At 32.5% G+C, this 57671-nt stretch carries 59 protein-coding genes (1 of these 59 running past the window's edge); 27 read left to right on the forward strand and 32 right to left on the reverse strand.

Going from position 1 to position 57671, the window contains the following annotated elements:
• Positions 1-26: 26 nt before the first annotated feature.
• Entirely contained in the window at positions 27-908 is an 882-nt protein-coding gene (locus Z053_RS0104090) for a LysR family transcriptional regulator (RefSeq protein WP_025663764.1), read from the reverse strand.
• A 259-nt stretch (positions 909-1167) separates the two neighbouring features.
• On the opposite strand from Z053_RS0104090, the gene Z053_RS0104095 reads away from it, so the two are divergent.
• Both Z053_RS0104095 and Z053_RS0104100 read left to right on the forward strand, forming a co-directional pair.
• Positions 1168-2610 carry a pyridoxal phosphate-dependent decarboxylase family protein gene (locus Z053_RS0104095; RefSeq protein ID WP_025663765.1) on the forward strand — a complete coding sequence of 481 codons (1443 nt, stop codon included), beginning with the start codon at positions 1168-1170 and terminating at the stop codon, positions 2608-2610.
• 116 nt (positions 2611-2726) lie between these two features.
• Positions 2727-3140 carry a hypothetical protein gene (locus tag Z053_RS0104100; protein WP_025663766.1) on the forward strand — a complete coding sequence of 138 codons (414 nt, stop codon included), beginning with the start codon at positions 2727-2729 and terminating at the stop codon, positions 3138-3140.
• Between the two features lie 485 nt (positions 3141-3625).
• On the opposite strand, the gene Z053_RS0104110 is transcribed toward Z053_RS0104100, so the two are convergent.
• The 3 genes from Z053_RS0104110 to gcvT all read right to left on the reverse strand — a co-directional run bounded on the left by Z053_RS0104110 (position 3626) and on the right by gcvT (position 6078).
• On the reverse strand, positions 3626-4039 hold the full coding sequence (locus Z053_RS0104110; protein ID WP_035094933.1) for a thiol-disulfide oxidoreductase DCC family protein: 414 nt from the start codon (positions 4037-4039) through the stop codon (positions 3626-3628).
• A gap of 57 nt (positions 4040-4096) precedes the next feature.
• Entirely contained in the window at positions 4097-4912 is an 816-nt protein-coding gene (locus Z053_RS0104115) for a sugar nucleotide-binding protein (protein ID WP_025663769.1), read from the reverse strand.
• Between the two features lie 83 nt (positions 4913-4995).
• Entirely contained in the window at positions 4996-6078 is a 1083-nt protein-coding gene (gene gcvT / locus Z053_RS0104120) for a glycine cleavage system aminomethyltransferase GcvT (protein ID WP_025663770.1), read from the reverse strand.
• Between the two features lie 223 nt (positions 6079-6301).
• Between gcvT and Z053_RS0104125 the strand changes: the two genes are divergently transcribed.
• The 7 genes from Z053_RS0104125 to Z053_RS0104155 all read left to right on the forward strand — a co-directional run bounded on the left by Z053_RS0104125 (position 6302) and on the right by Z053_RS0104155 (position 15274).
• Complete coding sequence (locus Z053_RS0104125; protein ID WP_025663771.1) at positions 6302-6715, forward strand: hypothetical protein; 414 nt, start codon at positions 6302-6304, stop codon at positions 6713-6715.
• A 194-nt stretch (positions 6716-6909) separates the two neighbouring features.
• The gene (locus tag Z053_RS0104130; protein WP_025663772.1) at positions 6910-7482 is read left to right on the forward strand and encodes an RNA polymerase sigma-70 factor; all 573 of its coding nucleotides are present in this window, start codon (positions 6910-6912) and stop codon (positions 7480-7482) included.
• Positions 7483-7549: 67 nt separating this feature from the next.
• Positions 7550-8524: a FecR family protein gene (locus tag Z053_RS0104135; RefSeq protein ID WP_025663773.1), complete on the forward strand. Its 975-nt coding sequence runs from the start codon at positions 7550-7552 to the stop codon at positions 8522-8524.
• Between the two features lie 92 nt (positions 8525-8616).
• Positions 8617-11988 (forward strand): TonB-dependent receptor, encoded by a 3372-nt coding sequence (locus tag Z053_RS0104140; protein WP_081748209.1) that lies wholly within the window; start codon positions 8617-8619, stop codon positions 11986-11988.
• A gap of 10 nt (positions 11989-11998) precedes the next feature.
• Positions 11999-13414 carry a RagB/SusD family nutrient uptake outer membrane protein gene (locus Z053_RS0104145; protein ID WP_025663775.1) on the forward strand — a complete coding sequence of 472 codons (1416 nt, stop codon included), beginning with the start codon at positions 11999-12001 and terminating at the stop codon, positions 13412-13414.
• A 13-nt stretch (positions 13415-13427) separates the two neighbouring features.
• A complete protein-coding gene (locus Z053_RS0104150; RefSeq protein WP_035094936.1) occupies positions 13428-14537 on the forward strand; it encodes a hypothetical protein in 1110 nt (369 codons plus the stop codon).
• 167 nt (positions 14538-14704) lie between these two features.
• Positions 14705-15274, forward strand: a complete 570-nt coding sequence (locus Z053_RS0104155) for an NUDIX domain-containing protein (protein WP_025663777.1) — start codon at positions 14705-14707, stop codon at positions 15272-15274.
• Between the two features lie 25 nt (positions 15275-15299).
• On the opposite strand, the gene Z053_RS0104160 is transcribed toward Z053_RS0104155, so the two are convergent.
• Positions 15300-15887: a hypothetical protein gene (locus Z053_RS0104160; protein WP_025663778.1), complete on the reverse strand. Its 588-nt coding sequence runs from the start codon at positions 15885-15887 to the stop codon at positions 15300-15302.
• Positions 15888-15984: 97 nt separating this feature from the next.
• Here Z053_RS0104160 and Z053_RS0104165 point away from each other — a divergent pair, with 97 nt between their 5' ends.
• Positions 15985-16866: a M28 family metallopeptidase gene (locus Z053_RS0104165; protein WP_025663779.1), complete on the forward strand. Its 882-nt coding sequence runs from the start codon at positions 15985-15987 to the stop codon at positions 16864-16866.
• Positions 16867-16903: 37 nt separating this feature from the next.
• Here the strand turns inward: Z053_RS0104165 and thrC are convergent, their stop codons facing one another.
• Genes thrC through thrA form a run of 3 tightly spaced genes read right to left on the reverse strand, consistent with a single transcriptional unit; the run spans position 16904 to position 21635 of the window.
• Positions 16904-18193, reverse strand: coding sequence for a threonine synthase (gene thrC / locus Z053_RS0104170; protein WP_025663780.1), 1290 nt, complete (start codon positions 18191-18193; stop codon positions 16904-16906).
• Between the two features lie 6 nt (positions 18194-18199).
• Positions 18200-19141, reverse strand: coding sequence for a homoserine kinase (locus Z053_RS0104175; RefSeq protein ID WP_025663781.1), 942 nt, complete (start codon positions 19139-19141; stop codon positions 18200-18202).
• 46 nt (positions 19142-19187) lie between these two features.
• Positions 19188-21635, reverse strand: coding sequence for a bifunctional aspartate kinase/homoserine dehydrogenase I (gene thrA / locus Z053_RS0104180; RefSeq protein ID WP_025663782.1), 2448 nt, complete (start codon positions 21633-21635; stop codon positions 19188-19190).
• A gap of 481 nt (positions 21636-22116) precedes the next feature.
• On the opposite strand from thrA, the gene Z053_RS0104185 reads away from it, so the two are divergent.
• Both Z053_RS0104185 and Z053_RS0104190 read left to right on the forward strand, forming a co-directional pair.
• Positions 22117-23652, forward strand: coding sequence for a bifunctional ADP-dependent NAD(P)H-hydrate dehydratase/NAD(P)H-hydrate epimerase (locus Z053_RS0104185; protein ID WP_025663783.1), 1536 nt, complete (start codon positions 22117-22119; stop codon positions 23650-23652).
• A gap of 113 nt (positions 23653-23765) precedes the next feature.
• Positions 23766-24647, forward strand: coding sequence for an anti-sigma factor (locus Z053_RS0104190; protein WP_025663784.1), 882 nt, complete (start codon positions 23766-23768; stop codon positions 24645-24647).
• Positions 24648-24747: 100 nt separating this feature from the next.
• On the opposite strand, the gene xerD is transcribed toward Z053_RS0104190, so the two are convergent.
• Together xerD and Z053_RS0104200 are read right to left on the reverse strand one after the other, a co-directional pair.
• Entirely contained in the window at positions 24748-25644 is an 897-nt protein-coding gene (gene xerD, locus Z053_RS0104195; RefSeq protein WP_025663785.1) for a site-specific tyrosine recombinase XerD, read from the reverse strand.
• Positions 25645-25720: 76 nt separating this feature from the next.
• A complete protein-coding gene (locus Z053_RS0104200; RefSeq protein ID WP_025663786.1) occupies positions 25721-26254 on the reverse strand; it encodes a hypothetical protein in 534 nt (177 codons plus the stop codon).
• A 275-nt stretch (positions 26255-26529) separates the two neighbouring features.
• Here Z053_RS0104200 and Z053_RS27855 point away from each other — a divergent pair, with 275 nt between their 5' ends.
• Positions 26530-27159: a porin family protein gene (locus tag Z053_RS27855; RefSeq protein WP_081748210.1), complete on the forward strand. Its 630-nt coding sequence runs from the start codon at positions 26530-26532 to the stop codon at positions 27157-27159.
• A 56-nt stretch (positions 27160-27215) separates the two neighbouring features.
• Positions 27216-27635 (forward strand): type II 3-dehydroquinate dehydratase, encoded by a 420-nt coding sequence (gene aroQ / locus Z053_RS0104210; RefSeq protein ID WP_025663788.1) that lies wholly within the window; start codon positions 27216-27218, stop codon positions 27633-27635.
• A gap of 97 nt (positions 27636-27732) precedes the next feature.
• Here the strand turns inward: aroQ and lpdA are convergent, their stop codons facing one another.
• From lpdA to Z053_RS0104235, 5 genes are all read right to left on the reverse strand, one after another.
• Positions 27733-29124 (reverse strand): dihydrolipoyl dehydrogenase, encoded by a 1392-nt coding sequence (gene lpdA, locus Z053_RS0104215; RefSeq protein WP_025663789.1) that lies wholly within the window; start codon positions 29122-29124, stop codon positions 27733-27735.
• Between the two features lie 194 nt (positions 29125-29318).
• Complete coding sequence (locus Z053_RS0104220; protein ID WP_025663790.1) at positions 29319-29816, reverse strand: hypothetical protein; 498 nt, start codon at positions 29814-29816, stop codon at positions 29319-29321.
• A 27-nt stretch (positions 29817-29843) separates the two neighbouring features.
• Entirely contained in the window at positions 29844-30239 is a 396-nt protein-coding gene (gene msrB / locus Z053_RS0104225) for a peptide-methionine (R)-S-oxide reductase MsrB (RefSeq protein WP_025663791.1), read from the reverse strand.
• A 4-nt stretch (positions 30240-30243) separates the two neighbouring features.
• On the reverse strand, positions 30244-30726 hold the full coding sequence (gene msrB / locus Z053_RS0104230) for a peptide-methionine (R)-S-oxide reductase MsrB (RefSeq protein ID WP_025663792.1): 483 nt from the start codon (positions 30724-30726) through the stop codon (positions 30244-30246).
• Positions 30727-30798: 72 nt separating this feature from the next.
• Positions 30799-31668 (reverse strand): alpha/beta hydrolase, encoded by an 870-nt coding sequence (locus Z053_RS0104235; RefSeq protein WP_025663793.1) that lies wholly within the window; start codon positions 31666-31668, stop codon positions 30799-30801.
• Positions 31669-31924: 256 nt separating this feature from the next.
• Between Z053_RS0104235 and Z053_RS0104240 the strand changes: the two genes are divergently transcribed.
• Complete coding sequence (locus tag Z053_RS0104240; RefSeq protein WP_025663794.1) at positions 31925-33445, forward strand: DEAD/DEAH box helicase; 1521 nt, start codon at positions 31925-31927, stop codon at positions 33443-33445.
• A gap of 6 nt (positions 33446-33451) precedes the next feature.
• On the opposite strand, the gene Z053_RS0104245 is transcribed toward Z053_RS0104240, so the two are convergent.
• The 5 genes from Z053_RS0104245 to Z053_RS0104265 all read right to left on the reverse strand — a co-directional run bounded on the left by Z053_RS0104245 (position 33452) and on the right by Z053_RS0104265 (position 36742).
• On the reverse strand, positions 33452-34486 hold the full coding sequence (locus tag Z053_RS0104245; RefSeq protein WP_025663795.1) for an NADP-dependent oxidoreductase: 1035 nt from the start codon (positions 34484-34486) through the stop codon (positions 33452-33454).
• 90 nt (positions 34487-34576) lie between these two features.
• On the reverse strand, positions 34577-35362 hold the full coding sequence (locus tag Z053_RS0104250; protein WP_025663796.1) for a PhzF family phenazine biosynthesis protein: 786 nt from the start codon (positions 35360-35362) through the stop codon (positions 34577-34579).
• Between the two features lie 20 nt (positions 35363-35382).
• Complete coding sequence (locus Z053_RS0104255) at positions 35383-35982, reverse strand: short chain dehydrogenase (RefSeq protein WP_025663797.1); 600 nt, start codon at positions 35980-35982, stop codon at positions 35383-35385.
• Between the two features lie 11 nt (positions 35983-35993).
• The gene (locus Z053_RS0104260) at positions 35994-36359 is read right to left on the reverse strand and encodes a cupin domain-containing protein (RefSeq protein ID WP_035094950.1); all 366 of its coding nucleotides are present in this window, start codon (positions 36357-36359) and stop codon (positions 35994-35996) included.
• Positions 36360-36415: 56 nt separating this feature from the next.
• The gene (locus Z053_RS0104265) at positions 36416-36742 is read right to left on the reverse strand and encodes an ArsR/SmtB family transcription factor (RefSeq protein WP_241459807.1); all 327 of its coding nucleotides are present in this window, start codon (positions 36740-36742) and stop codon (positions 36416-36418) included.
• A 571-nt stretch (positions 36743-37313) separates the two neighbouring features.
• On the opposite strand from Z053_RS0104265, the gene Z053_RS0104270 reads away from it, so the two are divergent.
• Positions 37314-37505: a hypothetical protein gene (locus Z053_RS0104270; protein ID WP_025663800.1), complete on the forward strand. Its 192-nt coding sequence runs from the start codon at positions 37314-37316 to the stop codon at positions 37503-37505.
• A 70-nt stretch (positions 37506-37575) separates the two neighbouring features.
• Here Z053_RS0104270 and Z053_RS0104275 read toward each other — a convergent pair whose 3' ends face one another.
• Positions 37576-39129: a M20/M25/M40 family metallo-hydrolase gene (locus Z053_RS0104275; protein WP_025663801.1), complete on the reverse strand. Its 1554-nt coding sequence runs from the start codon at positions 39127-39129 to the stop codon at positions 37576-37578.
• A gap of 125 nt (positions 39130-39254) precedes the next feature.
• On the opposite strand from Z053_RS0104275, the gene Z053_RS0104280 reads away from it, so the two are divergent.
• A complete protein-coding gene (locus Z053_RS0104280) occupies positions 39255-40469 on the forward strand; it encodes a class I SAM-dependent rRNA methyltransferase (protein ID WP_035094960.1) in 1215 nt (404 codons plus the stop codon).
• A 43-nt stretch (positions 40470-40512) separates the two neighbouring features.
• On the opposite strand, the gene Z053_RS0104285 is transcribed toward Z053_RS0104280, so the two are convergent.
• Positions 40513-40923, reverse strand: coding sequence for a DUF2541 family protein (locus tag Z053_RS0104285; protein ID WP_025663803.1), 411 nt, complete (start codon positions 40921-40923; stop codon positions 40513-40515).
• 151 nt (positions 40924-41074) lie between these two features.
• Entirely contained in the window at positions 41075-41908 is an 834-nt protein-coding gene (locus Z053_RS0104290) for an OmpA/MotB family protein (protein ID WP_025663804.1), read from the reverse strand.
• A gap of 395 nt (positions 41909-42303) precedes the next feature.
• On the opposite strand from Z053_RS0104290, the gene Z053_RS0104295 reads away from it, so the two are divergent.
• Positions 42304-43203, forward strand: a complete 900-nt coding sequence (locus tag Z053_RS0104295) for a M23 family metallopeptidase (RefSeq protein ID WP_025663805.1) — start codon at positions 42304-42306, stop codon at positions 43201-43203.
• Between the two features lie 5 nt (positions 43204-43208).
• Here Z053_RS0104295 and Z053_RS0104300 read toward each other — a convergent pair whose 3' ends face one another.
• Positions 43209-44465 (reverse strand): response regulator, encoded by a 1257-nt coding sequence (locus tag Z053_RS0104300; protein WP_025663806.1) that lies wholly within the window; start codon positions 44463-44465, stop codon positions 43209-43211.
• 380 nt (positions 44466-44845) lie between these two features.
• On the opposite strand from Z053_RS0104300, the gene Z053_RS0104305 reads away from it, so the two are divergent.
• The 3 genes from Z053_RS0104305 to Z053_RS0104315 all read left to right on the forward strand — a co-directional run bounded on the left by Z053_RS0104305 (position 44846) and on the right by Z053_RS0104315 (position 46754).
• Positions 44846-45490: a hypothetical protein gene (locus Z053_RS0104305; RefSeq protein ID WP_035094965.1), complete on the forward strand. Its 645-nt coding sequence runs from the start codon at positions 44846-44848 to the stop codon at positions 45488-45490.
• Between the two features lie 152 nt (positions 45491-45642).
• A complete protein-coding gene (locus tag Z053_RS0104310) occupies positions 45643-46131 on the forward strand; it encodes an RNA polymerase sigma factor (protein WP_025663808.1) in 489 nt (162 codons plus the stop codon).
• Positions 46132-46136: 5 nt separating this feature from the next.
• Positions 46137-46754: a hypothetical protein gene (locus Z053_RS0104315; RefSeq protein WP_025663809.1), complete on the forward strand. Its 618-nt coding sequence runs from the start codon at positions 46137-46139 to the stop codon at positions 46752-46754.
• Between the two features lie 83 nt (positions 46755-46837).
• Here Z053_RS0104315 and Z053_RS0104320 read toward each other — a convergent pair whose 3' ends face one another.
• Positions 46838-48007, reverse strand: coding sequence for a M12 family metallopeptidase (locus Z053_RS0104320; RefSeq protein ID WP_025663810.1), 1170 nt, complete (start codon positions 48005-48007; stop codon positions 46838-46840).
• A 251-nt stretch (positions 48008-48258) separates the two neighbouring features.
• Positions 48259-48687 (reverse strand): hypothetical protein, encoded by a 429-nt coding sequence (locus Z053_RS0104325; RefSeq protein WP_025663811.1) that lies wholly within the window; start codon positions 48685-48687, stop codon positions 48259-48261.
• 330 nt (positions 48688-49017) lie between these two features.
• On the opposite strand from Z053_RS0104325, the gene Z053_RS0104330 reads away from it, so the two are divergent.
• A complete protein-coding gene (locus Z053_RS0104330) occupies positions 49018-49428 on the forward strand; it encodes a hypothetical protein (protein ID WP_025663812.1) in 411 nt (136 codons plus the stop codon).
• A 20-nt stretch (positions 49429-49448) separates the two neighbouring features.
• Here Z053_RS0104330 and Z053_RS0104335 read toward each other — a convergent pair whose 3' ends face one another.
• Both Z053_RS0104335 and Z053_RS29805 read right to left on the reverse strand, forming a co-directional pair.
• Complete coding sequence (locus tag Z053_RS0104335) at positions 49449-49772, reverse strand: ArsR/SmtB family transcription factor (protein ID WP_025663813.1); 324 nt, start codon at positions 49770-49772, stop codon at positions 49449-49451.
• Positions 49762-50187, reverse strand: coding sequence for an SRPBCC family protein (locus tag Z053_RS29805; protein WP_025663814.1), 426 nt, complete (start codon positions 50185-50187; stop codon positions 49762-49764). The genes Z053_RS0104335 and Z053_RS29805 overlap by 11 nt, the downstream gene beginning before the upstream one ends.
• A gap of 164 nt (positions 50188-50351) precedes the next feature.
• Here Z053_RS29805 and Z053_RS0104345 point away from each other — a divergent pair, with 164 nt between their 5' ends.
• From Z053_RS0104345 to Z053_RS0104355, 3 genes are all read left to right on the forward strand, one after another.
• Positions 50352-51197, forward strand: a complete 846-nt coding sequence (locus Z053_RS0104345; protein ID WP_025663815.1) for a sterol desaturase family protein — start codon at positions 50352-50354, stop codon at positions 51195-51197.
• 24 nt (positions 51198-51221) lie between these two features.
• Positions 51222-51617, forward strand: coding sequence for a cupin domain-containing protein (locus Z053_RS0104350; protein WP_025663816.1), 396 nt, complete (start codon positions 51222-51224; stop codon positions 51615-51617).
• A 98-nt stretch (positions 51618-51715) separates the two neighbouring features.
• Positions 51716-52375 carry a class I SAM-dependent methyltransferase gene (locus Z053_RS0104355; protein WP_035094968.1) on the forward strand — a complete coding sequence of 220 codons (660 nt, stop codon included), beginning with the start codon at positions 51716-51718 and terminating at the stop codon, positions 52373-52375.
• Positions 52376-52384: 9 nt separating this feature from the next.
• Here Z053_RS0104355 and Z053_RS0104360 read toward each other — a convergent pair whose 3' ends face one another.
• The 4 genes from Z053_RS0104360 to Z053_RS0104375 form a co-directional block, all read right to left on the reverse strand.
• Positions 52385-53620, reverse strand: a complete 1236-nt coding sequence (locus tag Z053_RS0104360) for a serine hydrolase domain-containing protein (RefSeq protein WP_025663818.1) — start codon at positions 53618-53620, stop codon at positions 52385-52387.
• Positions 53621-53717: 97 nt separating this feature from the next.
• Complete coding sequence (locus tag Z053_RS0104365) at positions 53718-54851, reverse strand: helix-turn-helix domain-containing protein (RefSeq protein ID WP_025663819.1); 1134 nt, start codon at positions 54849-54851, stop codon at positions 53718-53720.
• 88 nt (positions 54852-54939) lie between these two features.
• On the reverse strand, positions 54940-55314 hold the full coding sequence (locus tag Z053_RS0104370) for a DUF779 domain-containing protein (protein ID WP_025663820.1): 375 nt from the start codon (positions 55312-55314) through the stop codon (positions 54940-54942).
• A gap of 11 nt (positions 55315-55325) precedes the next feature.
• Entirely contained in the window at positions 55326-56849 is a 1524-nt protein-coding gene (locus Z053_RS0104375; RefSeq protein WP_025663821.1) for an aldehyde dehydrogenase family protein, read from the reverse strand.
• A gap of 270 nt (positions 56850-57119) precedes the next feature.
• Between Z053_RS0104375 and Z053_RS0104380 the strand changes: the two genes are divergently transcribed.
• Both Z053_RS0104380 and Z053_RS0104385 read left to right on the forward strand, forming a co-directional pair.
• Positions 57120-57527, forward strand: a complete 408-nt coding sequence (locus tag Z053_RS0104380; protein ID WP_025663822.1) for an immunoglobulin domain-containing family protein — start codon at positions 57120-57122, stop codon at positions 57525-57527.
• An 8-nt stretch (positions 57528-57535) separates the two neighbouring features.
• Positions 57536-57671, forward strand: the 5' end (the start) of a protein-coding gene (locus Z053_RS0104385) for a DUF692 domain-containing protein (RefSeq protein ID WP_025663823.1). 1319 nt of this gene lie beyond the right edge of the window; only the first 136 of its 1455 coding nucleotides appear in the window; its start codon is at positions 57536-57538; its stop codon lies beyond the right edge, outside the window.

Raw genomic sequence — 57671 nt, forward strand, 5'->3', positions numbered from 1 at the left:
AGACTAAACCTAATCAATTATTTTATTTAACTAACAGCCCAGTTTTTAAGTAATTCAAATAATAGTGGGTATTCTGTCTCTCTTTCGGGATTCCACATCATAGTTAGTTGTGCCTTCTGTTTTATATCTTTTAATTCAATAATTTTTATAGGAAATTCATGCCCCTGTAATGAAGATACAGGCTCGAAAGAAATTCCCAATCCAGCTTCGACTAGCCTGAAACTAGTACTTGCAGAATCTGTTTCATGAACAATTTTTGGAGCAAACCCGGCATCAATACAGATAGACTCTAGAATATGCACATAATTTGGACCATCCGCTACAGATGGAAATATAAATTCCTCATTAGAAAAAATAGAAAAATCGGTATAATTATGTTCATCAACAGGGTGATCTTCGGGGAGTAGTATTAAAAAATTATCAATACGAAGCACTTTACTTTTCAAATTAAAAGGAACCATCGGGTTTGTAGCAAAACCAATATCTAATTCGTTTTGTTGTAATGCCAAATATTGATCACGGTTATTCATTTCTTTTAAAACTGCTTTTATACCAGGTATTTGATAATTAATTGTCTTTAAAATCTCGGGTAGGATGGTTTGCATTATAGAATGTGTAAACCCTATATTAATTTCTCCGGCATGTCCATTATGAATATTAATAGTTTGCTTTTTTAATCTTTCTAATTGAGCAAGTTGTTTTTTTACTTCTTTTACAAAATGTTGCCCAGCAGGAGTAAGTTTTACGTTACGTTTATCTCTTATGAATAAAATAGCTCCAATCTGTTCTTCTAACTGCTTAATTTGCCTGCTTAAAGCCGGTTGAACAATGTTTAGTTCTTCTGCTGCTCTTGTAAAATTTAATTTCTCTGATAATACAACTACACTTTTTATTTGCTGAAGAGTCATTTATTACTTTTTGTTATTAGTTTATCAAAATTAAGTATTTTTTATTATAAATATAGATAACTAATTTTGGAGTGTTTAAATGTTTGTTTAATCCATTGCGCATATTGGAGAATTACTGATCAGAACTTGTCAGCCTGCTATTCTGGTAGATTGTCTTAATATAGTTGATACTTTAATTGCTTGTTTTACAGGCTGACTTTTTCTGAATTGTTAATTTTTTTTATATGTGCTATTAAAAGACCTAATTCTAATACGAAACATGCAGAATACAATACCAAAAACAGATATATTAGAAAAAGCTTACGATCCTTCAGATTTCAGAAAGATGGGGCATCAAGTTATTGATTTACTAGCAGATCACTTAGAAAAGGTTCAGACCGATCGAGAACACCCTGTACTACCTTTTCGCAATCCAGAAGAGGAACTATCCTACTGGAAACAAGATTTTGCATCAGATTCGGGAATACTAGATGTATTTAAAAACATTTTAGATCACTCGGTTCAGGTACATCACCCAAGATATATTGGTCATCAAGTTGCAGTTCCTGCATTGGTTTCAACTTTGGCAGGACTGATGTCTGATTTATTAAGTAATGGTACTGGTGTATATGAAATGGGAATGGCGGCTAATGCAATTGAAAAGATCGTTACTGATTTTGTAGCGCAAAGAATTGGATATACTGCAGAAACTTCTGGTTTTCTTACTTCTGGAGGTACTTTGGCTAATCTTACTGCACTATTAGCAGCACGTAAAGCTAAAGCTCCATCTGCTGTTTGGGAACAGGGGCATCAAGAAAAATTGGCGGTTATGGTTTCTGAAGAAGCACATTATTGTATTGATAGAGCAGCCAGAATTCTTGGTTTAGGAAGTGAAGGAATTATTAAAGTACCAGTAGATATAGATTTTAAAATAGATACAAGTGTGTTAGATACGTATTTGGATAAAGCTAAATCTGATGGGTTTCATGTGATTGCACTTATCGGTTGTGCATGTTCTACAGCCACAGGATCATATGATGATTTAGAAGCATTAGCTGATTTTGCAGAACTAAATAACTTGTGGTTTCACATTGATGGAGCACATGGTGGAGGAGTGGTATTCTCAAAAAAATATCAACATCTAACCAATGGAATATCTCGTGCTGATTCTGTAGTTATAGATTTTCATAAAATGTTAATGACTCCAGCTTTAAACACAGCGTTAATTTTTAAGAAAGGAGAAAATGCATATCAGACATTTGCTCAAAAAGCTCAATATCTTTGGGATTCTCAGCATACCAAAGAATGGTACAATTCGGGGAAACGAACATTTGAATGTACAAAATTAATGATGTCTATTAAGGTATATACCATCCTTAAGACATATGGAGAAGAAATATTCGAGAAGAATATTGATAAACTTTATGATCTGGGTTCGGTCTTTGCAAAAATGGTAAGAGAGCGATCTTCTTTCGAGTTAGCCCTAGAGCCTGAAGCAAATATTATTAATTTCAGATATATCAAAACCGATAATAAAGATCTTAATGCTCTTAATAATGCAATTCGCCAATGGTTAGTGAAATCTGGTAAATTTTATATTGTTCAAACAACAATAGGTGAGCATCGTTATTTAAGAACTACAATTATGAATCCATTAACTCAGAAAGATGACTTGGTAGCTCTTTTGGACGAAATTGAACACATTGCAGAAACTTTGATTTAGTTAGGGTTCTGATAAAATGATATGGTTGTATATTTTGATATTTAACATTTGTTAACGCAACGTATACTAAATGTAATTCATCTACTGTTATATAGTAGTAACCAAAAATAATAGAGATGAAACATTTTATTTATGTAGTATCCTTATTTGTCATAATAGGTTGTAGTGGAGATGATGATGATAACCCAGTTAATCCGCCTTCTAATCCATCTGGTTTAACAGGGATTTGGCATTTAGTAAATGTTACAGGAGGATTTTCAGGTATAAATGATGATTTTGAAAAAGGAGTCATAGTTTGGGACTTTGATGATACTAAAGAAAGAGTAGAAGTAACTAATAATAACGCAGCTAATTCTTCTACCGAGGATTTATTTCCAACAGGAATTTATACTTTTTCTATTGTTACCATAAATGGAAATAAAGAACTGATCGTTAACGAAAGAAACTTAGGTAATTTTGAAATTACAACTAATGAATTTATAGTTGACGAGCAGTTTAAAGATGGTTTTCGTTATACATTTCAACGTTAAAGATTAATTTGCTTGTTTTTTTGGGTATTTAACCTGGTAAAAGAATTGTTTTTCTGCTTTTTAGTTAGAAGAAATATTTAGTTTCCAGATCATAATACCGGTTTTTGATATTATACTTTTTGTTTCTCTTTTGATTTAGATAATGCTTCTTTTTAAAGTTGTTCGTTTATATTTTTAGCAGGGGAAAAACCCCCTAAGCATTCTTAGTTAAAATCCCCTTACGCTGTATCGTTCTTATCTATACATTTGAAGTATCACATAAACACTCATAAAGATGAAACGGCTTTTACTACCCATAGTGCTTATTACCTTCGCTGTAATATGTCTTAGTATTGTACATATTGATAATATTAATAAGTTAGATGCTCAATCAAATGAGCTTAGAAAAAAATATCAAACTGAACATACGGTAAAACATAGAACAAATGATTCTTCGGTTATTATACCGGAGACTAAATGAAGGAATGTAGATAATGATTCAATTACTATTGATCTATAAAAAGAGCGTTGAGTTCTGGGGTTGGAATCATACAACTTTCTTTTTTACCAAACCACTTATACCTGTTTTTGGCAATAATATCGTAAATCCAATCTCTAAAGAATTTAGGTAAAATAAGAAAAACAGAAAGTAGGGGATATATACCAGAGAGTTGTTTTGCAATATGTAGAGCAGCTGTTGATTTATAATAGTAAGCAATATCAGGGTCAATTAATAATATAGAGTCTAATTTTGTAGAATCAATATTTCTCTCTGCGATTAATCTTTTACCAATTTTACTTTGTAATGGAGCATAGCGAAATACATCATTTTTATCTCGTTTAATAGTAAATAAGACTGCAGTGTTGCATAAGTTGCAAACACCATCAAATAATATAATCTTTTTTCCATCTTCAATCATAGTACAAAGATAATTGGAATATGTATTATTAATAACCAATTATCAATATATTAAGAATTATTTCGCAATTACAGAATCAATAACCTGTTGTGTCGTAATTTGAAGATTTTTAGGAAGTTTATTATCTTTTGGTAAAACAGCAAGATAGCGGTCATTATTAGAATCATAGACTTGCTTGAAAACCGGTTCATCTAATTGCAAGGCATCACAAATTTCTTTAATTAGATCGAGATGATAAATAAGATCAGTACTTCCAAGGTGAAAAACTCCTTTCTTATTGCGATTAATGATATAATGTATTTGTTGTGTTAATTTAAATATCGAAGTTGCATTAATAATAACATTAGGAAAAACTTCTATAGGTGCTTTTAGATCATGAAGAGTTTTAAGCTCTTGCACTCTTGGAGTAGTAGAGCCAAAAACCATGGGTACTCGTGCTATTACATACTTATGAGTAGGTAATCGCATTAGTGCGTTTTCAATTTTGATTTTGAATCTGCCAAAAACACTATCACTAAGGGTTTTATCATATTCGTATGATGGGTAATTGCTAAAAGAATCAAATACATTAGCACTGGAGATAAAAACAAGTCGACATTTATGTTTTTGAATCCATTGTATGATACGTTGATGTGCGTCTAATTGTGAATTAAAGTTACCTCTAAGAGCAGTAATAATAATAGTAGGTTTAAGATTATCCAATAAAATAGAGATATCTTCCAGTTCCATATCATACTGAAAAAACTTTTGATTTTTTTCAAAAAAAGGATTATCTGTATGGTATGTACCGTAGGTGTCAAAATAGGAATTAAGCTCTTTATATAGCGCATTTCCTATAAAACCACTGGCTCCTATGATTAAAACTTTCTTCAATGTTAGTTATGTGTAAAAAAAATTAAGTTCCAAATATTACTGCTGTAACTTTGAAACTTAACTATACTATTTTTATTGTAAAACTACCCTTTGTAGAAAGGTAATTTTATTACTGTTGCAGGAATTGCATTTTTACGTACCTGGATATTGATTTTACTTCCCGGTTTTGCAAAAATCGAAGGAACATATCCAAGACCAATACCTTTTCCTAAAGAAGGAGACATAGTACCAGAAGTTACTATCCCAATACTATTTCCGTTTCCGTCTACAATATCATAATCATGACGAGGAATACCGCGTTCATCTAACTCAAAACCAATTAATTTTCGCTCTGCACCATGCTCTTTTTCTTTGGCTAAGGCTTCTGCATTAATAAAATCTTTTGAGAATTTAGTAACCCAACCTAACCCAGCTTCAATAGGAGAGGTGGTATCATTAATATCATTGCCATAAAGACAATATCCCATTTCTAATCTTAATGTATCTCTGGCAGCAAGACCAATAGGTTTAATACCATAATCTGCGCCAGCTTCTAATACTTTACTCCAAATTTGTTCTACTTCAGAATTTTTGCAGTAGATTTCAAAACCACCACTACCTGTATATCCTGTAGCAGAAATAATAACATGTTCGATCCCGGCAAAATCAGACACTTCAAAAGTGTAGAATTTCATTGCTTCAAGATCAACAGAAGTTAAAGATTGCATAGCTACCGCAGCTTTTGGCCCTTGAATAGCTAATAAAGAATACTCATCAGACAGGTCACGCATATCAGCATTCATTGTGTTGTGACTACTTATCCAATCCCAGTCTTTTTTGATATTAGATGCGTTGACCACCATAAGATATTTTTGATCAGCAATTCTATATACGATTAAATCATCTACAATTCCACCTTTATCATTTGGTAAGTAACTATATTGAGCTTTTCCATCTACTAACTTAGAAGCATCATTAGAAGTTACTTTTTGGATAAGATCTAATGCGTTAGGACCAGTAATAAGAAACTCTCCCATATGAGATACGTCAAAAACTCCAACACTTTTACGTACCGTTTCGTGTTCTATATTTACACCTTCATAAGATACAGGCATATTATAACCAGCAAAAGGAACCATTTTAGCTCCCAAGGCAGTATGAATTTCTGTCAAAGCAGTATTTTGCATAATAGATGATTTATGGTTATCAAATAGACGCCGAATGTAAAAAACTTTGTGTAGGTATCCAATGCTTTTTTGTATAATCCTAATAAATTATTGATTAGACATTATAACGAGGATTAAAAATTTGAAAAGATAAAAGGTACAAAATAATTCTAAGAGCATTTCTGTTCAGGGTATTTAGTAACTTTGAATAGTGTCATTAATGTATTGTAAACACATTTTAATTATGCCAACAGGATATTCGGGTACACCTCTAGCCAAAAAATTAGGGATTAAGGATGATGATATATTAATGCTTTATAAACAACCAAATTATTATTATAGCCTTTTTTCAGATATACCAAAAAGAATTAGAGAGGTACAGCAGCCAAAAAATGAAAGTGTAGATTTTATTCATATTTTTTGTACCACTTTTGCAGAATTAAAGGAAGTAGCAGTTATATATAAGGCGGCTTTAAAAAAGAACGGAATGTTATGGGTAAGCTGGCCAAAAGGAAGCTCAGTAATTCCTACAGATCTTAAAAGAGATCCTATAAGAAATTATCTAATTAGTATTGGGCTGGTTGATGTAAAAGTGGCTGCAATAGATAAGGATTGGAGTGGATTAAAATTTGTATACAGAATCAGGGACAGAAATTAACGAGGTAAAAATTTCTTAATATATCTATTTTTGAAGATTTTATACCCAAATAATAAACTAATAAAATCCTTGGATATATGTATATATATCAAGGGTTTGTAGTTTATTTTGTGATAATGAAATTTTTAGTGTTAATTATTTGTTGTAGTATCGTTAAAAAAAAATATTTACCTTTATCATGAATTATTGTACTAGTGAAAAAGGAATCACAAATAACACAAAGCTTTTTCATTAAGAATATAAATGAAGGAAATGAAGAAGCCTTCAAGATTCTTTTTGAACTTTATTATAGTAAGTTATTATATGTAGCTCGAAGCTATGTTTCTAATAAGGAAGAAGCAGAAGAGATAGTACAGGATGTATTTGTGAAAATCTGGAAAAACAAAAAAAATATTACTACTAATATTAATGGGTACCTGTTTAAGAGTACCAAAAATTCCTGCCTAGATTATTTACGATCCAAAAAATATAAGCTTAATAGCTCAAATAATATAGTACAACTTGAAGCTTTCATAAACCATAATGCACTTGCAGATAAGGATGCTTCTTCTATACTAGAGAAAGAATTAGAACAAAGAATACAGACAGGTATTGAATTACTTCCGAAGAAATGTAAAAAAGTTTTTGTTAAAAGCCGAATTGAAGGTTTAAAGAATAGAGAAATATCTGATGAATTAGATATTTCGATTAAAACTGTAGAGAATCATATGTCTAAGGCAATAAAACATATGAGGCTACATTTACGAGAATTCTTATCTTTTTTTTAAAAAAACCAAAATTTTATTGGGGGGTAATCCATATTTGTACGTCTGTATAAATATAAGATTGTAATTAATGCAAGAAAAAGACCTTATAAAGTTTATAAAGGGAGATGCTAATCCTGATGAAAAGAAAGTAGTAATCGAATGGATTAAAAAAGATAGTGAGCATCAAAAACAGTTCAATTTACTTAAGGCAGAATATGTTGCCTCTAATTTGGATTCACTAAGTAATATGGATGTTAATGCTCAGTACCAACGTTTTTCTTCAAAGAGAACTAAGAAGAAAAGATACTATTACACAGCTATTGCAGCATCGATAGTAGTCCCTTTTATGATGTGGTATATATTTACACCTTTTCCTAATAACAATTCGGTTGTTGATACTACAGAAATCCTTAATTCTAATACTAAGCATGTAGCTACGAGCCATGGAGGGTACAAAACAGTAGTGTTACCAGATGGTTCTACGATTGTATTAAATGCCAATAGTAGTCTTACTTATCCCAATACATTTACAGATAGTATTAGAAAAGTTACTTTGGTAGGAGAAGCATTTTTTGATATAAAGAGGGATGTAACCAAACCTTTTATAGTAACTACAGATCATATCAATATTAGAGTTTTGGGTACATCATTTAATGTGAAATCCTACCCAAAAGACGAAAAAATTGAAACTACATTGGTAACAGGAAAAGTTGAAGTTTTTCAACAACAAAAAGAAGAACCCATCGTTTTGGAACCATCGCAGAGGGCAATTTTTGATAAAGAAAAAAGTGATATTAAAGTGGATAGAGTGGATTCTAAAAATATAGTTGCCTGGCAAGAAGGTAAATTAATTTTTGACAAAACTCCATTAAAACAAGTTGTATTAGATCTAAACAGAAAATATAATGTAGAGTTTACAATTAAATCTGATTCACTTCTACAATACAAGTATACAGGAGAGTTTGATAACCTTACCCTAAAAGAGGTTTTAGAACTCATCAAAATGTCTTCACCAATTAATTATAAATATGTAAACAACAAAGTCATGCTCAATTCAGAATAATATAATAAATAGAGAAGAGGATGCGGTAACATCCTCTTCTGTTAATCATTTAATTAGACTCAGAATTAGAATAATTAAAATCACACAAAATTATGAAAAAAAACCTTTCCGGAGTTTTCTTATCCAGAAAACATCTTATAAGAATTATGAAAATTTATTCTTTACTTATATGTATTACCATTTCAAAACTATTTTCATTTAATACATATTCTCAAAATATATCAATCTCTCTTGAAGAGGTTACATTGCAAATGGCCATTGAGGAGATTGAACAAAAAAGCGAATTTCGTTTCTTTTATAATAACAATTTGGTCGATATTTCAAGAAAAGTATCTCTAGTAGCAACTAATGAACGAGTAAAAAAAGTGCTGTACGGGCTATTTGATAATACTAATATAAATTTCAAGATTTATAAAAATCAAATCGTTTTATTTCCAAGAAATGTAAAAACATCAGGATTAGCTCTTAGAAACCTATTAGATTATATAGAAGAAAAGTCAATAGAGCAAACCAATAAAAATACGATTGGTGATGAAACCAAAACACAGCAAAATTTTGTAAGCGGTACAATACAAAGCGAAGAAGGCTACCCTTTACCAGGAGTAAATGTAATTATTAAAGGAACAAACAAAGGAACATTAACAGATTTTGATGGTAATTATAAATTAGAAGTTAATCAAGGTGATGCTCTAGTGTTTTCTTATGTAGGTTTTGAAACGCAGGAAATTATAGTAACTAATACTATTATAGATGTAGTCTTAAAAGAAGATATTAGTAATCTAGAAGAAGTTATTGTAACTGGATATGGTGTTCAGCGAAAATCAAGACTTACAGGTTCTGCATTAAATATAGATGTAAAATCAATTACTGCCACACCTAGAGCAGCTATACAAGAGAGTATTCAAGGTAATATTGCTGGTGTACAGGTAACGGCTAGCAGTGGGCAACCCGGAGCATCTCCCAATGTGAGAATACGTGGAGTTGGATCATTTGAATCTGCATTTCCTCTATATGTTATTGATGGTTTTCAGACTACAAACTCTGCTGTGGTAACATCACTTAATCCAAATGATATTGAGGCAATGTCTATCCTAAAAGATGCTGCTGCTACTTCGATTTATGGTGTAAGAGGAGCTAATGGGGTAATCGTTATAAAAACCAAATCTGGGGTTTCTGGTAAGACTCAGGTTTCATATAGTGTACAATCTGGTTTGTCATCAGCGACTGTCGCAGAACGATTTAAACCATTAAACACCTCAGAATTACAAGAATTATTGGTAGAAGGAGTACAAAATGCAGGAATACGTGATAATGATGCTGATGCACTAACTTTTTTAACCGATAATGGATTTAATCCTAATGTAAATACAGATTGGTATGATGAACTTACCAGAGATGGATTATACCAACAGCATAATCTTTCTGTGAGAGGAGGAGGAGAAAACACAAAATTTTACCTTTCTGGTGGATATTTTAATCAAGAAGGAATTATTCTAAATTCGCAGTTAGAGCGAATGAATACTAGGTTAAAGATCGACCATAAATTTACAGATCGTTTAAAACTAGATGTTAATATCTCTTATAATAAATCAATTTCCAAAGAAAGACCAAGAGGTGGTACATTTGCTAATCCCGTACGTTCAATATACAGAATTCGACCAGATATATCTCCTTATAATGAAGACGGAACATTTAATTTTGGGTTTAATAGTACCCATAACCCAATTGCACAGGCGCAAGATGAGATACGAAAAGATATAGATCATAGAATACTGGCCGGTGCAGGATTATCATATGAAATTGCAAAAGGTCTATCTTTTGAATCTTTGATCAATATGAATCAAACCTTTCAGGACGAATTTATAAGATTGCCAGCTGGTTATGGAGATGGAAGACCTTTAGGTCGAGGAGAACAGGATTCTAATTTTTTGTTTTCCTGGTTGTTTAGAAACCTATTACGTTATAATCTGAATTGGAATAACAACAGTTTAACCGCATTCGGAGGGTACGAATTACAAAAAACCAGAAACAAATTTAGTGATCTTACAGTAGAAAATATTCCAGATGGTTTTGAAGATCTTAATAATGGTAGTACTCCAACCTTGGCTTCTACCAATAAAGCACAAAGTGGTTTAAACTCTGTATTTCTTAATGCAGAATACTCACAAAATGACAAATATTTGATAAGCGGTTCTGTACGACGTGATGGATCCTCAAGTTTTGGAGAAAATAATCAATTCGCAATATTTTGGTCAGCAGGCCTGGGATGGAATATAGCTAATGAGTCATTTATGGAGTCTGTTGGTTTTATAAACGACCTAAAATTAAGATCGAGTTATGGTGTAAATGGTAATGATCCTGAGACAGGAATATTTAACCTGTTCAGAGTTAATGATAGTGATGGTAATCCTGGTTTGATTTTTACATCAGTAGGGAATCCTGATATAAAATGGGAGTTAAATAAAGCTTTTAATGTAGGGTTAGATTATTCCTTATTAAATAATAGAATACAAGGTAGTGTTGATTGGTACACAAGAGAAACAACAGATCTATTAAGACAAAGACCTATTTCTGCAGCTAATGGAGATGGAGGAGAAGATGGGGGTGGAGGAAATAATATTGCAGAAAATATTGGATCGATGGAAAATACAGGGATAGAATTCGATATTACTTCTCGTAATGTAGTTTCGAATACTAATGGATTTACCTGGACAACAAATTTCAATTTTACAGCAAATAAAAATGAAGTTACCAAATTAAGTAGAGGCGGTGATCCTATAGTAGGCGGCACTAGTATTGTAGCAATAGGAGAAGATATAGAAACATTTTACCTGCCAAGATATGCAGGAGTAGATCCGGCAAACGGTAATGCCCTTTGGTATGTCGATGATACTAGAACCGAAGTAACTTCAAACTATAATAATGCAGAGCAAGTTATTATTGGTAATGCAACCCCCGATTTTTATGCAGGTCTTAGAAATTCTTTCTCATACAAAGGAATTACCCTGAATTTTCAATTATATACCGCCTGGGGAGGTTTAGTATATGATACATGGAATAGATTTACCAATAGTGATGGTTCTCGACGATTATCTTCTACTGGAAATGTGAGCCGTGGTACTTACGAACGAAGATGGCAAAAACCAGGAGATGTTACAGATATTCCTGCTTTTGTATACGGAAATGGCCAATCAGGAAGTTCTGCTTTGCGATCAAGTAGGTTTGTGTATGATGGAAGCTATGTGAGACTAAGAGAAGTAGCGCTTTCTTATGACCTTCCTTTAACTTCTATAGAAAGAATAGGGCTTTCTACGGCTCGAGTGTATGTAAAAGGAAATAATTTATACACTTTTATCAAAGATGATCGATTAGAACGAGATCCCGAAGCAGGATCAGACGGTAGATTAAATCAGGAAATACCTATTTCAAGTACATTGTTTTTAGGTTTAGATATCACATTTTAAACGAATTATCATGAAAAAATACATTTATATATTTATTGCCACAATACTCATCTTATCGTCGTGTGAGGATACTTTAGAACAACGCTTTTCTGATGCTGTCGAAGTAGAAAATGCTATTACAGATATTAATTCTTTGAAACTGGCTACTAGTGGAGCATATAGTTTCTTAGCAAATTCAGCTCTATATAACAGAACTTTTACGCTATTGCCCGAAATTATGTCGGATAATGCTTTTATTGATGCTTTTGACAACACAGGAAGGTATTTAGAATTTGATGATTATATAGTTACCTCGAATGATGCCCGAACTAACGAGGCATGGAATATTATGTCTCGGATAATTGCCACCACTTCAATTGTAATTCGTGAAGCCAAGAAATTATCTTTTCCAGAGACAGTACAAGAAGATGCAGATCAGTATATAGGAGAAATGTATGCATTGAGAGCACTGGCTTTTCATAATTTTCAGCTATTATTTGCTCAACCTTATAATTTTACTACAGATGCCTCTCATTTAGGGGTTCCAATACCAGATTTTGCACTGCTAGGTGATGGAGCAAACTTGCAAGAGCCTCCACGAAGTTCAACAGCAGCTGTTTATCAACAAATAATTAGTGATTTACAAGAAGCTATTAGTCTTATGCGTACAGAATCCAGGCCAACAAGGTTGGATATCAATGCTGCAAAAGCATTATTGGCGAGAGTATATTTACATCAAGAGAATTGGTCAGGAGCAAGAGATATGGCTACCGATGTTATTAATACCAGCGGTAAAAATTTACTAACAAGAGATAATTATATTACCGCTTGGGCAGAGGACTTTAATTCAGAAAGTTTATTTGTTGTTGCTAATAATGAAACCGATAATTCGGGATCAAATTCAATTAGCCATTTTTATCTTAATTATAAAGATGCATTTGCTACAGATAATTTTAAAAATAATTTATCTGATACAGATATTAGAAAAGAGTTGTATCCAGCAGATGGAGCAGTAAATTTGATACAAAAATTCCCTCGTAATGACACTCAGGATGATAATGTACATGTTTTACGACTTTCAGAGATGTATTTGATAAAAGCAGAAGCGCATGCACAATTAAATGAAGATTCAGACGCTCAGCAAGCATTAGATATTATTATTCATCGCGCATTAGAAGCACCCGTTCCTCCAGATACATTACCAGTATCGACAGAGACAGGGCAGGCATTGCTTGATAAAATTTTATTAGAAAGAAGAAAAGAACTGGCTTTTGAAGGGTTTAGGCTTTTTGACCTTACCAGGCATGGTGTTACTTTTAATAAATACAGACAAGATGGGGATCCAATCGAGATTAATGCACCTGCGAATAGAACGATTTTACCCATACCTATCGATGAAATCAATGTAAACCCTAGTATTGCTAATCAACAAAATCCAGGATACTAAAAACAAAACAAAAATGAAAAGTATAAAATTTATATACCTCATAGGTTTAGTAAGTATCCTAGGTTGTGATACTGAAAACGATGTACTATTACCTTCAGAATTTAATTATATTTCTTTTAAAACTAATGAGATCAATGTCCTTGAGTCTGATATGGGAGCTGTTACTACTACGTTTACCTACTCAGGAGAGCTTCTTGCTACAGACCTGACTGTAAATTATACTGTGACATTTCCGGATCAGGATGCGGCTCAAGAAGGAGTTGATTTTATGCTTCCGGCAAGTTCAGGAAGTTTTGTTTTACCTGCCGGACAGTCAACAGTAGATGTAACATTGCTCGAATCTTTGGTTAATGATGAGCTTTCTAAAGGATCAAGAGCAGTAACATTTAGTCTTCAACCTATACAAGGCTATATTTTAGGAGAGCCAGATCAAAGAGAAAATAAAAGTGTAACCATAAATATAGGAGAAGATGATCTTTTCGAATTTGGATATACTAGTTTTGAAGAAATACCAACTTTCGGAACTTTAACCAGGTATCCGCGTCCGGCAGCAACACAAGATCCGTTACCAAATATTCAAGATACAGACCCGGGATCAGAAGTGCCTTATGTAAGTTATATAAGTACAGGTGATGAGCTGGGTTTTACAGCATCCTTTTTAGCTGCTAGCGTTAGTGCAATTGAACAAGAAATAATGGGAGTCTATAATACTACAGTTACTTCTGCAAACCCAGATAGTTTCGAAACTAATTTTATAGACGGAAATCAAGGATATGTTACATCTGATCTCGATGGTTTTGTAACGTTAACCTTTGATGAAATTACAGGTTTAAATCCTGATGTTACTAATGCTGTTTTAGATGTAAAACTATTTTTTAGAACTACTTCCTGGGAGACAGAAGATGGAATTGTGGTTTATTTTGAAACAGCTGATGGTTTAGGAGACCCTATCCTTTCTATTTTTGATGATGATGTTGAAGCAGTAGAAGGAACATGGCAAGAATTGAGAATACCAATACCAGATAACAAATTAGCTACAGGAAGATTGGTAGTAACATTTAGAAATGGAGCAGGTACAGAAATGATTATACTAGATTCTATATCGATAAAAGGAATTTTATAAAAAAAGTAAAGGGATTTGAGTTAGTCATTGGTAATGGGCTCGATTAATATTAAAAATTAGTCGAGCCCATTTAATATAAAGACCTGTTTGATCATTATATTTCCGTTTAAAAATCCATATCTTGGCAATAACAAAATGTAATATTTTGTACGCCTAATTCTGAATGGATGAATTATAAAATTCTTGATGAAGATTTGGTTTATGATGGCTTTTTAAAAATTAAAAAAGCTGTAGTTACTCATGACCGATTTCATAAAAGTACTCCGGTGACATATTCCCGAGAAATGGTAGATCGAGGAGATTCTGTCGCAATTTTATTATATGAGAAAGACACCAATCATTTGATATTGATTAATCAATTTCGTTACCCTACTACAAAAAATGATAATGGCTGGCTTATTGAAATTCCGGCGGGAGGCTTAGAAGAAAATGAAGACCCTGTTGCATGTGCTATTCGCGAAACCGAAGAAGAAACGGGATATCAGGTAAATGATTTAAGACATATTACTACATTTTATGCTACACCAGGCGGTTCTTCTGAAAGAATGTATCTGTATTATGCCGAAGTTTCTGAGAAAGACAAAATATATATAGGTGGGGGATTAAAGGAGGAGGAAGAAGATATAGAGCTATGTAAGTACCATATCTCAGAAATAGATGATTTGTTAATATCCGGAAAGGTAAACGATGCAAAAACCATTATAGCACTACAATGGTTTAAAATAACCTATAAGTAAAGTTTACCAATTATAAATAAGCTTGTTATTTACAATTGGTATTAACAGTAATCTTTTTTAATTTTTTCCAGATTTGATGTTCTAGGGGCTGCGGAGATAAATTAAACAATACAAGGTGCTTATTTTGTGATTCACATGTACTATAATTTACTGTAATATTTAAATTCAGCTCTTTTTTTGTAGTAAAAGCATCATAAGTAAGTATTTTCCCTACATATATAGAATCATTTACTTTTTCAAAAAAAGCTTTAGACTTAGGTATTTTGTTCTTTTGTTTAGAATCCATTTTGGATACCAAACGCATTAAGCCATCAAAATAAGCTTCCATTTCGGATTCAATTTTTTTGGCAGATAGCCGTGGATCGTCATTTAAATCCCATAAAAATGCATATGAAAAATAGTCAGAAGCACCTTCTTTTCCCCATCCTGGAGCAAAACGAACATATTCTATACCCGAATATTGTAAAGAATTGGCAAATTCTAAAGGAAATTCAATAACTTCGCTCCTCCAATTTTCTGAAGCACTTAATAAATTTTTGATTTTGGTATTATTGTCACATTGAACAAATAATAACGTTATTATAATAAAAGGTATGGTTTTTGCAAAAGACATATTAAAATGTTATTTTAAGCAATAAAAATACAAAATTGTATAATTACAGATTTTTCATAAATTTGTGTTAAAGGGAATAGAATACAAAACCTACAAAATGAATTATTATAGAGAATTTTTACTATTATTTATTTTCGTAATTCAGATGGCCCCAGCTCAGACTGAACAAGATCGAAAAGAAGCAGAGATTATTAATGTCCAAAAAGGAATTGTTGCCAAACTTACAGGTCATGAACCTATTAAAGGCAGAAAAAAATTAAAAAGTAGAGAAAGCGCTTCCGAAAGGAAAGCTTCTGCAGACTTTTTATATAATTCTTTAAAGGATATAGGACTTAAGCCTGAAAGGCATTCTTATAATGTGAAGGATAAAAAAGGAAACTTATTTAATGGTACAAATGTTTTTGCCGAGATTCCTGCTACCAATGGCAATGATGAATACGTGGTGATAGCTGCGCATTTTGATACTGTTAAAGATAGCCCTGGTGCCGTTCATAATGCCACGGGAGTTGCGATAGCATATTATGTTGCTAAGAAACTAACAGAACTAAAAGAGCGTAACAGAAATTTTATGGTTGTGTTCTTTGACCATTGGAAAAGCAATATGGTTGGTACAAGGATGTTTACCAAAAAATTGAAAGATGAAGAATATAAAATTCATTCAATGCATCGATCTGATTATATGGGATGGGATAATGATGAAGATAGAGCAATCGAAATGTTGGCATCCAGCCTTAGTTTAGAGTCATTATATCGTATAGAATCTCCGGTGCCTATTTATAAGAGAGAAGTAGCTACACCAGAAAGTAGATTTTTTGCTAATTTTGGTTTTGAAACCGTTACGCTTACAGCAGAATTGAAAAATGCTGATAACTCACCTTATGCACGTCAGAGTGAAGATAAGTATACTACAGTAAATTTTAAATACTTAGCATCTACTACAGATATTGTTCATGGAGTAATGAAATCCCTGGCTAAATAAAGATTGAAAAAATAAAACTATATTTTTAAAAGAGTTCTTACCGAAGTAAGAACTCTTTTAGTTTTTCATAACTATTCACTATTATGCTATGCTTTTCTTTACCCATCACTTTTTGGATTTGATTAGGGATTTCTATAGTTGTGTCCAGAGTTTCTTCGACTATATTTAGAAATTTAACCGGGTGAGCCGTTTCAAGAAATATACCATATTGATCTTTGGTTACCTCGTGCTTTTTAAGGCCTAGATACCCAACAGCACCATGAGGATCTGCAATATATCCTGTTTCATCATAAATCATTTTCATAGTTTCTCTAGTCTGATCATCATTAAAACTATATGCAGAGAAATTATTCTTAAGCTCAGCAAAACTATGATTAAAAAGCTGTTGTATTCTGATAAAATTACTAGGGTTACCTACATCCATCGCATTAGAAATTGTAGCTTTTGATGGTTTTGGTTGATATTCTGAAGTTTCTAAATACCTAACAACAGTATCATTTATATTGGTCGAGGCTACAAATTGTTTAACAGGCAGTCCTAATTTGTGAGCAACAATTCCTGCACAAATATTACCAAAATTACCACTAGGTACAGAAAATACAATATCCTTTTTCTTATGTTTAACTTGTTTATAAGCAAATAAGAAATAAAATAATTGAGGAAGCCATCTGGCTACATTGATAGAATTTGCCGATGTTAATTGCTTGTGATTAGTAATACTTACATCCAGAAATGCAGTTTTCACCATTTCCTGGCAGTCATCAAATACTCCGTCGACTTCTAAAGCTGTTATATTTTGCCCTAGTGTAGTTAATTGTTTCTCTTGTATTTCGCTTACTTTTCCGCTTGGATAGAGAATAACTACATTCACACCTTTTACTCCTAAAAATCCGTTTGCGACTGCACCACCTGTATCCCCAGAAGTAGCAACCAAAACAGTAACCTGATTTTCGTTATTTCTATTAAAATATCCTAAGCATCGTGCCATAAAACGGGCTCCAACATCTTTAAAAGCCATAGTTGGACCATGAAATAACTCTAATGTCCCAATATTGTTTTCGACTTCTACTACAGGGAAATCAAAACTTAAAACATCTGCCAAAATATCCCGTAGTTCTGGTTCAGGAATTTCATCCCCAACAAATTGTTGTATGGCCTGATAGGCAATTTCAATGTTATCCAGGTGTTCTATGTTCTCAAAAAACGAACTGGGTAACGGAGTTATATTTTCTGGAAAGTATAATCCTCTATCTGGAGCTAAACCTTTTATGACAGCTTCAGAAAAAGATACTTTAGGTGCATTATTATTTAAACTATAGTATTGCATTATTTTTTATTTTCTGTATTCAGTTTCTTCTATTATCTTGATTCCTGTGCTATTAATTTTTGAGATGTGTATATCAAAATCAATTCCTGTTTTGTCGTAAATATCTTGTATAGCACCTGCTACGTCGTTTGCAACCTTCATACCTTTACTAAGTGCAAAAATTGAAGGTCCCGAACCAGATATTCCTGACCCCAAAGCGCCTTTTGCTATTGCTGCATTTTTAACATTGTTAAATTCAGGAATTAAAATAGATCGTAATGGCTCGATAATTACATCATCTAAACTTCTACCGATCAAATCATAATCTTCTGTGAACAATCCAGCAACAAACCCTCCTACATTTCCCCATTGGTGAATTGCTTTTTTTAAGGTTACCTTATGTTTGATTACTGATCGTGAATCTGATGTTTTTACTTCTATTTGTGGATGAATAACTGTCATTACCAGGTCTTTTGGAGAATGTAGTTTTATAATATCCAATGGGTCATAACTACGTACCAAAGTAAATCCACCAAGAAGGGCAGGGGCAACATTATCTGCATGCGCGTTACCGCTTGCTAATTTTTCTCCTTCCATTGCAAACTTTACCAATTCATGTGTGGTAAATGGATTGCCTAATAAATGATTTATAGCCCAAACAGCACCAGAGCTACTGGCAGCACTACTACCTATTCCGCTACCTGCTTTTATCTTTTTGTAAATTTCAATAGCAACTCCAATATTCTTCCCATATGCTTTAAGAAAAGCTTCAACAGCGACACCAGCGACATTTTTGTGAGCCTCCATAGGAAGGTTAGCTCCTTCAATCTTTGTTATTTTTACACCAGGATCTGAGGTGATAGAAATTATCATTTCGTCACCAACATTATCCAAGCAACATCCTAATACATCAAATCCACAAGAAAGATTAGCAACCGTAGCAGGAGCAAATATTTTGATACTTTTCATTTGTTGTTTTTTTAGTACGTTTTATTTGTCAGACCGACATTTTAGACTACTTACTTTTACCAATCCTTATAATATCTGCAAAGATACCAGAAGCAGTAACTTCGGCTCCGGCACCAGCTCCTTTAACAATTAGAGGTTGTTTAGGGTATCTATCAGTATAAAAAAGTACAATATTATCACTTCCTTCGAGATTATAAAAGGGATGATCAACCGGTATGTGTTGCAATCCTACTTTTGCACTTTCTTCTTCATATTGTGCTACATATTTTAATCGACATTGTTTTTTGTTGGCCTCTGCCAGAATTTCTTTAAAATGATCCTCGTTTTGAGCTAGTGAATTAAAAAATTCATCTACACTTTTGGTTTCTAAACTTTCCTGAGGAAGAAATGCTTCGTTCTCTATATTTTCTAATTCCATAACTTTTTCACTTTCACGAGCGAGGATCAAGATTTTTCTGGCTACATCAACACCGCTTAAATCTATTTTTGGATCGGGTTCGGTGTATCCTTCTTGCTGAGCCTGTTTTACGATATCATGAAAAGTAACTTCTTCGGTATAATTATTAAATACAAAATTAAGACTGCCAGATAATACAGCTTGTATTTTATGAATATTATCTCCAGAAGCAATTAAGTTATTAAGTGTATCTATTATTGGTAAACCTGCTCCAACATTGGTTTCATATAAAAACGGAGCATTAAATTTTCTGGCGAGATCTTGCAGTTCTTCATAATTAGAATATTCATCGGCACATGCAATTTTATTACAAGTTACTACAGCCATACTTTCTGCCAAATAGTGTTTGTAAATCTTAGCAATATTAGGATTTGCAGTATTGTCTACAAAGATAGAATTACGTAGATTCATTTCTTTTGCTTTCGCAAAAAATGATTCTGCATTAGCTTTTTCTCCCTGCGTAAGGATTTCTTGCCACTCATCAAGATCAATTCCATTTTCATTAAAGGCCATTGTTTTGGAGTTTGACATCCCGACCACACGAATTTTTAAACGTAATTTATCTTTAAGATATTTATTTTGTTGCTGAAGCTGTTCAAGTAATTTACTCCCTACGTTTCCTACACCAGTGATAAATAAATTGAGCTGTTTCGTTTTTACTTCAAAAAATCGTTCATGTAATATGTTTAAGGCTTTTTTGATGTCTTTTTTTGCAATTACTACAGAGATATTTTTTTCTGAAGCACCTTGCGCAATAGCTCTTATATTTACATTGTTTTTACCCAATGTACTAAACATTTTACCACTCAACCCTTGGTGATGGTACATATTGTCACCAACCAATGCGACAATGGCTACATCGTTTTCTATTTTAACAGGATCTAGCTTATGTTTAGAAATCTCAAATTCGAATGTAGCATCCAAAATGGTTTTAGCTTTGTCTGCTTCAGAAGCTTCGACAGCAAGACATATAGAATGCTCAGACGAAGCTTGTGTAATAAGGATTACATTTATATTTTCTAAAAATAAAGCTTCAAATAAACGTTTTGAAAATCCAGGAATGCCAACCATGCCACTTCCTTCCAGAGAAATGATCGAGATACTATCTATATGACTAATTCCGGTTACTGGTTTTTTTCGTTCTTCTACCTTTCGAGTAATAAAAGTTCCTTGATCTTTAGGTTTAAAAGTATTTTTGATCACTATAGGAATATTCTTTTCTAATACAGGATGTATAGTAGGAGGGTAGATTACTTTAGCTCCAAAATGAGAAAGCTCCATGGCTTCCTGATATGAAATGTGATATACTGGTTTCGCCTGTTTTACCAATTTTGGATTGGCAGTATATAGTCCGCTTACATCTGTCCAGATTTGTAATTCGTTGGCATCGATAGCCGAGGCTAGAATAGCCGCAGTAAAATCAGACCCACCTCTTCCTAATGTTGTAGGTTCACCATCCTTCGTTCTTGCAACAAAACCAGGGAAAAGACTTACTTTGTGCGTATTGCTATTTGCAAATTCTTTAATTCTGGCATTGGTTTCTTTATAATCTATTACAACTTTAGAGTTAATGGTTTTAACAATAAGCTCTCTAGAGTCTTTCAAAACAATATCTAAGCCTTTTATTTTGGCTGTTTCTGAAATAATATAAGAAGAGAGCATCTCTCCAAAACTTGCGATTACGGCAGCAGTTTTGGGAGATAATTCACTTAGTAAATATACTCCTTCGCACAATGATTCTAAGGTATTAAGCTCTGCTTTAACTTTACTTATTATTGCGCTTTGGGATACGACAGGAATAAGAGTTTTTACAGCCTCAAAATGTCTTTTTTCGATTTCTGCCAGTGTATTTTTATAATTTTCATTATTAGCAGAAGCTTCCTCTCCGGCTTGTAACAACAAATCGGTAATTCCACCCATTGCAGAAACGACTACATATAAGGATTGATTTTGCGATTGTTGTTTTATGATTTCTATTACACTTTCTATGGTCGATGCATTAGCGACAGAAGAACCTCCAAATTTTAGAACGTTCATAATATATTATATTTTTTTAGTTGAAATTATTAATAAAAGTTTCGTTAGTAATTCTTTTTTTGTGAATTACATACGTGGTCCGGTGGTAATATATAAATGAACTAACCCCTAAGGGTAATAATAGTAATAGTACCTGTTGTAATAGAAGAAGCCTCAGATACGATAATCGTTCCTAAGGTAAATAATAAAGCCAATAAGAAAATGGTACTAAACATTTGTTTGCTTTACTTTGCGTGTTCAAATGTATAATTTTTTACTTTTAAAGAAAATTAAATTAACGGCATTCTTAAACTTTTGCTAATTCAATAATTAATAACTTATTTCATTGTGTAATTCATAAAAAAAGTATGAAACTGGCTAGATTAAAATTGTATTTAGTGATTTTGAGAAAGGATTATTTAATTTGTTAAAAACTCTTAGCATAGAGTTTCTAATATAAAAGCATGAAGTATATAGAATACATATTAATACATATAGATAGATGAAAATATTTTCTGCGCAACAAATGCGTATGGCAGATGAAGCTACAATGGTTTCAGCTAAGATCACATCATTAGAATTGATGGAACGTGCTGCAACACAAATTTTTAATTTGATTCATAGCAGACTACAAGGGTCTCCAATTATGATCCATGTTTTTTGTGGTATTGGAAATAATGGAGGAGACGGATTAGTAGTTTCGAGATTATTACTGGAACATGGGTATAATGTGAAGACTTATATTGTAAATTTTAGTGATAACAGATCAAAGGAATTTCTATCTAACTATGATCGATTAAAAGAAATAGCCAAGGATTGGCCTATCCAGCTTAAATGTGAAGAAGATTTTCCTCAACTCAAGCGTGAGGATATGATTATCGATGCCATTTTTGGTATCGGACTTAACAGACCATTGGTACCTTGGGTAGTTTCTTTGATCAAACATCTTAATACTTCAAGATGTTTTAAACTTTCTATAGATATTCCATCGGGCTTATATTCTGATAAAGCACCAGATAATCCCGAAGGAGTTATTTTTGCCAATGTTACGGTTACGTTTCAATTACCAAAACTTGTTTTCTTTTTACCAGAAACGGGTATGTATACACAAGATCTGGAGGTGATTGATATTGGATTAGATCGCAATTTTTTAATGCAAAATCCCGGTGTCGGCGTCTTAATTAATAAAAACGAAGTATTGCCATTATATCGACCAAGACATAAATTTAGCCATAAAGGCACTTATGGGCATTGTGTAGTGATAGGAGGAAGTTACGGTAAGATAGGAAGTGTGGTCTTGGCTACTAAAGCAGCCTTAAAGACAGGAGCTGGTTTGGTTACTGCATATATTCCAGAATGTGGATATGAAGTACTTCAAACTGCTGTTCCGGAAGCTATGGTAATTGCAGATAGTGATGACGAATTAGAAGAGATCACTCTGGATTTTAAACCCGCAGCTATAGGAATTGGAATTGGTCTTGGAACTGGAGAAAAAACCATTAGTGCATTTGAAGAGTTTTTAAAAGAGAATACATCTCCTCTTGTAATAGATGCCGACGGGATTAATATCCTATCAAAAAGACCTGAGTTTCTTGAAAAACTTCCGAAGAAAACTATTTTAACACCACATCCTAAGGAGTTAGAACGATTAGTAGGTAAATGGAAAGACGATTTTGATAAAATTAAAAAAACAAAAGCATTTTCTAAACAATATGATTGTGTTGTAATAATTAAAGGAGCCAACTCTATAACGGTATTTGAAGATCAATTGTATGTGAATAATACAGGAAACCCGGGAATGGCCACAGCAGGAAGCGGTGATGTGCTTACAGGGATGATTACCGGTTTACTGTCTCAAGGTTATGACCCTCTGCATGCTGCTGTTTTTGGAGTCTATCTGCATGGAAGCTCGGGAGACATAGGTGTTCAAAAAACTGGTTTTGAAGGATTGATTGCGGGTGAAATCATATCACATATAGGTCCAGCTTTTATAGAATTATTTAAAACACCCAATGTTGAAGGGCAACAAGGGACATAACGAATACATTTTAACATAGAAAGAATATGTTTTCGTACACAATTTTGTAAGTGTTTTGGAGTTAATTTTAGTGTAATCTAATTACATTTGAAAGATAATTAAAAAGCAAAATGATGACAAAAACAAAATTATTAATAGCTGCTCTACTTTTTGGAGTGCTATTGAATTCGTGCTCTAATGATGATGACGGTCCAGCGGTTGCCACAATAGAATTAGAGACGATCGGATTAAAGCCTCTTACAGGAGGAACTGCTTATCAAGGATGGATTATTGTTAACGGACAACCAGTTAGTACTAATAAGTTTACTAACCCTGCAGGAGTTATTCGTTTAGACGTATTTGCATCTGATCTTGCAAGTGCAACTCAGTTTGTATTGACAGTAGAACCAGTGGGAGATATTGATAATGGACCTTCTGATACAAAAATTTTGACCGGTAATTTTAATGGTAATTCTGCACAGCTTAGCTTTCAACCAGTAGTTGCTGATCTTTCTAATACATCGGGTCAGTTTTTCTTAGCAACTCCTACAGATAATGTTGGAGGAGTGGATAATGGTAATGATGAATTTGGTGTATGGTTTATGAATGGTGCTAATGCTCCTGGCTTATCTCTTCCTGCTCTGTCTAGCGGATGGAAGTATGAAGGTTGGGTAGATTTTGGTACTCAAATTTTATCTACAGGGACTTTTTCTAATGTTAGCGGTGTTGATGACGGAAATTTCTTTAAAGGTGCAGGAGGAACTGTTCCTGCATTTCCTGGAGAAGATTTTCTTGTCTTACCAACCCAAGTTCCTATTACTGGAATTACACTTCCTGCTGCTGTAACGAGCAAAAAAGTGTTTATTACAGTTGAGCCAATAGCAGATGGTGATCCTAAACCATTTTTTATATCACCGCTTAGCGCAACTGCAGGAATTACAACTGGATCTGGGAATCCTGTAACAATGTTGTCTGATACTGTTGTTCCTTCAGGAATTGTAAAGAGACCGAATTAATCTTTTAAAATAGATATAGTATACTAAAAAGGCTGTTTGAAATACTATTTTTCAAACGGCCTTTTATTATTTTAAATTTTTTAGGAAATAAGTGTACATATTATCTCCTTGGATGAAAACTATGTATAACTTCGCTTAAATGACTTCGATCGATATGCATATATATTTCTGTAGTCGTAATGCTTTCATGACCCAACATTAATTGAATAGCTCTTAAATCGGCACCATTTTCTAAAAGATGAGTAGCGAAGGAGTGTCTAAAAGTATGTGGACTAACCTGTTTATGGATTCCTGCTTTTTCTACCAGTCGTTTTATGATCGTAAAAATCATCGCCCGGGTGAGTTGTCTACCTCTTCGGTTTAAAAATAAGGTGTCTTCATGCCCTTTTTTGATATCAATATGATTACGGATTTCGGAAGTGTAAATATTGATATATTTTTGAGTGGTTTCTCCTATAGGTACAAAACGTTGTTTATCACCTTTTCCGGTAACACTAATGTACCCTTCATCAAAAAAAAGACTGGATTTTTTTAAGGTGATAAGCTCACTTACTCGTAAGCCACATCCATAAAGAGTTTCAATAATTGCACGATTACGTTCTCCTTCTGGTTTACCAAGATCAATTTGGGCAATAATGAGATCTATTTCTTCAACAGATAGCGTATCGGGTAGTTTTCTACCTATTTTTGGAGATTCTATAAGTTCCATTGGATTAGATTCTCTATAATCTTCAAAAACAAGATAATTAAAGAAACTTTTTAATCCAGAAATAATTCTTGATTGCGAACGAGGATTAACCAGTTTTGCTATTTCAAAAATAAATTGTTGAAGTATTTCTTTTTCAATAGAAAGGGGAGTAGTTGCTATGTCTTGATGTTCTAGAAATTTTAATAATCGCTGAATATCAAGAGTGTAGTTAATAATTGAGTTTTCAGACAATCCTCTTTCAATTTTCAGATAATGTTTGTAGTCTTTTATCGCGTGATCCCATTTCATTACTACTAAGATATAATATAAAAGAAAACCATCCCAATTTACTTATAGATGGTTTAGAAATAATAAATCAATGTTCTTATAGATGTATGACAAATCCTATGTTGAATTGGAAAGCATCTTTATGAAACCGATCATCTAAGCTAAAATTATATCGTAATCCAGGTTCAATACTTACCATATCTCCTAGAAAAAATGCATACCCTCCCTGAACACCAAAATATGATGGATCTTGATTTAGATCTGTACTTGCACCATTATAATCGATTTGTACAGGGATTACTCCAATAATATAATATTTGGCACCTATTTTATATGAAAAAGAGTCAAATGATTCAGAATCCCCACCTTTATCAATAGATCCATAGCCTAAACCTACTTTTAGAGATAAATCATCCATAATAAAATAACCTACTTCGGTACCGATATTAAAGGTTGATCCCCCATCATCAGAAAAACTTATAAATTGAATACTTGTATTAGAAGCACTTGCTGCTCCAAAATTTGTATTAGCTTCGATTAGCCATTTTCCCTTAATGGTTTGACCATTGTTTTGAGCATTTGCAAAGACAAAACTTATTCCTGCTAAAACAGATAATATTATTTTTTTCATACTCTATTATTGGTTTAAAATTGGTTGCTAAACTATCTAATTTGTCAATACAAAAAGTTAATTAGTTATTAATATTTTAGAGACTCATTAGGTAAGTATATTCTTTGATTAAGTAAATAATAAAAAAGCATCAACTTATGGTAGAACATAAATTCTAAAATCATATTAATAATAACTTCTAAGAGTATTCTAAAATATTGAAGTGCATTTTTTGTTTGTAGATTCAGGTTTTTTAAAAAATAAAACTACTTTTGAGTAGTAATAGTATTTATTATATGATGAAGAAGTTTTTTCTTATTGTTTCTGCCCTAATGATGATCACATCTTTAACTGCTCAGCAAGAGAGTGAAGAATTATATACTCGTGCAGGGTTTAAATTTGGGCTTAATTATGCAAATATAACCGGAGATATAAAAAATACAGATGCGCGAGTGCGAATGCACCTGGGAGCTGTTATAGAATTTCCTGTATCTCAACGGTTTTTTGTACAGGCAGAAGTATTGTATACAGCACAAGGATATAAAGTTGATGATAATGGAGAAGAAAACAAGATCAGCTTAAATTATTTAACATTGCCCATTATTGCCAAATATTATTTCACAAATAAATTTAGTCTGGAAACTGGCCCACAATTGGCTATATTGGCAAATGCAACAGAATCTGCAGAAGATACTCCTGATGAGTTCTTTGATTCTTTTAATAGTTTTGATTTTAGCTGGGGATTAGGAGCTGGTTATAAGACAGAATCTGGTTTGTTTTTCCAATTACGATATAATCTAGGCCTAACAAATATTAATGATATCGATACATTAGATATAGATTTTAAACATTCTGTAGCACAATTATCGGTTGGGTATTTGTTTAAAACCAAGAATAACCGAAGACAGGATTCTAATATTGAATAATAAGCATGCAATGTATAATTGTTTGATATGAGTTAAATTACTAAAAAAATAGACGTGTGAAATTACTAATCATAAATGGCCCTAATCTAAATCTTCTTGGGAAAAGAGAACCAGAAGTGTATGGAAGTCAAACTTTTGATGAATTCTTTGCTCAATTACAATCTGACTTTTCTACACTAGAATTATCTTACTATCAATCTAATATAGAAGGGGAGTTGATCACTAAAATACAGGAAGCGGATGATTGGTGTGATGGAGTTATCCTTAATGCAGGTGCGTATACTCATACTTCTATTGGTATAGGAGATGCTATAAAGGCAATATCAATTCCTGTTGTAGAAGTTCATATATCAAATACTTTTGGTAGAGAAGAGTTTAGACATCAATCTTATATATCACCTAATGCAAAAGGTGTTATTCTTGGGTTTGGTTTACAAAGCTATATATTGGCAATACAAAGTTTTTCTACAAAATAGTTGAGAATAAAAACACCTACCTGTTTTGAAATAATTAATATAAAAAAACGCCTTATTATCTAAGATAATAAGGCGTTTTTTAGGATATATAACTTATTTATAAATGAATTACTTCGTCGTATGCATCTGCTACTGCTTCCATTACAGCCTCACTCATTGTTGGGTGAGGATGGATAGCTTTTAATACTTCGTGACCAGTAGTTTCTAATTTTCTACCTAATACAGCTTCTGCAATCATATCGGTAACTCCGGCACCAATCATATGGCAACCTAGCCACTCACCATATTTTGCATCAAAAATCACCTTTACAAAACCATCTTTGGTTCCTGCTGCACTCGCTTTACCAGAGGCAGAAAAAGGGAATTTTCCTACTTTTAATTCGTAACCAGCTTCTTTGGCTTGTTTTTCGGTCATTCCTACACTGGCAATTTCTGGAGAAGCATATGTACAACCAGGGATATTTCCATAATCGATTGGTTCTACATGCATTCCTGCGATTTTTTCAACACAGGTAATTCCTTCTGCAGAGGCAACATGAGCCAGGGCAGGGCCAGAGACTACATCACCAATTGCATAAATTCCCGGAATATTGGTTTGGTACCAATCGTTTACTACAATTTTATCTCTATCTGTAGCTATACCTAATTCTTCTAAGCCTATGTTTTCTATATTGGTTTTAATACCTACTGCAGATAATACAATATCTGCTTCGAGAATTTCTTCTCCTTTTTTAGTTTTAACAGTTGCTTTTACTCCATCACCACTTGTATCTACACTTTCTACAGAAGAATTGGTCATTACCTTAATTCCTGCTTTTTTGAAATTACGCTCAAACTGTTTTGATACTTCTTCATCTTCAAGAGGAACGAGGTTAGGTAAAAATTCTACGATAGTAACTTCTGTACCCATTGCATTATAGAAATGTGCAAATTCGACTCCAATTGCTCCAGATCCAACCACAATCATCTTTTTTGGTTGAGATTCTAGGGTCATTGCCTGTCTGTATCCAATTACTTTTTTACCATCTTGAGGTAAATTAGGTAGCTCTCTAGATCTAGCTCCTGTAGCTACAATAATATGTTTTGCTTCATAATCAGTTGCTTTTCCATCTGCATCTGTTACTGTTATTTTATTACTGGCTTTTAATTTGCCAAAACCTTCAAGAACATCGATTTTATTTTTCTTCATAAGAAACTGAACTCCTTTGCTCATTCCTTCTGCTACACCGCGACTACGTTTTACAACTGCATCAAAATCTTTGTCAAATTTATCTACAGTAAGACCATAATCAGAAGCATGTTTTAAGTATTCAAATACTTGAGCACTTTTTAATAGTGCTTTTGTAGGGATACATCCCCAGTTTAAGCATACTCCGCCTAAACTTTCTTTTTCAATTACTGCGGTTTTAAACCCTAATTGCGAAGCTCTAATTGCAGTTACATATCCCCCAGGACCACTTCCTAAAACGATGATATCATATGTGTTCATAAATGTCGATTTTTTGAAGTCACGAATTTAAGGATAATTCGGCTAACCAAAAAAGGATTTAAGTATTCCCTAAGAATAAGATTTTCATTAAAAAGGACAAAAAAACACCACGTTATATAAACGTGGTGTTAATTTTTAGTAGTTCTTATTATAATTAGTACGTATTATAAAATATAATTGAATTATGTATTTCTTTAAAAATCTAATTTAAGTGCTCTTTTTACAGCTTTAAAATCAGAGAAATCTATTTTTGAATTTTTTGCAAAGGTTGAAGGTATAACTACAATCCTGAAAGATTGATTGTCTGTAATATCAGCAGCCAATGCATTTAGATCATCACTCTCTAAAAATATATCAATACTTGCAATATTTTGTGCTTCATTAAAAATAAAATTGAATTGAAATTGAGCAAATTCACCAGGAGCAAAGAAAAAAGTTCTTGGTAGTGGTTCCCACACATCAACCTGAGCTGTTGATTTTTCAGGGTCTAGTATATAAACCAACGCAACATCCGAGTCTAACACATTAACATTATCTGGTACTACAGCTTCTATTCGAAAGTTATTAGCTGTATTAAATGTTCCTGTTACTTCAAAGGTATTTGCTATAGTATCAAAATCTGTATCATCATCGTTAGAACAAGATGTAAATATAAATGTGGCTAGACATAGTAGTGCGAAAATTTTTCTCATGAATTCTAAATTTTATTTATTATCGATTTATTTTTTATTAAAGTCTATACTAACAGAGTTTACACAATAACGTTGACCTGTAGTTGTTGGGCCATCATTAAATACATGACCTAAGTGACTACCGCAGTTTGCACATAATATTTCTGTACGTATCATACCGTGCGATGTATCTTTTATATATTCTACTCTTCCTTCTATTGATTCATCAAAACTTGGCCAGCCACATCCCGAATCAAATTTAGAAACACTTTTAAATAAAGGTGTATCACAAGCCATGCAGGTATATGCTCCATCTTCAAAATGCATATTATATTCTCCGGTAAATGGTCTTTCGGTTCCTTTTTGTCTCAATACTCTATATTGTTCTTCTGTTAGCTTCTTTTTCCATTCGGCTTCAGATTTTTGTATCGGATATTTGCTCATTTTTTTACTCATTAGATTTAAATACTAGAGCATCACCATTAATGCAATGTCTCATTCCTGTTGTTTCTTTGGGTCCATCACTAAATACATGGCCTAAATGTCCACCACATGTAGCACATAAGAGTTCGGATCGAGCATATCCTAATTTGTGATCAATATCCTTATCTATGCTTCCTTCTATTGCACGGTCAAAACTTGGCCAACCTGTTCCGCTATCAAATTTGTATTTACTTTCGTATAGCGGAGTATTACATGCAGCGCAATAAAATGTACCATGAGCATATAATTTATTTAAAGGGCTAGAAAATGGTCTTTCTGTTCCGGCTTGTCTAAGAATATAGTATTGTTCGGATGTTAGAATCTTTTTCCATTCAGCATCCGTTTTAGAAACAGCATATACTTTACTCTCTTTTTTATCCTCTTTTTGCGCTGTACTTGTGCAACTTATTGCCAGAATACTAATACATAATACAATAAAACGTTTCATAGTTTTTTCTAATTTTAATTAAAGTTATACCTAAGTAGTCGTATAAACTGGCTTAGAATAACTAATCAATAACTATTCCAAAATAAATTCTATGATTTTGGATATTACTTTTGGGTCTCCCAAAATTTTTCTGTGACCTAATTGTTCAGTAAGAAGCAGTTGTCCGTTTTCTAGATTATTAATGATTTCATGAGCTGCACTATAATGTACATCAACATCATTTTTATCATGTACTACTAGAGTTGGTATGTTAACTCCGACAGCAGAGGTTGCTCCAGAGTAATTGTCAAGATCTTCTCCATACCTTTTATCAAAGTATGTTTTTAATAAACGACCCACTTTTTGGTTTAATTGTAAGTTTTTTGCAAAATTTTTAGTGATTGCGGTAATACTATTGGCGGTACCAATAATAACCAGGGATTTAATTTGTAATCCAAACCGGGTAGTTCTTAATAATGACATTCCACCTAATGAATGTCCTATTGCTGCTTCAAATGGACCATGAGTTTTTTCTAATTGGTGTATTGTTTCGATAAAAAAGGGTAGCATACTTCTTTTTCCCGGAGCATGCCCATGTGCTGGAGCATCAAAACTTACAGTGCTATATCCATGTTCTAATAATTGATCTGCAATTTTAGAAAGTTGCGTTCCACTTCCAGACCAACCGTGAGCTAAAAGAATTTTTTTATCAGAATTTCCATAGTTATAGACGATAACCTCTCGGTTAATTTTTTTAATTCGAATTCTTTCTTTTTTACTTTTTTCATACATTTCTTTCTCTCTATCGGGCATTTTGTAACCAAAAGGAGTTAAGAATATTCTAGCAGCAAATCTTGAAGCCAGAAGAGGGGATATCCAATTCAATACTTTTGCTGTATATACAATAGATTTAGGAATTAAAAGTGCCTGTACAGGGATTAGATCTTTGTCTGCTTTAGCCATTAAATAGGTATTTATTGAAAAGATAAAAGTAAAATAACAACTGTTCTTGAAATTTACAATGATGATAAATTAATAGTATACAAAAAAACGTAAAGAAACAAAAAATGTCTAGTTTTTACATACAGATTAGGACTTATATGAATTCTGATAAGATAGTAAAAATAAAATGTAAATAGATTAAATATATCTTCTCAATTCTTTCATATAACCTTTAAAAGTGTTTAATTTTGTAGTTTATTTTTTTAATAGGAATTACATGGGATTACAACCCAAGAGGGTAGATAAAAAAGAACAAAAAGTACTTTACGATTATCAGAAACGGGATATAGATAAGATATTTAATCGTCTAAAAGAATTTTCCCAAAAATATAATCTGTTGTATCAACTTCCTACCGGAGGAGGAAAGACAGTTATTTTTTCTGAAATTGTTAGAAGATATATAGAATCCACTCGAAAAAAAGTCGTTGTTCTTACACATCGAATTGAACTCTGTGGTCAAACCTCAAAAATGCTAACCGAGTTTGGGGTAAAGAATAAAATCATAAATAGCTCTGTTAAGGAACTCGATGATCAAAACGAATATATGTGTTTTGTTGCAATGGTAGAAACCCTTAATAACAGGCTTAATGAGGATCATCTAGAGCTTTATAATGTAGGAATGGTTATTATCGATGAAGCTCACTATAATTCGTTTAGAAAGCTTTTTAAATTTTTTAGCAATTGTTTTATCCTTGGGGTTACTGCTACACCACTTAGTTCTAATATGAAACTCCCGATGAAGGATAATTATAATGAATTGATTGTAGGTGATACAATTGGTTCATTAATTAATAGCGGGTTTTTAGCTAAACCTGTAATTTATACCTATGATGTTGGATTAGGATCATTGAAAATAGGGATGAATGGAGATTATACTGTAAAATCTTCAGAAGATCTGTATACCAACATGTTAATGCAGGATAAGCTATTGCATGCTTATGAGGAAAGATCAAAAGGTAAAAAAACATTGATTTTTAATAACGGAATCAATACTTCTATTTATGTTTATGAAACTTTTAAAAAAGCCGGATATCCCATTCGTCACCTTGATAATACAAATAGTAAGCAAGAAAGAGAAGATATTTTGGTATGGTTTAAAAATACGAGTGATGCAATACTTACTTCTGTGAGCATTCTTACTACAGGATTCGATGAACCCACAGTAGAGAGTATTATACTTAATAGAGCGACAAAATCACTTACATTATATTTTCAGATGATTGGTAGGGGGTCCCGTATATTACCTACTAAGCCAGAATTTTCAATAATCGATTTAGGAAATAATACGGCAAGATTTGGATTATGGAATTCTGATGTTGACTGGCAATCTATTTTTAGGTCGCCAGATTTCTATTATGATAACCTGGTAGGGGATGAGGAAATAGAACGTAATTTTAGGTATGTATTACCAGAGGAGTTAAGAAAAGAGTTTTTAAAATCTGAAGATATTGAGTTTGATATCGAAGCCGAATATGCAAAAACCAAACGTTATGGACATAGAAGTTTAACGGTTCTTGAAAAATCTATAGAGCAGCATGCTATAATGTGCGTACAAAATAGCGAAGACGTTTTTGATGCACGAATTCTAAGTAAACTTTTGGATCAGGACATAGAGTATCGTGTACGCAGATATTCTTATTGTATTAGTAAAAGTACTAAGAATTATAGAGATTGGTTAGAAGAAGATTATAAACGAAAATTGAGATCTAAAATCAATCAGCTATTTATGGATGATTAATAGTAATTATATTTTTACAATTAATTTTCCCATGTTTTCCCCGTAGAAAAGCATATTTAAAGCATTGGGTAGGTTTTCAAATCCTTCAATAATTGTTTCTTTGTATTTTATTGACTTATTAATTACCCATGGAGTCATTTCTTTAAGCATTTCATCCATTTTATGATTATAATCTCTTGCTAATACTCCTTGTATTGTTGCTCTCTTATATAGTAATTTATGTAAAAACCTAGGACCTAATTCTGGATTATCCAACCCGCCCGAATATTGAGAAATTTGACCACAAATTATGATCCTTGCATTAGTATTTATTAATTCGAATATAGCATCGGTGATAAACCCTCCTACATTATCATAATATATATCTATTCCTTCTGGGCATATTTTAGAAAGTTCATTTTTCATTTCTATTGCAGAGGAGTGTTTTTTATAGTTGATTATAGCATCTACTTTCAGCTCATCTTGTAGATATTTGGTCTTTTTATCTGACCCTGCAATACCTACCACTTTACACCCTTTTAATTTTGCTATCTGTACAACAATTTGCCCAACCGCTCCAGAGGCACCGGACACGACAATAGTTTCTCCTGTTTTAGGTTTTCCAGCTTCAATTAATCCAAAATATGCAATACGCGCAGGCATTCCTAAGACTCCTAATGCAGTGGTTACAGGAGTTTGGTTTGGGTCTAATTTCCGAAGATTATTAGCTTCAGTAATAGCATATTCTTGCCAACCAGTGTATGACAATACCCAATCACCAGTTTTAAGAGAAGTGTTAGAACCGTTTATAGCTATTATTTGACCAACTACTGCTCCGCCTTGAATAGTATTTAAAGGATGAGGGCTTTCCCAGGTGTTTTTACTGGATTGCTGAATACGCATATATGGATCTATACTAAAATATTCTGATTTTATCAATGCTTCACCAGGTTTAAGATATAACTTAGAAATGGTCGTTTCTTTTATGGTATAATGACTATTGTCTACTAATTTCTCAGGTCTTTTAGTATAAATCCATTGCCTGTTTCTTAATGTTGTCATGATAAGTATTACTAATATGATAGTATACCGTGTTAATTTTGTAAAACCAAATACTGCTATTTGGTTTTACAAAATTACACTTTCTATAAATTATATTTCTATTTCTCCAATAAGGTATGGAACCGAATGTCCGCTAAGGAAAACACGGTTTCCATCTAATTTGCAATCTAATTCTCCTCTACGAGCAGATAGTTGCTGAGCTTTAAGATTATTTTTACCTAGTTTTTTAGCCCAAAATGGGACCAGAGAAGCATGAGCAGAGCCTGTAACCGGGTCTTCGGGTTGAATAATCCCATTTGCATCAAATACACGAGAAACAAAATCTGCATGTTTTCCTTCGGCAGTGATTACAATACATAAATAGGGCAGGTCTTTAAGTAAATCGAGTTTAGGATTCTCGTTTAATACTTCTTCTTCAGACGAAAGTGTGATCACCAAATCACGAGCAGCAAAAGTAGCAATAGGTTTTGCGTTTAGAGCCTGATAAATTTCGGATGGAATTTCAACAGGCTCCGGAGGTCTCGAAGGAAAATCTAATGTGATTGTTCCGTTAGTCTCTTTTTTGGCCTTTAGAATTCCACTTTTTGAAGAAAATGTAATTTCGTTGATAGAAGTGTCAAGATAGTTGAAAATTACATATGCCGATGCAAGTGTAGCATGACCACATAAGTCAATTTCTGCATGAGGCATAAACCATCTTATTTCGTAGATATTATCTTTTTTTACAAAAAAACCTGTTTCTGCCAAATTGTTTTCTACTGCAATGTTCTGTAGAGTTTGGTCCTCTAACCAATGTGGTAAATGACATATTGCAGCAGGATTACCCCCAAATAGTGTTTTGGTAAAAGCATCGATCTGATACATTGAAATTTTCATGATTTTATGTGTTTTGTTATTTAATATTTTTTACAAATAGTACCAGTGTTGCTGTTGTTAAATAGTTGTTTGTAACTATCTACTACATCTGTAATATTAACAGGGTAGTATCCAGCAAATTTTTGATCTTTGGGAAAATCTCCTGCAATAGCACCAGGAGCCACAACATTTAACCGAATCCCACGATCTAATTCTTTTGATGCTGCACTAACAAAACTGTGTAGAGCACCATTTACAAGTGATAACCCAACAGCATTAGGTTCATAATGTTCTGCCAGAATACCAGTTGTTAGGGTTATTGAGGCATTGTCATTTATATAATCTTTTGCTACATGTACAAGGTTGACTTGGCCCATTAATTTACTACGTATCCCTATATAATAATCATCTTCTGTTAATTCTGATAATGGTTTCCAGGAAGCAGTGCCTGCGGCATTAATTACTGCGTCTATTTTTGGTAGTTTTTCAAATAACGCTTTTATAGATGTTTTGTTCGTAATGTCTACAGGGTAGGATTTACTATTTCGATGAGCACCAAATACATCATTATACTCATTCTTAAGGGTGTCATAAATTGCACTGCCTATTGTACCAGTAGCACCAATAACTAAGATTTTCATACATTTTCTTTTTAGATGGTTTCTAATTTATCTCGCGTTAAATTTCCAGGAGTGTTCCCTGTATTGATTGTAGTGTTTGGCTCGAAGAGCATTACAGAAACTTCTTGTTCTGCCACTGGTCTATGCTCTGTTCCTTTTGGAATAATCAAAAACTCATTGGCTTTTAAATGTACCGTTCGATCGCGAAACTCCATTTTAAATTCACCATTTACAACATAAAACATTTCATCTTCATTATCATGTTTATGCCATACAAATTCACCTTTAAACTTTACTAATTTTACATGTTGCCCATTAAGTTCTCCAACAATTCGAGGATTCCAATGATCAGAAAAGAGAGAGAACTTGTCGTCGATGTTTACTTTTTCTATATTCATTTTGATATTAGTATAATTATATATTTAATTTTATAAATATGTATAACTAAATTTTTTTATAACTCCTTATTTATGGTTTCTAAAAATTCTTTAATTACAGATTCATTCCTTTTAAAATATGTCCATTTCCCATGTCTAGTTGTAATTAACAGACCAGCTTTATACATGCCAGTTAGATAGTGTGATATAGTAGGTTGAGATAACCCTGATTTATCCTTAATATGTTGTCCGCATACACCATCGTTGAAATGCCCAAGTTCTTCATGAGGAGGGAAATTAGCCTCTGGATCTTTTAACCACTTAAGTATATCTAAACGTGTTGCATTCGATAAAGCTTTATTTATTTCAAGTATTCTTGCATTATTCATATAACAAATATACATATTTAATTTTATAAATATGATAAAAATCTTTTTATAACATTCATTTATAACAAATGATTATTATTTTTTGTTATAATATATTGTTAATCAGTGTTTTGTAAAATAATTCAGTTTTATTGTGTAACAAAAGTAAAGAATGTTCGTCTAGTAAGTATAGGCAGTAAAGAAATGAATAATTTCTTGAAGATAAGCAAATTAGTTTTAACGATACCTATAGGGCGCGTATCTTGATATATCTTGAGATGAGTGCTTTAAAAAAAGGTTTATTTGCTTTAAACCAATCATAGAATTGAGTTTTTACTTAAAAGAATTCTTGATTCAAACAATATAAATAAGAGCGTTTATCCTGATACATCTTGGGATGGATGCTTTTTTTATGGCCATTCTGATAATTAAACAGTACTTTTTTTGAGTTTTTCCTGTATCCAAATACAGCGTAATTATATTACTTTTACTGAGATTAGTATTCTATGAATTTAGAACTTGTTATAAAAACTATATTCTATTGATCAACAGAAGACTAATCAAATAAATACTATGAAATCTCAATTAACCACAAATATTTACACAAATGAAAATTATCTTAAACCTAGATGGCGTAAAAGCTCTCAGTAAAGAGGAGCAAAGCAAAATCTCTGGGGCAGGACGTTATGCCTGCACACAAAGAGGTAGAATGTGTTGTGAACTTGCTCCTGGAGGTCCGTTCTGTGATGCTGGTATCTGTACTGGTATTGGCGGATCTGGAGGTTGTCTCTGGTATTGATCATTACTCGAAAAACAAGTTTAAAAACGAGACTGTAATAAAACAGTCTCGTTTTTTGTTTCTGTTATAATTAGTTTTGTCCTCCTTTTCGGTTTGGGCTTCTTAATTCTGGCCAGGTGCGTTGTTTTTTTGTACGTTTATTTACGGGTAATACACTTTTTTCTCTCGAAGTTTTCTTTGGGTCTTCACTAGCTTTATATGCCAGAATCGCAGTTAAAATTACATTATTAAGTACATCATCGAATATAATTTTATCATATGTATCACGATTTGTATGCCAAGTATAATTCCAGTACGACCAATTAAGTGAACTTAATGAAAACGCGGGAGCTCCGGCTGATACGAAAGAAGCGTAATCCGAACCGCCTCCGCCAGGAGTGCCTGGGAACGTAGTTTCTATATGCTTAGTGATGTTTTCGGGAACAGCTTCTAACCATCTTCCTACATAATCATAAGAATGTAGGAACCCTTGCCCAGATAGACGAACCACACGTCCTGTACCATTATCCTGATTAAATAAAGCTTGTACACCCGATACAATTTTTGGATGATCTTCTACAAAAGCTCTGGATCCATTTAAACCTTGTTCTTCACTTCCCCAAAGTCCTATAAGTATAGTACGTTTTGGATTTGGATATATTTTTTTAAGGATACGTGCAGCTTCCATCATAGTTATGGTTCCGGTACCGTTATCTGTAGCTCCGGTACCGCCATCCCATGAATCAAAATGTGCAGAAAGAATAATATATTCATCAGGTTTTTCGGTTCCTTTTATTTCTGCAATTGTATTAAATGTAGGCATCATTCCTAATTCTTTAGATTCTGATACAATTTTTATTTTTGGATTAGAACCATGTTTTACCAAACGATATAACATTCCGTAATCTTCTAATGATAGGTCTACTGTTGGTATTTTTTTTGTTCGTGCACTAAATATTTTGTTCACTCCAAACCCCTTAGACCAATTACTTTGTGCTATACCTACAGCACCGGCTTGTTCTAAAGCAGGAGCAAGAGTTCGACGATTATATCCAGTTTTTTTTATGTTTTCTCTCCATGCTTTTGTTTGCTTACTTCTTTGTTCTTTCATTTTTTTGAAAGATTCCTCTGTAGCGAATTCTTCCCAGTTATAATCAGGCCTTCCTGTAGGTTGATTCATAGATATCATTACAATTTTACCTTTTACATTTGGTAACCATTTTTGAAAAGCAATTGAATCTTTTACTTCTGGAATAACAATTAACTCGGCTACAATACCGGTGCTACCAGTACCAGGACTCCACGCTAGTTGAGTCCCTTCAAGAGATTTTACCCAAGGGGATACCATATCAATGTGAGTAATTCCTCGTTCCCATCCTCGCCATTCTCCCCATTTTTCATTTCTGGCATCAATTCCCCAGGTTTTGTATTTGGCTACAGCCCAATCATGAGCTTGTTGCATTTGTGGAGTACCAACCAATCTAGGTCCAATACCATCCATAAGTTCATGTGCCAGTTCTTTTAATTTAGAATTTTCTGTGGCTTCTTTAATAATTTTTCCAATTAATGGATCTTTACCCTGCGCCGATGTGACAAAACAAGAAAGATACGTTACAATAGTGATAAGTGTGAGTATGCGTTTCATATGGATTGATTTTTATTTCTACAATTTAAACATATCAATATTTTCGTGGTTTTTATTTAACAAAATCTTAATTCATTTGACATAATTATTTTAGGAAAACAAAATAATCACTATTCTTGCATACGATGAATATTGTTCCTGAAATAACAACTAAAAGGCTTGCTGTTAAGGTAAGGCCTTCGGCCGAAAAGATAATAAAACAAAGACATCCTTGGGTTTTTGAAGATAGTATTATAAAGCAAAATGTAGAAGGAGAAGCAGGTGATTTGGTGATCGTTTATGATACCAAAAAGAATATTTTTTTGGCTTGTGGTTTATATGACCCATATTCTCCTATACGTATTAAATTAATTCAATTTAGGAAAACAGCACAGATTAATACAACATGGTTTGCTGAAAAAATTTCTGAGGCATACGAAAAAAGAATACCTTTATTAGAAACAGATACCAATAGTTACCGATTGTTATTTGGAGAGAATGACCATCTTCCCGGATGTATTGCAGATGTGTATGACCAGGTTCTTGTAATTAAGCTATATTCACATATTTGGTTTCCTTATCTAAACTGGATCATAGAGCATCTAGTTGCTGTGTCGGGTTGTAAATGTGTTGTGCTTAGATTAAGTAGGTTGTTACAATCTAAAGGTGAAGTGTATGATCTAAAAGATGGTCAAGTAATTTATGGAACCCTGAAAAATGAGGTTGTGGTTTTTAGAGAACATGGAGTTTTATTTTCTGCAAATGTAATTAAAGGTCATAAAACAGGATATTTTCTTGATCATCGTCATAATAGAAAAAGAGTAGGGGAGCTTGCTTATGATAAAACTCTTTTGGATGTGTTTTCTTATGCTGGTGGGTTTTCGGTTCATGCTTTAAAAGGCGGCGCAAGGAAAGTTGTAAGTTTGGATATTAGTAAACAAGCTTTGGATATGGCTAAAGAGAATGTTGCTTTAAACGTACATAAAGGAAAACATGATGTTATTGTAGCCGATGCTTTTGATGGATTACAGAAATTAATAGATCAAAAAATTGTATTTGACATTGTAGTTATAGATCCTCCTTCTTTTGCGAAAAGGGCAAGCGAAATTCATAAAGCTATGATTAGTTATGCTCGATTAGCAGAACTGGGTTCATATCTGGTATCTCCTAACGGGATTTTGGTTTTGGCTTCTTGTTCTTCTAGGATTTTGGCCGAGGATTTTTTTAAAATTTCTGAGGAGAGTATTCTTAAATCTGGAAGAAAGTTTAATATATTAGAAAAAACCAATCATGATATTGATCATCCCATTTCCTTTCCTGAAGGAGCTTATCTTAAATGCGGATATTATAGACTTGATTAAATAATACCAGATTTATCTAAACAAACCTGGTATCATATTATTTTTAATGCTTTCCAAAGACATGAACCTTTGCCTTTTTTCTAGATAAATTTTTAGTATCATAAAAAAAGGTAATATCTCTAATTATGCGCTTTCCGCCTTTAAGGTCTATTATTCTTGTTTCGCTTTTACGAGAAAAATTGTGTTTTAATTGGATTACATCTTTTTTCCCGTTACCATATTGGATAACCATTTTGTGCATGTTTAAAGAGCCTCCTGTAACTTTAACTTTAAGTTTTTTGAACCCTCCTTTTCTTGCCGTTACCTTTATAACATCTTTATCTAATCTATAATTTACTGTTCTTGAGCCAAGGTGTTCCCAACTATTTATAGTAGAAGTAAAACTACTTGTTATTAGTAGCGTTATTAGTAAGAATAAAAAAGCAGGGATTTTTTGTAGTGTTATATTTTTCATAGTTTTTAAATGTTTTGATTTATTACTAAGACACTCTAACCATAAAAAGGTTTAATCCGTATTCTTTATATGATAAAAATTAAAAACGAGATGAATATGATGATCCATCTCGTTTTTAAAAAATAACGTAGTTGTTATTTAAAAGGTATGATTAGTTAGAAGACAGCATTGCAAAAAACTTATCCATATTTGGTAATAATACGATTCTTGTACGTCTGTTGATTGCCATATTTTCTTCACTATCATTCTCTACAAGAGGTTTATAACTACTTCTTCCAGAAGCGATTAATTTAGCAGGATCAACATTGTAATTAGATTGTAGTTTTCTAATAATAGATGTTGCTCTTTTTACACTTAAGTCCCAGTTATCTTGCACAACTGCATTACTAATGGTTCGTGGATCGGTATGACCTTCTATCATTACTTCAATACTTGGCTCAGAATTAATTACATCTGCTAATTTTTTTAATACTTCATCAGCTTTATTACTTATTCTGTAACTACCGCTTTTGAATAACATTTTATCAGAAATAGATATCATAACTACAGTATTATCAATATCTATAGAAATATCTTCATCTTGTTTTAGATCATCTGATAAAGAATTTTTTAAATTATGAGATACTGCTAAATTCATCGAATCTTTTAAGGATTTAGCTCCCTGAAGTTTTTGTTGATCAACCTTGGCTAAGGTTTCTTTCATTTTCTCTTTGGTTTTGTTAGATATTGCTGCAACATCTTCTACCATTACCATTTTTTCATCATTAGAGTCTTTTAAAGAACTGATCTTAGCATTATAATCAGCTACTCTAGCTTCAATCTTAGCAAACTTGCCTTCCAATTCATCTTTTTCTACTGCAGTCTTTTGCAACGTACTACGAGTGTCTTGCAATTCTTGCTCTAATGCAACATACTTCTTCTTTGACACACACGATGTCATGATTAATGCCCCTGACAAAGCAATAAATGTGAATGATCTTTTCATGGTTATTTAATTAATAATTAGTGTTATTTTAAACTACTACTAGGGCCATTTATTGTTGTACTAATTACTAATGTTTTCATATCAATTTCTTAAAAAGTGTTAATAGTTTTTTAAATACATATTATCCCGTAAAATACCTACGGAAAGCCTGTATAGCTTATGTTTTGTAACGTGTTGATTATCAAAATTCTAAAGGGATTGTCGAAAAAAACATGGCAGATGTTAAAAAATAAATTATTAACTTATTGTAATAACGTATTATTTTTACAGTTATATTGTAGAAAATAAACCCACTACCCAGGTCTACTTTAATTACTAAAAAAGTATAACAATAATTGATGTTTTTAATTAAAAAAAGACTTGTATTTTGCTTCCTGATATTTTCACCATTCCTGATGATAGTCGCACAGGAAACTTTGGAGCAAACAGAAAATATTCCAGTTGATCATAAAAAATTAGTCGTACAAGGTGAGATTATCTGCCTACCCATTTATCCTAAAAAGAATAATAATTATTTTCCTGATGAAAATGATGTATCAGAAAATTTAGAGGCCTATAATACAAAATGGGATAACCAACAATTTAACCCATATTGGAATGAGAACCTTACATTTCCCTTTCAATTAGCATTTCAGGATGAAGATTTTTCACCACCGGTTGATCGTAAAATGGTAATTACATCTCGTTATGGTTGGAGAAGAGGACGGCCACATCAAGGTATAGATATTGATCTTCAGGTCGGAGATAGTGTAAAATCAATATTAGAAGGTAAAATTCGATATGTTGGATATCATGGTGGACATGGAAATACAGTAGTGGTAAGGCATTATAATGGATTAGAGACTGTATATGCTCATCTTTCTAAGTCGTTAGTAAAAGAGAACGACGAGGTAAAAAAAGGACAAACTATTGGCACAGGAGGGGTAACAGGAAATGCAAGAGGAAGCCATTTACATTTAGAAGTACGATATCATGGTAAAAGTATTAATCCAGAGTATTTGTTTGAGTTTGCCAGTGATACAAAAATTAGATCAGATACTCTTTTTGTAACAAAGAAATGGATGACGCCCAGATATCATAGATCGACTCGTATGAGCAAAATAGTTATTCATAAAACTATGGAGGATATCGCCAGGATTAAAGAAGAACAAAAAAAGATTTATACGGTGCGTAAAGGAGATACTCTTCATCGAATAGCCAATAAGTACGGATTGGCAGTTTCTGAAATATGTAAAACCAATTCGCTAAAATATAATTCGGTGCTAAAAATTGGGCAACAAATAATTATAAACTAATTAGTTCAGTGGGTATGTATTGGATTATCTACATGTCTGTGGATCATTTCTAATAAATGATTTTTGTTATAAGGTTTTAATATGTAATCGTTTAGCCCTGCTTGTACAATCTGCCTGTTTAATTGGGTAACATCTACTGCGGTTAAAGCAATAATTGGTGTTTTTGTATCAAACTCACGTATCCTCTTTGTAGTACCAATTCCATTTAGTTTTGGCATATTAATATCCATAAGTATTACATTATACTCATTTTCTCTAACTAATTCTATGGCATCAAAACCATTATCAATAGTCGTACAGTCAAAGTTTTCTTTAGATAGTATTTTGTCTGCAACCAGGAGGTTTAATTTATTGTCATCTACAATTAATACTTTAAGCTTTGAAGTATTAGAATTGTTAAACGAAGTGTTGTGGTTTATACCTTCTTTATTAACTTGTGACTTAAAATCAATAACCAATGCGTACTCAGACCCTACATGAGAATTATTTTGGATAATAATTTCGCCATCTAGAGCCGAAGCAAGTCTATTTATTATTTTTGAATTAATTCCTGTACCCAGGTATGTTTTTTTGGCATTTCCAACGTTAATAAACTCTTGGTAGATAGATTTTTTGTCTTCTTTTGAAAGCTCATCTCCATCGTGATTAATTTTAAAAGAAATAGTAGATATATTTTCTTTTTTCTTAATTAAAATTACTGAGAAATATACATTTCCATTTTTGGTAAAACGTAAGGCATTACTTATTAAATTCATCAGTATTTGAGAAAGAATACCAGGATCTCCATAAATCATTTGATCAATTTCTGGATCAAACTCAAAATGCAATATGTTGTCACTATTCTCTGTAGCATAACTAAAAGAATGTGTAAGGTTTTGAGTAACCTCTTTTATATCAAATAATACATTTTGTACAGTAATTTCTTCAGAATCTAAAAAATTAACATGTAAAACATTATTGATAAGTGTAAAAAGATAATCCCCAGAAAATTTTAATGATTTCAGGTTTTTATCATTTTTAAGATCAGGATATTCTTCTTCTAGAAGATTAGTAAGCCCCATTATTCCATACAAAGGTGTTCTCAACTCTTGACTAAGAATAGAAATAAGGTTTTGTTGCAATTGAAACTGTTTCTCCGTTTCCTTGCTTAAAGATTTTAATTCTATATTCTTTTTTTTAAGTTTTTTGGTAACTTTTTTGTACTGTATATACAGAAAAAGGAGCATAACCAGAAGTACTCCCCCGATAGCATAATAGATCATACCTATTTTTAATAACAAAATAATAAATATAAGGTTTATCTTACAAGTTTGTAGGTGTATTTTTTTACATATTTCTAATAATTTATGGTTTACCGTAAAATTATTGGAGTAATAAGAACAAATTTAGTTATTTAGACATCAAAACACATGGTATTTTATAGGGGGTATTCTCCAAAATCAACATAAAAAGATTTTCAAATATGATCAATTAGTTATTGATAGGCATAACTAATACTGTTGGAAATTGTAATTATTACAGATTTATAACGTCTTTATTAGTATAAATGATGGACAGGAAATAAGATTTTATAGTGAATTAACAGTCATAAAAGACCTATAATATTTATCTTTACTTAAAATTAATAGGAGGCATAAAAGAGATGAAAGCTAATTTTTGTATAGTTTTTTTGTTATGTATGGGAATGGTAATGCATGCTCAAATAGAAAATTCTACTTCTTTGCGAATTGATGCCAAAAGTGATCTTAATACAAATAAGTATAGTCTGTCTAAAGGTTTAAACCCAAATTTTAATAGCGATTCGTCTTTATATAAAACTCCAGAAGCATTATCTGAGTATGCTCGTAGTAAGCCAACTTTTGATATGACAGGTAATGATGGTTTTTTTAAACCCAAAGCAGATGCTGTTCCAAAATGGTTCAAAAAAGATAATGAAATCAAAGACGAGTATAGAAGTGATCAATATCTTGGCGATTTTAAAAGTAATGGAGAATTTGTAAGATTGATGTATAGAGATCATCAGTTTGTAGATGGTGATGTGGTTAGAATTTATCTTAATGATGCTGTTATTGTTTCAAAAATATTTCTTACCGGAGATTTTAAAGGTATCTCGGTTGATCTTGCTAAAGGATTTAATAAAATAGACATACAGGCATTAAATCAAGGAGAATCAGGGCCTAATACTGCAGAATTTCATCTTTATGATGACAAAGGCAACATGCTTACAAGTAGCGAATGGAATCTTACCACTGGTGTTAAAGCTACATTGATTGTGGTAAAAGATTAAAAGACTTACCTTTTTAGAGCTACTCATTATTATCTATGATAGCTTATTTTTAGTAAATTTTAAGAGTATAATTAAGAGCTCATATAATATGTATAAAATATTCTGTGATTTTTTTGATATGTCTCATACTAATAAGGAAAAAGTAGGCCTATATGAGTAAAGAATACGAGTTTACTCGAATTATTAAAGAAAATGAAGGAGTTATTTTTAAGATAACTACCATTTATACCAATAATTACGAGGATCAAAAAGATCTCTACCAGGAAATTGTTTACCAATTATGGAAATCATATGATAGTTTTAAAGGAGATTCTAAAATTAGTACCTGGATGTATCGCGTAGGTCTTAATACTGCTATTACAAGATTAAAAAAAGAAAAACGAAGGGGAAATCAAATAGAAATATATGATGTGATCATGCGGCAAACCGAACAATATGACACAGGATTTGAAGAACGATTGAAAAAATTATATGCCCATATACATAACCTCAATGAGCTAGATAAAGGGTTGATTTTACTGCTTTTAGAAGGTAAGAAGTATGAAGAAATAGCAGCGATAACGGGTTTATCTCCAACAAATGTTGGAACTAAAATTTCTAGGATTAAGCAAAAATTGAAAACGCAAATTGTAAAAAAATAAGAGAGATGGAATTGGAAGAAATGCAAACAGTTTGGTCTCAGATGAGTGACCAGATAGAAAAACAAAAAAAGTTAACCGATAAAATGATCATTATGATGACACAAGAACAATACAGGCAAAAATTAAATAAAATAGCATATCCAGAGATGATAGGAGCTATTATATGTTATGGTACGGCAATATTGATATTAATTAATGTTAACAAGTTAGATAACTGGTACACTTTGTTATCAGGCATAGTATCTACAGTTATTCTATTAGTTTTACCAGTGTTATCGTTAAGATCAATTTATCAAATGAAAAAAGTAAATATTGCTGTAAATAATTATAAGGAAACATTACTGGAGTATAGTAAAGGTAAAAAACGATTTCAAACAGTTACCAAAATAGGGCTCTATCTAGGTTTCTTTTTAATGTTTGCTATCCTGCCAGTAGCTACAAAGATTCTTAATAATAAAGATTTGTTTTCTGGTACCAAATCTATTTGGCCATTTGTAATATCTATACCGATCGCCATTATAGTCTTTATTACCTTTTCAAAATGGGTGGCCAAGTGTTATAATAACAATATGAATTCTGCAGAGGCATTATTTAAGGAACTTAAGGATGTTGATATATCATAAAGACAATACTTCAAACGTACTATAATATAAAAAAGGCTGTCATTAGACAGCCTTTTTTCTTTTAATTTAAGGCAAAAAAATGTTTATGAACCGCAACGTCCACCATTGCTCCATCTTCCATTGGTTCCTAGTATATATAAAAACCCGTTATAGGTTACTTTATCTCCGGCGGTATAGCTGTTATTTCTACTATATTCGTTAACTCCTTCACAAATATCTGCACTTGGAGTAGTGTCTTTACATTCTGCAATTCGATTCCATCTTGTAAAATCTCTTTCGTATAAGAATCCGCGGTATGTTACTTTATCTCCTACAGAATAGCTTTGTCCGCTTACCCATTCTGCAATACCATCACATGGGTTTGTTCCTACAGGAGGGGTACCATCAGATGGATATGCTTTGTTTGTTCCTTCGATATCAAGAGCAGAAAGTGCAGCTTGTCTTCTTGGTAAAACATTTCCGTTAAGGTCTGTTATGGTAGGTTTTCCGTTTTTACTAAATGTATAACTACCATACATCATTGTAGATTTAATATCAAAATCTCTGGTTAGCAAAGTAGCAGAATTACTTTTGTAAAACTGATCCTTAGCTCCATTCTGGATATTGTCAAAATTGATAATAATATGATTATCTCTATCCGAACGGTTTTGCTCATGAATATACCCTAAAGTATGTCCGATTTCATGAATGATCACAACAGCTGTTGTACGAGTACCTAAACGAATAAATCCTCTTGATCCATTCATTCCCAGAGTCGCAACGCCACAATTACAGTTATCTCCATTACTACTAATCGTAACATAGTTTGATTCATTAGTACGCTCTTTAAAACGAACATTAGTTTTGCTTGTCCATTCATCCATCGATTTTTGAAGTTCACTTCTCACAGATTGGCTCAGTCCATTAATTACATAGACTATAGTATTATTTGTCCATTTACGAACACCACCACCAAGTCCTAACTTTGCATTTATTCCTGCATCTGGCTCTAGTTTATCAGAGAGAGGAACTTGTGTATCGGTTAACTGATCTTCAAATAATCTGGCATCAGTACCTTGAAGACTATAAGTTCCATCATCTTCTTTTTTTACAAGAACACGTTCTCCCAGGAAATATTTTTCGATAAATTGATCTTGCCCTCCAATAGTATCTGGATTTTGATCAAAATCTTCATTTTTTTGACAGGATGCAAAAGATAGAGCAACTGCCAAAGCTCCGATTTTAAATCGGTTTAATACGGTTTTCGTTTTCATTAAGTTTAATTTTGAGTTTATGATTTTAATTTAATCTGTGCACAATGTTTAAACTGGTGACACACCTGATTAGTCTTTAAGACTGAGTTAAAAAAACCGTTAAACTTTCTTAAAATTAATGACACGACTCGAATATTTGATGAAATCGATCTGATATGATTTTATTCTTTATATAAAATAAATTCATAAAAAAACCTGAATCTATAATCGTGATTCAGGTAGTAATATGGTGTATAGTAAAATGTTTTTTATTACGAAATCAATCCTTTAGCTATAGAGTTTCTCGAAAACCAAACTAAAAAGATAGCGACGATTATAATCATGATTGGCATTATAACTCGGCTGCCTGATAATACCACAAAATCCTGTAAAAAGAAATTATATGTAGCTTGTGCAATAACGGCAATGAGTGAAAGAAGTAGGAGAGGAGAAGCCCATTTTTTTCTAAGGAGTAATGCAAGGCAACCTAAAGCTCCTGCAAATACAGCTATGGCAAAAGCAGCAGTTACCCAAGCAGGTGTATTATTATAAAAATTTTGCTCTCCTTCTGGCAAAGTGGCCAATACTTCATCTGTCATAAAAGCTTGAGCAATATATGCCATTACCCCCATGATATTCCATAAAAGTGCTAAGACACTAATAATCCAAAACCATACGGGTGTTTTTGTTTTTGTTTCCATAATCTATTGATATTAAGTTGTTTTGCTGTAACAATGTAGTTAGAAACTCAATGAAATACAAATTGAGAGTTTTATGGATGCTAATTTTTTAAAGCACAATAGATGAAAGAGATACCTTTTCATATAAAGTGATATAATTCTAGTAACTACAAAATACCGATAATTATTAGTACTTTTAATATAGGCTTGCTTGGTTTTATAAGTTGAAATATATAGAATTAACAAGTTTTAATCAGAGGAAAACGAAAAACTAAGTAATTTCTAAAGCTCATTAAAAAAGTAGAAACGTTTGTATTCTGATTTTTTTACTCTAAAACCTGAATATTAAATATGTCAAACCCTATAAAGAATGACAAACTTATTAAACAATATGATCTTGAGCTAGGTAAAGTTTTTTTCTATGTAAATTATCTGATCATTGAGGTGGCAGAAGGTGTTTGTTTTGATTATGAAAAAGCAAAGACATTATCTCTATTAACAAACTTACATTTTGGTAATCGCTCTTTTGGTTATATCTCTCATAGAATAAATTCATATTCATTAGAAGCTACAGATTATATGAAAATAAAGGATGTATTTCCTAATATAAAGGCTTTTGCTGCAGTTACGTACAACGAAACTCAGAAGACAAGTATAAGAATAGAAAATATGTTTTACCAAGAAGGTATCGTGTCTTTCGAGAATATTGAAGAAGCAATTAGGTGGGTTACAGAACAATTAAAAAACGATTCTAGTACTTAACTATTCAATACATTATAATATTAAGACATATTGTCTAAATATTTACTTAAATCATCTAGAGCACCATCCCAGAATTGTTCGTAAAATTTTAACCATTGATTTACTTCTTTCAATGGATTGGCATTGGCCTGGCAAAAACGTTCTCTTCCTTTAGTATCTATATTAATCAAACCTGCTCCTTCTAGGGTTTTTAGATGTTTGGTAATACCCTGGCGACTAATATCGAATTGACTTGATATCTGAGTTATAGGTAGGGCAGTAGCTGCAACCACCAAAGCGTGAAAAATTTCACGTCTGGTGGGATCCGCAACAGCTTTTAATATTGTGGTGATTCTATCCTGCATGAACCATTTGTTTAAGGTAATCGGTTAATCCCGAAATACAATTATCCCATCCGCCATTAAAACTATTAAACATTTCAACAGCAGTTTCTCCTTTGTAACCAGAAATACCAGAATGCTCTAGGTATAGTTTAGTTCCTCCTTCGGTTTCTTCTAATACCCATTTAACAGTAGTTTCTATTGGTTTTTCTGTTACAATCCACGAATATACTAAAGTATAGGGATTTGCTTGTTTTACTTCACCTTTTATAGGAGAGCAATCTCCTCCAGAAGCGTTAAAGATATATTGATATCCTTTTTCAGCTTTAAAATCTGCTTCTATAAACCAGGTCGAAATCTCTTTGGCATCGGTTATAGCGTTCCATACTTTATCGATAGGGTGATTAAGTATTTTCTCTTTGATTATTACATCTTTCATATGTATTAAGTTTTTAGATTAATATGCAACTATATGGTTGCAAATATAAATAAAAATATTTAATACGCAACTTTTTGGTTGCTTATTAAGCAAACCACCATTATATCCACCACATTTATAGAAAAACAATTGTCTAATTATTAAAAATAGAATATTTTGTGTGTATGGAAAGTATAATTAATTATTTTGAAACGATACCATCATCTCATCGTAGTTTAATTTTAGTAGGAGGGATTACTTTTTTCTGGCTTATAGAATATGCTATGCCTTTGTTTAAATTTAATTATAAAAAGTTTAGACATGCATGGCCCAATATATTTTTTACACTAACAACTATAGTTATCAATTTTGTATTGGCTTTCATATTACTTAAAACTAGTGATTGGACAGTGGTTAACCAATTTGGAGTATTACAATGGTTAGCATTACCGTTATGGGCTACAATAATACTAGGTATTGCTTTACTAGATCTAATAGGGGCCTGGTTGGCACATTATGTTCAACATATCATAAAACCATTATGGATGTTTCATCTTATACATCATACCGATAATCATGTAGATACCACAACGGCTAATAGGCATCATCCCGGAGAAAGCATTATTCGATTTTTATTTACCACTTTGGCCGTATTTATTGTAGGAGCGCCTATAGGTATAATTATGTTGTATCAATCTTTATCTGTAGTATTATCTCAATTTAATCACGCTAATATATCCTTACCAAAAAAAGTAGATGATATGATAAGTTGGATTATAGTTTCTCCAGATATGCATAAAGTACACCATCACTATGTATTGCCATATACAGATACAAATTATGGGAATATCTTTTCTATCTGGGATAGAATTTTCGGCACTTTTGCCAAAATACAAAATGAGGATTTGATATATGGGGTAGATACCTATCCGGATGTGGATTCAAATGCAAATGTGGGTAAATTATTAAAACTCCCTTTTTCAGGATATCGTGCACCTACAGGAGCAAAGTTTGAATCCGAAAAATCGTAATCTAATTCGCTAAAAAAGAAATTCATGAACGTTATATCCATTATTTGTTGTTTTATCATTTCAACAGGGCTTTTTGCACAAACTAAAAATGCAATTCTGGATTTTGAGCCCGATCGGGACTATGATAATATACTAGTTAAGAAAGTGTATACCGATACACATACTTCGACTTTTGTAATATGGATTAAAAAGAATGTCAAACCCCATAAACATATAAAACATACCGAACAAGTATTAGTTTTAGAAGGTAAAGCAAGTGTACAATTAAATGATAAAGAAATTATAGTACAAAAAGGGGATTGGGTTACTATACCAGAACAAACTATACATGCTGTAAAAGTCTTATCCAAAATACCGTTGAAAGTAATTTCTGTGCAAACTCCCGAATTTAAAGGAGAAGATCGAGTATTTATAGACTAATATCGACGTGTTTAAAACACAAAATTTTCATAAAATGAGCCTACTGTATCCAATTAAAAAGTATTTTGAAAACTAAAGCAGTTGTAAAAATATTTAGTATGCGACAACAAAGAGTACAGTTTTTGGTTTTGTTAGTTTTAATATCGATAGTAGAGATGAGTTATGCCCAATACAAAAAAACAGATTGGGAAGAAAGAGATACCTGGATGAATGTACCAGAAATCTTTAAACTTGCAGGAGTAGAGCAAGGTAATGCAGTTGCAGATGTTGGTTGTCACGAAGGGTATTTTACGATGCATCTGGCTCAAAAAGTAGGAGAATCAGGAAAAGTCTATGCGGTAGATGTACGAGAAGATAGGATCGAAAAATTAAATAAGTATATTAAAGATCGTAAACTTCGAAATATAAAAACTGTAGTTGGAGATTATGATAACCCTAAATTACCAAATGAAGCATTAGATGTAGTTGTTGTAATGGATACATATCATGAGATGGATGATTATATGAAAATTCTGGATCATATAAAAAATGCACTAAAACAAGGAGGAAGGATTGTAATCATTGAGAAATTTAAAAAACATATGCTTAATACATCAAGGGCAGAGCAGACCGAAGCACATACGTTGTCTTTAAAATATGTGAAGAAGGAATTACAAAAAGCAGGGTTTTTGATCTCTAAAGAAATTAAGGGTTTTGGAAAATGGAAAAATGAAACAGATAAAACGATTTGGATTTTGGTAGGAACTAAAAACAAGTAGCTTTATCGGTTATATCTTTGATTCGTATGTTAGAAGACGTTCGTACTTGTCCAAAACACTCATTATAGATTTGTAATGCCTGTAATCTTCTTTTGTAACAATAGCCGTATTTATTACTAATATCTTACCTGTTCCGGTTTTGGAGTTAAAAAACATATAGGTCTCTGTTCCAGGATCACTACCAGTATGTCCTATATAGCCAACAGGAGTTATCCCCATAAAAAGACCACTATTATACTCTTCATTGTATGGGTTTTTTGTATTTCTGTTTGGTAAATTTTTAGAAGATAGCTGTTCTTTAAATAGTTCTGTATAACTGTTTTTATCAAGTAAAGTGCCTGCTCCATAATATCCTTTAATGAGTTCGATAAGATACTTGCTGAAATCAGTTATATCTGTTAATAAACCTCCATCGGGATATGTAATAAGAGAATATTTTGGTAAACTATCATTACTACTTGAATAAAGTACAGAGTGGTTATCCATATCTATGGTATCAAATGACCAACCCGATGCATCCATACCTAATGGTTTTAAGATATGCGTAATAGTATACTCATCATACGGAATCCCCGTTACACGCTCTATAATATAAGCAGCCAAAGTAGCTCCTATATTGCTATATTTAAAAATAGATCCAGGTTTATTTTTGAGATAGTTTCTCTTTTTGTACCATTCTCCATCTATAGAAAGTAAATTTTTCAAAAAAATCGGTAGAGCAATAGTTTCTTCGGGATCATTAAAAATTCGATATTTTTTCATGAGTATACCTTTATCTGTTCCTTTATTATTTTTCAGAATATAAGATTTGTCATAGTATTTGGTGTCTAGTATTGTTGATGTATGCGTAGCTAAATGCCTAATTGTTATTGGTGTTTGAGGGTAGTGAGGATTGATCACATTAAAAGGTAAATGTATGTTTACAGGATCATCAAGATTAAGTTTTCCTTGTTCCTGAACTTTCATTAAAGCAATACCAATTAATGTTTTAGAAACCGAAGCAATATTTTGTATGGTATGAGGTGTATATTCCTTTTTCTTTGACACATCTGCATACCCAAACCCTTTTTTATATAAAACAGCATCTTTATTTACAATAGCAACAGAAAAACCATTAATATACCCTTGTTTTTGTAACATTTTTAATTCGCAGGTCAAAGAGTTAATATGCTCTTCATTATCATTATTCTGTGAATATATCTGATTTAGCACAAACAGGGCTATTATTAGAATTATCTTTATCATGTATTAGAATATTTTCTACCACAAATCAAAAAATAAAATAAGTATCAAGCGTTCCAATGGATACATTGGAACCAATTTTTATAAAAATAAAGAATGATTAAAGGCTATTTTTATATTCTGAAGGAGAAACCCCCGTTTCTTTTTTAAATATCCTGTAAAAACTGGTTTTAGAACTGAAACCACATTCATAAGCGATTCCTAAAAGTGTATAGTTTTCGTATTTAGCAGAATTTATTTTTTCTTTTACAGCGTTTACACGATAGGTATTAATAATATCGTAGAAAGAGACATTCATATACTGGTTTAAAAGAGCAGAAAGTTTTTTATCTGTAGTGGGGATGAGTTGAGCTAATTTTATAAGAGTAAGTTCTTCATCTAGATATGGTTTTTCATTTTTTAGTACCTGTTCTAGCTTTAATCTTAGTTCAGAAAGTTCTGCATCAGTCGAATTTGATAAGTGATGAATACGTTCTTTTTTGGTAGTTTCGAGAGTATCTTCAAGGATTAAAAAATCTGGCAACAATACTTTTGATTGATTTATACCATAGTATCCTAAGTATGAAATGAGAAGTATCATTGCTATAACCGTGATATAGCCATGATCTGTATCTGGATAATCAAAAATATGCTGAAAGAGCAATATTAGTAAATCAATACTAATAACTATCCCACTACCTAATAATAAATGTTTAATCCACCCAACATCTTTCTCGGTAAGATTAGAATAATTAGATTTCATGGCTTTTCTATAGCGGGAAAATAATTTGAAAGATAATAATAAGTAAAAAATAGTATATACATTAGAGAGTTCTGCTTCTATAATGGAATGTTTGAAATAAAAATCTAAATAATTAAATACTGGTTTTTTAATGATATCTGATATTAGTTCAGGAATTGAAATAAGCGCAAGATAAATACCAAACGGGATAAAGTGTACTATGGTGTTCCTTATCAATTTTTCCTTTTTATGAAACAAAGATTTAATGTATAAAAATAATAATGGCCCTATTAACCACTGCGTAATATCGAAAGGAACAAAGCTTATCCATTGTAATACATGGATGTCGTGTAAATCGGCGTAAAAAAATATAGAAACAAATAGTAGAAAAACAAATAGAACGATAAGAATATACTTAGGTAATTGCTTTTCTTTTGATTTTATTAATAAAAATAGAATTAAAACAGTAATAGTAATACCAACTACTAAGATAAAATCCAGAATTAAGGTCATTCATTCATTTTTAATATAGACTAATATAAATAATTAATGTTACTATCATGTTATATCGAATAGTAGATATCACTTGCTGTTTGATCATCTATATTTCACCAACGTGGATAGCACTTAGCTCTTTCATTTCTTGTTCGGTATATATTCTTGATTTGATGATAAAACGAATTCCCATAGGGATTTCGAGTGAAAAACTAGATCCCCTACCTTTTACAATATCCATAGTTAATTGTGTATGTTTCCAATATTCGAATTGGTCTTCAGACATATAAAAGTCACAACCATGAATATTGCCCAGCCAGATATCTGTTTCATTAATCATTAATTCTCCTTTTTGAAAACACATCGGGGAGGAGCCATCACAGCATCCTCCACTTTGATGAAACATCAACTCCCCGTGTTTTGCAGTAAGGGTATCGATTACAGCTTTTGCTGCATCGGTAATCTTAATACGTGATATCATTTTTTTATTTTTTAGAAGAAGCCCATCGCTTTTTTATCGTAAGATATGAGCATATTTTTAGTTTGGCGGTAGTGATTAAGCATCATTTTGTGAGTTTCTCTACCAATTCCAGATTTTTTATACCCTCCAAAAGGAGCATGTGCTGGGTAGGTATGATAGCAATTTACCCAAACACGACCTGCCTGTACTGCTCTCGAAACCTGATAAGCCTGATGAGTATCACGAGTCCATACTCCGGCACCTAATCCATATAATGTATCGTTAGCTATCTCAATAGCTTCTGCCTGATCTTTAAACGTAGTAACACATGCTACAGGACCAAAGATTTCTTCCTGAAATACGCGCATTTTGTTATTCCCTTTTAGAAGTGTAGGTTTTATATAGTAACCATTTTCGAGCCCTTCGATATAAGCAGATTCTCCTCCTGTTAATACTTCGCATCCTTCTTCTTTTCCAATAGAAAGATAGTTTAGTATTTTTTCATATTGATCATTAGAAGCCTGAGCTCCCATCATCGTTTCGGGGTCTAATGGATGTCCTAATTTAATAGCTTCTGTACGCTCAATAACACGTTCTATAAATTGGTCATATATACTTTCCTGAATTAAAATTCTGGAAGGGCAAGTACATACTTCTCCTTGATTGAGAGCAAACATTACTGCTCCTTCTAAAGACTTATCAAAAAACTCATCATCAGCCTCCATGATACTTTCAAAAAAGATATTTGGCGATTTCCCTCCAAGTTCCAGAGTTACCGGAATTATATTTTTTGATGCATATTGCATGATAAGCTGCCCTGTAGTAGTTTCTCCGGTAAAGGCTATTTTATTAATACGTGGACTTGATGCTAACGGTTTACCTGCTTCAACTCCAAAACCATTTACTACATTAAGAACACCAGCAGGAAGTATACCTTCGATAAGTTCCATTAAAATCATAATCCCTACAGGAGTTTGTTCTGCTGGTTTTAAAATAACACAGTTTCCTGCTGCCAGTGCTGGGGCAATTTTCCAAGTGGCCATTAATAAAGGGAAATTCCATGGGATAATTTGCCCAACAACTCCCAGAGGTTCTGGTACATTTATAGAGACCGTATTGGCGTCGAGTTCACTAACCGAGCCTTCTTCTGCACGAATTACTCCTGCAAAATATCTAAAATGATCAATCGCCAATGGAAGATCTGCAGCAAGAGTTTCGCGTAATGCTTTTCCATTATCCCAGGTTTCTGCCCGGGCTAATACTTCTAGATTTTCTTCTAATACCGTTGCAATTTTTAATAAACAGTTACTACGATATGTGGCAGAAGAATTGTTCCACTCTGGTGCAGCAGCCCATGCAGCGTCAATTGCAAGTTCTATATCTTCACTGGTAGAACGAGCCACTTTGGTAAAGCTAACTCCGTCAACCGGAGAGATGTTTTCAAAATATAGGCCTTTTACTGGTGAGGTCCATTTTCCTCCAATATAATTATCATATTGGTCCTTAAAGTTTGGTCTTTCCATTTTACTTTTAGGGGATGCTTGTGAGATACTCATAATTTTAGATTTAAAGGTTTTTAAGTAATAAAATGTGTGTGTATTGTCTACATGTGTAATGTGTTGACAAGAAGAGATCTATCCTTAAATATACGGCATTTTGGTCATATTACTTTAGCAAACACTGTTAATATTACTGTAGATTTTTAAGGAGTATAACACCCATATATTTATGGGGTGTTTACCTTATGTTTTATAGTTGTAAAACTCTGTTTTACAATTGATTGTGTGAGTATTTTTATGTGATTAATAATTAAAACACAAAAAAAGATGAAAAGTAATCAAAGAGTGGGAAGAGGGGCAGTAAGATTATCAATCCCAGCAAAAGTTGCATATGATGCAAAAGCCTTTCAAAATAGTATTTATGAGCTGTTAGATGAATTGGGATGTCCAAAATGTTTCTCTGGTGTAGATTGCTATTTTCAGACGATTAGAGATTATGTTTTAGACCCGAGAGAAAATGTAGTTTCACGATCACTGGCTTTTAGAGATCCTTCTCCACAACCTAGTAAATTAATAGCAACAAAAACTCTAAATGTTGGGGTGTCCCCGGCAGTATCTTATGATATTGGTAAGATTGATGAAGCTATAAAAAGTATTTTTGAAGAAATAGGATGCTTGGCATGTTGTTCTGGGAATGATATATTCTTTCAAAACCAGTTTGATTTTAATTTTTAAAACAAATCATGGGTGTAATTGAAAAAACGCTAGAATTAGAATGCCTACCACAATTAGGGGTAGGCATTATTTACTCGCCTACAGTGGCCAATATTAATTTCCCTAGCGGGCTAATTGATACGTTTGAAATAGAACCTCAAACAT

The organism is Aquimarina megaterium XH134, assembly GCF_000520975.1.
Taxonomy (GTDB): domain Bacteria; phylum Bacteroidota; class Bacteroidia; order Flavobacteriales; family Flavobacteriaceae; genus Aquimarina; species Aquimarina megaterium.

Coding starts and splice junctions, on each gene's coding strand:
- Z053_RS0104090 (WP_025663764.1), bottom strand. CDS start 908: ATGACTCTTCAGCAAATAAAAAGTGTAGTTGTATTATCAGAGAAATTA.
- Z053_RS0104095 (WP_025663765.1), top strand. CDS start 1,168: ATGCAGAATACAATACCAAAAACAGATATATTAGAAAAAGCTTACGAT.
- Z053_RS0104100 (WP_025663766.1), top strand. CDS start 2,727: ATGAAACATTTTATTTATGTAGTATCCTTATTTGTCATAATAGGTTGT.
- Z053_RS0104110 (WP_035094933.1), bottom strand. CDS start 4,039: ATGATTGAAGATGGAAAAAAGATTATATTATTTGATGGTGTTTGCAAC.
- gcvT (WP_025663770.1), bottom strand. CDS start 6,078: ATGCAAAATACTGCTTTGACAGAAATTCATACTGCCTTGGGAGCTAAA.
- Z053_RS0104125 (WP_025663771.1), top strand. CDS start 6,302: ATGCCAACAGGATATTCGGGTACACCTCTAGCCAAAAAATTAGGGATT.
- Z053_RS0104135 (WP_025663773.1), top strand. CDS start 7,550: ATGCAAGAAAAAGACCTTATAAAGTTTATAAAGGGAGATGCTAATCCT.
- Z053_RS0104140 (WP_081748209.1), top strand. CDS start 8,617: ATGAAAAAAAACCTTTCCGGAGTTTTCTTATCCAGAAAACATCTTATA.
- Z053_RS0104145 (WP_025663775.1), top strand. CDS start 11,999: ATGAAAAAATACATTTATATATTTATTGCCACAATACTCATCTTATCG.
- Z053_RS0104150 (WP_035094936.1), top strand. CDS start 13,428: ATGAAAAGTATAAAATTTATATACCTCATAGGTTTAGTAAGTATCCTA.
- Z053_RS0104155 (WP_025663777.1), top strand. CDS start 14,705: ATGAATTATAAAATTCTTGATGAAGATTTGGTTTATGATGGCTTTTTA.
- Z053_RS0104160 (WP_025663778.1), bottom strand. CDS start 15,887: ATGTCTTTTGCAAAAACCATACCTTTTATTATAATAACGTTATTATTT.
- Z053_RS0104165 (WP_025663779.1), top strand. CDS start 15,985: ATGAATTATTATAGAGAATTTTTACTATTATTTATTTTCGTAATTCAG.
- thrC (WP_025663780.1), bottom strand. CDS start 18,193: ATGCAATACTATAGTTTAAATAATAATGCACCTAAAGTATCTTTTTCT.
- Z053_RS0104175 (WP_025663781.1), bottom strand. CDS start 19,141: ATGAAAAGTATCAAAATATTTGCTCCTGCTACGGTTGCTAATCTTTCT.
- thrA (WP_025663782.1), bottom strand. CDS start 21,635: ATGAACGTTCTAAAATTTGGAGGTTCTTCTGTCGCTAATGCATCGACC.
- Z053_RS0104185 (WP_025663783.1), top strand. CDS start 22,117: ATGAAAATATTTTCTGCGCAACAAATGCGTATGGCAGATGAAGCTACA.
- Z053_RS0104190 (WP_025663784.1), top strand. CDS start 23,766: ATGACAAAAACAAAATTATTAATAGCTGCTCTACTTTTTGGAGTGCTA.
- xerD (WP_025663785.1), bottom strand. CDS start 25,644: ATGAAATGGGATCACGCGATAAAAGACTACAAACATTATCTGAAAATT.
- Z053_RS0104200 (WP_025663786.1), bottom strand. CDS start 26,254: ATGAAAAAAATAATATTATCTGTTTTAGCAGGAATAAGTTTTGTCTTT.
- Z053_RS27855 (WP_081748210.1), top strand. CDS start 26,530: ATGATGAAGAAGTTTTTTCTTATTGTTTCTGCCCTAATGATGATCACA.
- lpdA (WP_025663789.1), bottom strand. CDS start 29,124: ATGAACACATATGATATCATCGTTTTAGGAAGTGGTCCTGGGGGATAT.
- Z053_RS0104220 (WP_025663790.1), bottom strand. CDS start 29,816: ATGAGAAAAATTTTCGCACTACTATGTCTAGCCACATTTATATTTACA.
- msrB (WP_025663791.1), bottom strand. CDS start 30,239: ATGAGCAAATATCCGATACAAAAATCTGAAGCCGAATGGAAAAAGAAG.
- msrB (WP_025663792.1), bottom strand. CDS start 30,726: ATGAAACGTTTTATTGTATTATGTATTAGTATTCTGGCAATAAGTTGC.
- Z053_RS0104235 (WP_025663793.1), bottom strand. CDS start 31,668: ATGGCTAAAGCAGACAAAGATCTAATCCCTGTACAGGCACTTTTAATT.
- Z053_RS0104240 (WP_025663794.1), top strand. CDS start 31,925: ATGGGATTACAACCCAAGAGGGTAGATAAAAAAGAACAAAAAGTACTT.
- Z053_RS0104245 (WP_025663795.1), bottom strand. CDS start 34,486: ATGACAACATTAAGAAACAGGCAATGGATTTATACTAAAAGACCTGAG.
- Z053_RS0104250 (WP_025663796.1), bottom strand. CDS start 35,362: ATGAAAATTTCAATGTATCAGATCGATGCTTTTACCAAAACACTATTT.
- Z053_RS0104255 (WP_025663797.1), bottom strand. CDS start 35,982: ATGAAAATCTTAGTTATTGGTGCTACTGGTACAATAGGCAGTGCAATT.
- Z053_RS0104260 (WP_035094950.1), bottom strand. CDS start 36,359: ATGAATATAGAAAAAGTAAACATCGACGACAAGTTCTCTCTCTTTTCT.
- Z053_RS0104265 (WP_241459807.1), bottom strand. CDS start 36,742: ATGTATATTTGTTATATGAATAATGCAAGAATACTTGAAATAAATAAA.
- Z053_RS0104270 (WP_025663800.1), top strand. CDS start 37,314: ATGAAAATTATCTTAAACCTAGATGGCGTAAAAGCTCTCAGTAAAGAG.
- Z053_RS0104275 (WP_025663801.1), bottom strand. CDS start 39,129: ATGAAACGCATACTCACACTTATCACTATTGTAACGTATCTTTCTTGT.
- Z053_RS0104280 (WP_035094960.1), top strand. CDS start 39,255: ATGAATATTGTTCCTGAAATAACAACTAAAAGGCTTGCTGTTAAGGTA.
- Z053_RS0104285 (WP_025663803.1), bottom strand. CDS start 40,923: ATGAAAAATATAACACTACAAAAAATCCCTGCTTTTTTATTCTTACTA.
- Z053_RS0104290 (WP_025663804.1), bottom strand. CDS start 41,908: ATGAAAAGATCATTCACATTTATTGCTTTGTCAGGGGCATTAATCATG.
- Z053_RS0104295 (WP_025663805.1), top strand. CDS start 42,304: ATGATAGTCGCACAGGAAACTTTGGAGCAAACAGAAAATATTCCAGTT.
- Z053_RS0104300 (WP_025663806.1), bottom strand. CDS start 44,465: ATGATCTATTATGCTATCGGGGGAGTACTTCTGGTTATGCTCCTTTTT.
- Z053_RS0104305 (WP_035094965.1), top strand. CDS start 44,846: ATGAAAGCTAATTTTTGTATAGTTTTTTTGTTATGTATGGGAATGGTA.
- Z053_RS0104310 (WP_025663808.1), top strand. CDS start 45,643: ATGAGTAAAGAATACGAGTTTACTCGAATTATTAAAGAAAATGAAGGA.
- Z053_RS0104315 (WP_025663809.1), top strand. CDS start 46,137: ATGGAATTGGAAGAAATGCAAACAGTTTGGTCTCAGATGAGTGACCAG.
- Z053_RS0104320 (WP_025663810.1), bottom strand. CDS start 48,007: ATGAAAACGAAAACCGTATTAAACCGATTTAAAATCGGAGCTTTGGCA.
- Z053_RS0104325 (WP_025663811.1), bottom strand. CDS start 48,687: ATGGAAACAAAAACAAAAACACCCGTATGGTTTTGGATTATTAGTGTC.
- Z053_RS0104330 (WP_025663812.1), top strand. CDS start 49,018: ATGTCAAACCCTATAAAGAATGACAAACTTATTAAACAATATGATCTT.
- Z053_RS0104335 (WP_025663813.1), bottom strand. CDS start 49,772: ATGCAGGATAGAATCACCACAATATTAAAAGCTGTTGCGGATCCCACC.
- Z053_RS29805 (WP_025663814.1), bottom strand. CDS start 50,187: ATGAAAGATGTAATAATCAAAGAGAAAATACTTAATCACCCTATCGAT.
- Z053_RS0104345 (WP_025663815.1), top strand. CDS start 50,352: ATGGAAAGTATAATTAATTATTTTGAAACGATACCATCATCTCATCGT.
- Z053_RS0104350 (WP_025663816.1), top strand. CDS start 51,222: ATGAACGTTATATCCATTATTTGTTGTTTTATCATTTCAACAGGGCTT.
- Z053_RS0104355 (WP_035094968.1), top strand. CDS start 51,716: ATGCGACAACAAAGAGTACAGTTTTTGGTTTTGTTAGTTTTAATATCG.
- Z053_RS0104360 (WP_025663818.1), bottom strand. CDS start 53,620: ATGATAAAGATAATTCTAATAATAGCCCTGTTTGTGCTAAATCAGATA.
- Z053_RS0104365 (WP_025663819.1), bottom strand. CDS start 54,851: ATGACCTTAATTCTGGATTTTATCTTAGTAGTTGGTATTACTATTACT.
- Z053_RS0104370 (WP_025663820.1), bottom strand. CDS start 55,314: ATGATATCACGTATTAAGATTACCGATGCAGCAAAAGCTGTAATCGAT.
- Z053_RS0104375 (WP_025663821.1), bottom strand. CDS start 56,849: ATGAGTATCTCACAAGCATCCCCTAAAAGTAAAATGGAAAGACCAAAC.
- Z053_RS0104380 (WP_025663822.1), top strand. CDS start 57,120: ATGAAAAGTAATCAAAGAGTGGGAAGAGGGGCAGTAAGATTATCAATC.